The sequence below is a fragment of the Microbacterium sp. LB12 genome, from assembly GCF_037150835.1.
In the GTDB taxonomy this organism is placed as follows: Bacteria; Actinomycetota; Actinomycetes; order Actinomycetales; family Microbacteriaceae; genus Microbacterium.
The window spans coordinates 168,233-224,105 of sequence record NZ_JBBCPF010000003.1 but is presented as its reverse complement, the minus strand read 5'-3'; the positions used below and the strand labels follow the sequence as shown (position 1 = coordinate 224,105).

Here is a 55,873-nt window from a genome sequence, read left to right as displayed (position 1 = left end):
ACACGGAGCGCTACCGGGTCGCAGCGACGACAGGTCTCGCCCAGACACACATCGCCCGGCTGCACCGGCGCGCCACGATGACCCTCGCGCCCTCCGCGGAGTCCGCCCAGCAGCTCGCCGGTCTCGGCGTCGATCGGGTCCGACGCTGGGGAAGAGGCGTCGATGCCGAGCGCTTCCACCCCTCGCGCCGCGACCCCGCACTGCGAGGCTCCTGGGAGGCGGAGGTCGTCATCGGGTATGTCGGACGCCTCGCCCCGGAGAAGCAGGTCGAAGATCTCGCGGTGCTGCGCGGCATCCCCGGAACGCGCCTGGTCATCGTCGGTGACGGTCCGAGCAGGGCACGGCTCGAGGCAATGCTCCCGGACGCGCTGTTCCTCGGTCACCTGGACGGGATGGCGCTCGCCGCTGCTGTCGCCTCGTTCGACCTGTTCGTGCACCCGGGGGAGAGCGACACGTTCGGACAGACCCTGCAGGAGGCGCACGCGAGCGGGATCCCCGTCGTCGCGACGGGACGCGGCGGTCCCCTCGACCTCGTGCGCATGGGGATCGACGGGTGGCTGTACCGGCCGGGTGACCTCGATGACCTGCGCATGCGCGTCGCGGACCTCGCTGGCGACGCACGCAAGCGCGGCGCGTTCGGCGACGCCGGTCGCGAGGCCGTGCAGGGGCGCAGCTGGGAGAGTGTGTGCGACCAGCTCTTGCAGCACTTCGACGACGCGCGATCCCTGCACCGTGCGGATGCCGGAGCGCGTGTGCGTCGTCTGGTGCGCCCGGTGCCCCCGATCGCGCTCACCTCTCGACGGTGGCAGCGTTATGTCGCGTTGGGAGACTCGCTCACCGAGGGACTGTGCGACCCCGCCCCAGATGGCGCGCTGCGTGGATGGGCGGATCGTCTCGCCCTGCTCCTGGCCGCGCGCGGAGGGCTGCAGTACGCGAATCTCGCCGTCCGCTCCAAGCGCGTCCGCGACGTGTCCGGTCTGCAGGTGGATCGCGCACTCGCGCTCCGACCCGACCTCGTCTCGATCCTCATCGGGGCCAACGACCTCGTGAAGCGGCGGGTCGACGTGCCTGCGCTCGCCGTCGAGCTGGAGGAAGCGGTGCGTCGGCTGCGCGGGATCGGGGCCGATGTGCTGCTGGTGACGCCGTTCCTCCCCGGACGGAGAGCAGCCTCCATCTACGCGCGGCGTTTCGCCGCATTCGCCACCGCGCTCGCCGGCATCGCCGCGCGGACCGGGGCGATCCTCATCGACACCGATCTGCACCTCGAGTTGGGCGACCGGCCGAACTGGGGCGAGGACCTCGTGCACCTCAGCAGCAGGGGGCATCGGTTCCTCGCCTACCGTGCAGGCGAGATCCTCGGAGTCCCCGATGCCGACGCGCTCGGAGCGCTGGATGCCGCACTGCACGAGCACGAGCCGATCGGTGCGGGAGTGTGGTGGCGGCGTCATGCGCTGCCGTGGATCTGGCGGCGGCTGCACGGGCGTGCCGCGGGTGATGGGCGCACCGCGAAGCACGACGACTACGTGTACCTCGGCCGCTCCTCCGCCGCACGGGGAGCCTTCGTCCACTGACCGGTGGCGGAAGCCGCCGCGATCAGCGGCGCCCCATGCCGTGGTACTGCCAGCCGGCGGCGCGCCAGGCGGCGGCGTCGAGGCAGTTGCGGCCGTCGACGACGATCCGTCCCCGGACCAGTCCGCCGGCGTGCACGGGGGAGAGGTCGCGACGGTATTCGTCCCACTCGGTCACGATCACGACCGCGTCGGCGTCACGCAGAGCGTCGTCCCGGTCGCGCGCATACCCGAGCTGCGGGTGCGCGGCGGCGGCGTTGTCGATCGCGGCGGGGTCGGTCACGACGACATCTGCCCCGAGTCCGCGCAGGCGCACGGCGACGTCCAGGGCCGGAGAGTCGCGGATGTCATCACTGAACGGCTTGAACGCCGCACCGAGCACCGCGATCCGCCGCCCGAAGACGAGGCCGCCGAGCGCGTCGACCACGAGCTGCACGGCGCGGTCGCGACGGCGCAGGTTGATCGTGTCGACCTCTCGGAGGAAACCGACCGCTTCGCCGCGTCCGAGCTCCTCCGCCCGGGCGGTGAACGCGCGGATGTCCTTCGGCAGGCACCCGCCGCCGAAGCCGATGCCGGCACCGAGGTAGCGTCGGCCGATCCGGGTGTCGTGTCCCAGGGCGTCCGCGAGCAGGTTGACGTCTGCTCCCGCGGCCTCCGCGATCTCGGCCATCGCGTTGATGAACGAGATCTTGGTGGCCAGGAAGGCGTTGGCGGCGCCCTTCACGAGCTCGGCCGTGGCGAGGTCGGTCACCAGGAACGGGGTGCCCGCGACCACGGCGGCGTCGTACACCTCGCGGAGCACGCCGACGGCCCGCTCTCCGGCCTCATCCAAGTCCGCCCCGACCACGAGGCGATCCGGGGTGAGGGTGTCGTGCACGGCCCAGCCCTCCCGCAGGAACTCGGGGTTCCACACCAGGGTCGCCCCGCTGCCGACGAGTCGCGCCGACAACAGGGCTGCGGTGCCGACGGGCACGGTGGACTTGCCGGCGACGACGTCGCCCGGTCGCAGATGGGGTAGTAGGGCATCCAGCGCCGCATCCACGTACCGCAGGTCGGCGGCGTGGCCTCCGGGAGCCTGCGGCGTGCCCACGGCGAGGAAGTGCACGTCCGAGCCGGACGCGTCCTCCATCCGTGTGCTGAAGCGGAGGCGTCCGGATGCCATCCCCTCGGCGAGCAGCTCGGAGAGGCGGGGCTCGAAGAACGGCGCGGTCCCGGCCGCGAGCGAGGCGACCTTCTGCTCATCGACGTCGATGCCCATCACGTCGTGTCCGATCGAGGCCATGGCTGCGGCGTGCACGGCACCGAGGTACCCGCAGCCGATCACTGACATGCGCATCGGCCCAGCACAGCGCACGTCGTTCGCCGCCCGGCATCCGGTCGGTGAACGGGTCGTGGCCGACGCGTGTCCGGTCGGTGCGCATGCGCAGACGCGGATTTCGGAGTGCACGCTGGTAGGGTGGATGAGGTTGATCTGTGTCAACCGCACAACTTCACATCGACTCATGGAGCGATCGGCGGAGAAGCTGGTCCCCTGTGGTGGGTTCCTCGGCATAGGTCGGGTGGCTTTCTACTGGTGGCCAGCGCAGGCGACATTCGCGGGAATGCCCGCGCGCCCGAACCCTTCCGTTCCGCTCCTTTGAACACGCTCGCGCGTCACACGGATTCGCGAGTCTAAACAAAGAAGGAGAGACCTCTTGGAAGGTCCTGAAATCACCGCCACCGAGGCCGTTCTCGACAACGGCCGCTTCGGCACCCGTACCATCCGCTTCGAGACCGGCCGCCTCGCGCAGCAGGCTCAGGGCGCCGTCGCCGCGTACCTCGACGGCGAGACCATGCTCCTCTCGGCCACCAGCGCAGGCAAGCACCCGCGCGAGGGCTTCGACTTCTTCCCGCTGACGGTCGACGTCGAGGAGCGCTCCTACGCCGCCGGCAAGATCCCCGGCTCGTTCTTCCGTCGCGAGGGTCGCCCCTCCACCGAGGCGATCCTGGTCTGCCGTCTGATCGACCGTCCGCTGCGTCCGTCGTTCGTCGACGGTCTCCGCAACGAGGTCCAGATCGTCATCACCGTCCTCTCGATCGCTCCGGGCGAGTTCTACGACGCCCTCGCGATCAACGCGGCATCCGCGTCGACCCAGATCTCGGGTCTGCCGTTCTCGGGCCCCGTCGCCGGTGTGCGCCTCGCGTTCATCCCCGGTCACGGCGAGCACGCCGACCAGTGGGTCGCGTTCCCGACCGCCGAGCAGGTCTCGGAGGCCGTGTTCGACCTGATCGTCGCCGGTCGCGTCGTCACGAAGGCCGATGGCTCGGAAGACGTCGCGATCATGATGGTCGAGGCCGAGGCCACCGAGGGCAGCTGGAACCTGATCAAGGCCGGCGCCACCAAGCCGAACGAAGAGATCGTGGCCCAGGGTCTCGAGGCCTCGAAGCCGTTCATCGCACAGCTGGTGAAGGCCCAGGCCGAGCTCGCCGCGACCGCGTCGAAGGAGCCGGGCGTCTACCCCGTCTTCCCCGCGTACAGCGACGAGGTCTACAGCTTCGTCTCCGAGCGTGCGTTCGCCGAGCTCAGCGATGTCTACCAGATCGCCGACAAGGTCGAGCGTCAGACCGCCGACGACGCGATCAAGGACCGCGTCAAGGCAGAGCTGATCGAAGCCACCGAGGCGGGCTCGCTCCCGGCTGCGGCTCCGCTCGAGTTCTCCGCGGCGTACAAGTCGGTCACGAAGAAGATCGTCCGCGGCCGCATCCTCACCGAGGGCGCTCGCATCGACGGTCGCGGTCTGGCGGACATCCGTCCGCTCGACGCCGAGGTGCAGGTCATCCCGCGCGTGCACGGTTCCGCGATCTTCCAGCGCGGCGAGACCCAGATCCTGGGCATCACCACGCTGAACATGCTCAAGATGGAGCAGCAGATCGACTCGCTGTCGCCCACGACGAGCAAGCGCTACATGCACCACTACAACTTCCCGCCCTACTCGACCGGTGAGACCGGCCGTGTCGGTTCGCCGAAGCGTCGCGAGATCGGGCACGGCTTCCTGGCCGAGCGCGCCCTCGTGCCGGTGCTGCCGAGCCGCGAGGAGTTCCCGTACGCGATCCGTCAGGTGTCCGAGGCGCTCAGCTCCAACGGCTCCACCTCGATGGGTTCCGTCTGCGCGTCGACCCTGTCGCTGCTGAACGCGGGTGTGCCGCTGCGCGCTCCTGTCGCCGGTATCGCGATGGGCCTCGTCTCCGACGAGGTCGACGGCGAGACCCGCTACGCGGCGCTGACCGACATCCTGGGTGCGGAGGACGCACTCGGCGACATGGACTTCAAGGTCGCCGGCACCAGCGAGTTCGTCACCGCGATCCAGCTCGACACGAAGCTCGACGGCATCCCGTCGTCGGTGCTCGCCGGCGCCTTGACCCAGGCTCGTGAGGCTCGTCTGACGATCCTCAACGTCCTGAACGCGGCGATCGACGCTCCCGACGAGATGGCGCCCACCGCGCCGCGCGTCATCAGCGTGCAGATCCCGGTCGACAAGATCGGCGAGCTGATCGGCCCGAAGGGCAAGACGATCAACGCGATCCAGGACGAGACCGGCGCGCAGATCTCCATCGAGGAGGACGGCACCGTCTACATCGGCGCGACGGACGGCCCCTCGGCCGAGGCCGCCCGTGCCCAGGTCAACGCGATCGCCAACCCCACCAACCCGGAGGTCGGGGAGCAGTTCCTCGGCACCGTCGTGAAGATCGCCACCTTCGGTGCGTTCGTCTCGCTGCTCCCGGGCAAGGACGGGCTCCTGCACGTCACCGAGGTTCGCAAGCTCGCCGGTGGCAAGCGCGTCGAGAACGTCGATGACGTGCTCTCGGTCGGCCAGAAGATCCTCGTGAAGATCACGAAGATCGACGACCGCGGCAAGCTGTCGCTCGAGCCCGTGCTCGACGACGCTCCGGCTGCGGACGCGGCTCCTGCAGAGGACGCCGCCGCGGAGTAGCACCTCGCTCGAACCGGAGCCCGGGTCCTTCCGCACAGGAGGGGCCCGGGCTTCGTCGCCTTCGGTGTGATCGAATCGTTATCGGACGTTTCCGCGCCGTTCCCCGGAATGGTCAGGACGTTCGGAGATGTCGCTTACCCTCGAAGTACGCACCGGGGGGTGCACAGTCAGCAGGTACGCAGGTCGGAACGCACCGATCGACGCGGGGGTGAGAGAGTATGCGGTTGTTCAGCGTAGGCGCAGGAGCGTCCGCAGAACGCGCCCAGGAGGAGGGGACGGAGCACCCGTCCGCTCCCATTCCGATCGTCGGACCCGGAATAGGGGAGACCATCCGCGTCTCCCTCGGTGAGACCGGCTACGAGACGTTCCCACTCATGTTGGGGGCTGCGGAGTTCGGCTGGAACGTCGATCTCGAGACGAGCCACGGCATCCTCGATCGCTATGTGGAGTTCGGCGGCAACGCCATCCACACGGCCGACGGCTTCTCCGGAGGGCGCAGCGAGCACATCATCGGGCAGTGGCTGCGTTCACGTGGTCGCCGCGAGCGGGCGCTGCTGAGCGTGCGCATCGGTGCGCACGCCGACAACCCCGGTCTGGGCTCGGTGAACCTCGTCCGGGCTGTCGAGGGGTCCCTGACGAGACTCGGCGTCGAACGCATCGACGTGCTCTACCTCGATGCCACGCTCGACGCGACGACCAACCTCGAAGACACCCTCGCGACCGTCGAATGGCTGACCGAAGCGGGCAAGATCGGTGCGCTCGGAGCCTTCGGCTTCGCTCCGGAGCGTCTCGTCGAGGCGCGCATCCTCGCGTCGGCGGGGTACCCGCGCATCCAGGTGATCGACGCGCCGTACAACCTCATCCGCCGTCAGCCGTTCGAGGGGGATCTGCGACTCGTCGCCGGGGCGCAGAACCTCGCCGTGACGCCGTCGCATGCGCTCGAGCACGGTTTCCTGTCCGGTCGTCACCGCAACAAGGCGCTGACCTCTCGCGGTGTGCGCGGCGAGCAGCTGCGCGGGCACCTCAATCGGCGGGGGACCAAGATCTTGCGTGCGCTGGATCAGGTGGCGGAAGAGCTGGCGGTACCCGTCGCCGCCGTCTCGGTGGCGTGGCTGCTCGCGCAGCGCACGATCGCGGCGCCGATCGTGAACACGTTCGCGACCGATCACGTCGACGAGCTCATGCAGGGCGCCGGCGTATCGCTGTCGCGCAGTCAAGTCGCCGAGCTCACCCGGGCAGGCAACTGAGCATCGTCGCACCCGTGACATAGGGTGGAAGAGACGCCCGGCGGATGCTGGCAATGAAGCGAGCGAGTTGTGACGCACTACATATATCTGGTCAGACACGGTGAACATCAGGATGCCGAGCACGGTCTGGCCGACGGACCCCTTTCGCCTCGAGGACAGCGGCAGGCGGAACTGATCGCCGACCGGCTGTCCGGACTCCCGCTCGACGCGGTCTGGCATTCTCCGCTGCTGCGGGCGAACGAGACGGCACGCGCGATCGCCGCGCGCCTGCCCTCGGTCGACCCCGAGCCGACGGCGCTCCTCTTCGACTGTGTGCCGACCGGGATGACGGAAGAGACTCCCGCGGCCTTCGAGCCGTTCTTCGGTTCGGTGACCGAGGCGGAGATCGAGGCGGGTCGCGCGCAGATGTCGGACGCGGTCAACGAGTTCCTCGTCCGCAAGACCGGTGACGTGCATGAGGTGCTCATCACCCACAACTTCGTCATCTCGTGGTTCGTCCGCGAGGTGCTCGGGGCTCCCGAATGGCGGTGGATGACGCTCAACCAGTCGCACTGCGGGCTGACGGTGATCGCCCAGAAGCAGGGGCGGCCGTGGACGCTCCTCACGCACAACGACACGGGTCACCTTCCGGTGGAGCTGCGCACCGGCATCCCTGACGCGCTGCTCGTCTGAGTCAGTCCCAGAACGCGAGGAGCGTCGCTGCGGACGAGCGCCCCTGTGCGAAGCCGGAGCGTGCGGCGGGTGCTCGGGTCGACGGATCCATGACGTTGTCGCCGAACGCGGCCCGCGACTCCTCGTCGGGGAACAGCGTCTCGACCACGCTTCCGCGCGAGCGCAGGTCGGCGACCTGTGCGGACAAGTGGGTGCCCCATGCCGCAGGCACCCGCGACGCCCCACCGAACGGGGACAGGACCAGGACTCTCCTGCAGCCGACTGCCAGGTCGGCGTTGTCCGCGTTGCTCCGATAGCCGCCGTCGATGTAGCTCGCGGAGCCGATGCCGTAGGCGAACCCGCTCGCACAGCTGGCAGCTACCGCGTCCACGAGGTCGACTCCGCTGTCGCGGTCGAACATCACGGGCTCGCCCGTGGCGGCGTCGACTGCGGTGAGCAGCATGTGCCGTTCCGGCCACTCCTGGCGGGGCAGGCGCCTGGCGACGATCTCACGCCAGCGCGGGCCCGCTTCCGGTGAGGCCGCGGCGAGTTCGATGGCGGCGGCGCCCATCCGTCGGCGCATGTCCGCGGGACCGTCGGACGCGTCGATGATCCGCTGTGTCCGCGTCAGCTGCGCGGACACAGCACTCGCACCGCTGCTCGTCGGGCGCGACGCAGTCGGGCGTGATCGGGGAGCTCCGGACGGTGCAGACAGGATCTGATCGAGCAGCGCTACGGGACGAGCGCCGGTGATCTGAGCTGCGGTCGTCGCTCCGGCGGATGTCCCGATGATGAGGTCGGCCGTCGTCGCATCGAGCCCGGCGTCGGCGAGCCCGGCGATGATGCCGATCAACCAGGCATTGCCGGCTGATCCGGCGCCGCCGAGAACGAGCGCGCGTTCTCGGAGTGCGGGGGTCTCTTCGTGCGGGGAGGGGGAGGTGGTGATGTTCATGGAAGTGCCTCTCGCGGAATGCGTCAAGGGACTCCCGCCGCGGTCACCGCAGTCGCGGGGGCGTGTGCCGGGAGGGAGCACCCATCGGGGATACAGCGTTCATGGGTCTCACCTCCTGACGATCGTCGCGACCACGGAACGCTACCACGCCGGCGGACGAAGGGGGACGACGGAGCCGCTCGCCTGCCCCACGGCCCCGCGCGCCCCGGCCGGACCGTCGTACCCGCTCCCTAGACTGGACGCATGACCACGCAGGTAGCCCTCGTCGGCGGAACCGGAAAGCTCGGCACCATCATCCGAGGGGTGATCGATGAGCTCGACGGGTTCGAGGTGGGGCGAGTGCTGAACTCGTCCAGCGAACTCTCCGAGCTCGATGGCGCCGACCTCGTGGTCGATGCCTCCACGCCTCAGGTCAGCATCGATGTCGTCCGGGGTGCCGTCGAGCGGGGCATCAACGTGCTCGTGGCGACGTCCGGATGGTCGGCGGAGCGGATCGCTCTCGTGCGTCCGCTGGTCGAAGCGGCGGGCACCGGTGCCGTTTTCATCCCGAACTTCTCGCTGGGGTCCGTTCTCGGGTCGGCCCTCGCCGCGGCGGCCGCACCGTTCTTCGGGTCGGCGGAGATCATCGAAGCCCACCGTGAGACCAAGATCGATTCACCCAGCGGTACCGCGGTGCGCACGGCGGAACTGATCGCCGCCGCCCGTGCCGAGCAGGGGCCCGTGAGCGCGCCGCATGCGGACCAGCGCGCCCGTGGTCAGCAGGTCGGAAGCGTGCCGATCCACTCGCTCCGGCGTCCGGGAGTCGTCGCCAAGCAGGAGGTCATCCTCTCCGGCCCGGGCGAGTCGCTCACGTTCACGCACGACACGACCGACTCTGCGCTCGCGTATGCGCCGGGGATCCGGCTCGCCGTGCCCTTCGCCACGACGGCCAGCGGTGTGTTCGTCGGCCTCGAGCACATGATCGATATCGGCATCCGCTCGTGATGTCGCGGATCGGCGTCGCCTTGATGGCCGCGGCGCTGTTGGTCTATCTGGCCGTCGCGATCTGGCTCGCCGTGATGTTCATCTCCGTAGGCACGCCGATCTCGATCGGCATGGGTATCACCCTGCTCGTGCTCGCACCGATCGGCGCCTGGGCGCTGGTGCGGGAGATGATGTTCGGGTTCGGGGCGGATCGCCTCGGGCGCCTGCTCGACGCGGAGGGCGGGATGCCGCCGGTCGAGACGGAGCTCACTCCGAGCGGAAGAATCGCTCGTGATGATGCCGACCCGCTCATCGCCCGGTACTCTGCCGAGGCGGATGCGGCCGTTGACGACTGGCGTGCGCGTTATCGTCTGGGCGTCGTGCAGGATGCGGCCGGACGACGGAAGGATGCCAGGGCCAGCATCCGCGAGGCGATCCGTCTCGCGCGCCGCTGACCCCGGCGCGGCCGATCAGGCCAGCGTCGCCTCGAGGGTGATCTCGATGCCGGCGAGCGCCTGCGACACCGGGCAGCCGGTCTTGGCTCCGTTGGCGATCTCCTGGAACGCCTCGGGGGTCAGGTTCGGGACGGTGGCGTTCACGTTGAGGTGACTGCCCGTGATGCCGACGCCGGGCTTGAAGGTCACGGAAGCGGTGGTGTTGATGCGCTCGGGCGGGGTGCCGTTCTCGGCGAGGGCGTGCGAGAGCGCCATGCTGAAGCAGGACGCGTGTGCCGCGGCGATCAGCTCCTCCGGAGTGGTGGTGGTGTCGCTGCCCTCGCTCCGGGCCTTCCAGTTGATCGGGAACGTGCCGCTGTTCGAGGAGGAGAACGCGACGGTACCGGATCCCTCCATGAGCGATCCGGTCCAGGTGCTGGCGGCTTCGCTGGTGACGGGCATGATTCCTCCGGTTCTCGAGCTGCGGGGCTGCGGCATCGACTCGTGGCCAGCCTAGCGAGCGCCCGCGCGCGGGGGAACTGCGCTCAGGCCGCGGGCACCGTCCGCCCGATCAGCCCGGCTCGCTGCAGCAGCAGGTACAGCTGGCAGCCGAGGCAGAACGCGAATGCCGCGTTGAGGAAGGCGGCGATGAAGGCGGCGGCGGTGGCGATCGGGAGCGCCCACGGGACGCCGATGAGATGCAGGATGAGGCCGATGCCCACCACGAAGAGGCCGACCCCCTGGGAGAACCGCGGAGGCCGCGGATCCTCGAGTTCGCTCGGGGGTGAGAGGCGCGGCCGGACCACTGCGCGGAAGAGCACGCCCCAGGGGGCGGTTCGTGGCGAGAGCACGCTCCACAGGAAGATCAGCGCGATGACCACGGTGGGCAGGAACCCGGGGTCGAGCACACGGTCGACGAGTGACGCGGACGGGGTCGCGAGGAGCGCCAGGAACGTCGCGGCCAGCAGGAGGACAGCGGTGATCGTGGCGGCGAAGCGCGGGCCGCGCGGGTCGATACCTGCGGGAGTGCTCATGGGTGCTCCATTCTGCGCCTCAGATGGCGGCGAGGGTCTCGGAGAGGGCGTGACGATGCGGAACCCCGTGGAATCGCGCGCGGACGGCACCGGATGCATCGACGACGAAGGTCGTCGGGGTCTGCAGGACCTTGTAGCGCGCCGAGAGGTCCGGACGGTGGGTCAGATCGACCTCCACATGACGGAGTCCGTCGTGACCGGCCGCGAAGTCGCCGAGGAGGCGGCGCACCTGGGGGCAGCGCGCGCACATCTCAGTGCTGAACTGCACCAGCGTCGCGTGGGGCGCGAGCTCGGTCGCGGCGTCGGCCGGATCGAAACGGAGGGGGCCGCCGTCGATGCGTCGGCCTTCGCGCCGGCGCAGCACCACGCCGATGATCGTGGCGAGCACCAGGAGTGCTGCCGCGACCCCCAATGCGAGCGCGGGTGACATGCGTTGAGGCTATGCCGTCGAGGCGGTGGGAGAGGCCGATGTTTCCGACCATGACGAACGGTCGAGGTCGGCCCGCCTGCCGCCCAGGACGGGAAGGGGGACGGTATCCTGGCTGTCATGAGCGCAGCCGTCCCGACTCCCTACGAAGACCTGCTCCGAGACGTGCTGGAGACCGGCACGCACAAGTCCGATCGCACGGGGACCGGGACCACGAGCGTCTTCGGGCGACAGATCCGCTTCGACCTCTCGAAGGGCTTCCCGCTCATCACGACCAAGCGCGTGCACTTCAAGTCGATCGCGTACGAGTTGCTGTGGTTCCTGCAGGGCGATTCCAACGTGGGCTGGCTGCGCGAGAACGGCGTCACGATCTGGGACGAATGGGCCGACGAGTCCGGTGACCTCGGCCCCGTCTACGGCGTGCAATGGCGCTCCTGGCCGACGCCCGACGGGGGCAGCATCGATCAGCTGTCCGAGGTCATCGAGCAGATCCGCCGCTCGCCCGACTCGCGCAGACTGATCGTCTCGGCATGGAACCCCGCCGACATCCCCGACATGGCGCTCGCCCCGTGCCATGCGCTGTTCCAGTTCTACGTCGCCGACGGCAAGCTCTCGTGCCAGCTGTATCAGCGCAGCGCCGACATGTTCCTCGGAGTGCCGTTCAACATCGCGTCCTATGCACTTCTCACGATGATGATCGCGCAGCAGGTCGGCCTCGAGCCCGGCGACTTCGTGTGGACCGGCGGAGACTGCCACGTGTACGACAACCATGTCGAGCAGGTGCGCGAACAGCTCGGCCGCGAACCGTACGCCTACCCCACGCTGCGCTTCGCGCGGAAGCCGGAGTCGATCTTCGATTATCGGTACGAGGACTTCGTGGTCGAGGACTACCAGCACCACGCTCCGATCAGGGCGGCGGTCGCGGTATGACCTGGGTGGGCCTGATCTGGGCCGAGGCCGCGGGCGGCGTGATCGGCGCCGAGGGCGGCATGCCCTGGCACGTCCCCGAGGACCTGGCGCATTTCAAGGAAGTCACCCTCGGCGCCCCGGTGGTGATGGGCCGCAAGACCTGGGATTCCCTTCCCGAGCGATTCCGGCCGCTCCCCGGCCGAGAGAACATCGTCATCACGCGGCAGCAGGACTGGTCCGCCGATGGCGCACGCCGGGCGGCCACGGTCGCCGAGGCCGTTCGTGGCCACGAACGCGTGTGGATCATCGGCGGCGCGGAGATCTTCCGTCTCGTGATCGCCGACGCCGATCGCCTCGAGGTCACCGAACTCGACCTCGAGGTCGCGGGTGACGCCTACGCGCCCGCCAAGACCGGGTGGCGACTCGTCGATGAAGGCGAGTGGCAGACGTCCCGCACCGGCGTGCGGTACCGCTTCCTGGGATACGAGCGCTGATGCCCACCGCGTTGATCACCGGGGCCAGCGCGGGGCTGGGCGCCGAGTTCGCGCGCCAGCTCGCACGACGCAAGGCCGATCTGATCCTCGTGGCGCGGACCGAGGCGGCACTCGAGACTCTCGGCGCCGAGCTGCGCAGCGAGTACGGAGTCGCTGTCGAGATCCTTCCCGCGGACCTCGCGGATGAGGCGGGCGTGGAGAAGGTGGCGGCCCGGCTGCGCGACGTGTCCGACCCGGTCGACCTGCTGGTGAACAACGCCGGCTTCGGGCTTCCACTGCAATTCGCCGACAACGACATCGACGACGAGGTGCGCCATCTCCGCGTGCACGTCGAGGCTTCGATGCGGCTGATGCACGCCGCCCTGCAGACGATGCGAGGCCGCGGCGGGAGGATCATCAACGTGGCCTCGGTCGCGGGATTCATCTCGCGCTCCACCTACTCCGCCTGCAAGTCCTGGCTGATCGGGTTCAGCCGCTGGGCGAACGCCGAGTACGCGCGCGATGGTGTCTCGGTCACCGCGCTGTGCCCGGGGTTCACCCACACCACGTTCCACGAGCGGATGGGGCTGCCCATCGGGCAGGAGGGCGTGCCGGGGATCATGTGGCTGAATGCGCGCGACGTCGTGCGGGAAGGACTCCGCGATGCGGCGAGAGGCAAGGCCGTCTCGATACCGTCCGTGCGCTACAAGGCGATCGTCGCGTTGGCCCGGGTGCTTCCTGCGTCACTCACCTCGGGCGTCGCGCGCCGCGGCCGCGTCTGACGACGGGCCTCAGCGGAACCTGCCGAGTCGGATTCCCGCCATCGCGATCGCAGCGATCGTCTCGCCGTCGCTGATGCTGCCGTCGGCGATCCGGGCGAGCACGGTCGAGAACGGCACCCACTCGACGGACTGGATGCCCTCGTCGGCCTGGGATGCGATGGTGGACGCGCTGTCCGCGATCGGGCGGAGTGCGCGCGCGAGGAACACGTGCTCGGAGGCCTCGGCGATACCGTTCAGGGCATTCATGCTCCCGAGCTCCGTCCACTCGTCGGCCTCGAACCCGGTCTCCTCGCGAAGCTCCCGCCTCGCCGCGGTGAGCGGGTCCTCGCCATCGCTGCCTCCGGCCGGTACCTCGGTGGTCGCCCCCACCGTGTAACGGTCCATGGTGACCAGGCACACCCGTTCATCGTGGTCCACGGCGACGATGAACACGGCCGGATGCCGCATCGACACGACGCCGTAGATGCCGTCCTCGCCCGAAGGCGACGTCACCCTGTCCTCCCGCACCTGGATCCAGGCGTTCTCGTACATCGTCTGCGTGGCGCGCGTGACCCAACCCATGTGTCGAGCGTACGGCCCGTCCGCATGAGGGGTACCCGAACCGATACGCTGGGTCCATGACGCATTCGGGCAACCCTTTCGGACAGGTTCTCGTCGCGCTCGTCACTCCGATGACGGCCGACGGTGAAGTCGACTGGCCCGCCGTCGAGAAGCACATCGATGACGTGATCACCGCAGGCGCGGACGGCATCGTCGTGACGGGAACGACCGGCGAGACCTCGACCCTGACGGACCCGGAGAAGCTCAAGCTCGTCGAGGTCGGCAAGTCGGTGTCCGCTGGTCGCGCCAAGATCATCACGGGTGGTGGCTCCAACGAGACCGCGCACGCGATCGAGCTGTACAAGGCGAGCGAGAAGGCCGGCGCCGACGGCATCATGATCGTGACGCCCTACTACAACAAGCCGACCCAGGCGGGCATCCTCACGCACTTCCGTCTCGTCGCCGATGCGACCGACCTGCCGGTGATCCTGTACGACATCCCCGGCCGCACCGGCGTGCCGATCAAGTACGAGACGATCCTGCGCCTGGCGAAGCACCCGAACATCCTCGCGGTGAAGGACGCCAAGGGCGACTTCTCCGAGGTGAGCCGCGTGCTCAACCAGACGGATCTGATGTACTTCTCCGGCGATGACGCCAACGTGCTGCCGCACCTCGCGATCGGCGCCACCGGACTCATCGGTGTCACCGCGAACGTCGCCGCGGCGCCCTATCGCACGATCATCGATGCCGTGAATGCGGGCGATCTGGCCACGGCCACCGCCGAGCACAAGCGCCTCGAGCCGCTCGTCCGCGCGGTCATGACGCACGTGCCCGGCACCGTCGCGGCGAAGTACATCCTGCACGGGCTCGGACGCATCTCCAGCCCGCGCGTCCGTCTGCCCCTGGTCGGCCCCGAGGAATGGGAGGCGGCGCTCATCGAGGATGAGCTCGACCTCGTCAAGGACGTTCCCGGCGCCGACTTCTCGAACTTCCGACCCGACCGCAACGCGGCTGCGGGTGGCGCCCTGCCGAAGGTGCACGGCACGACGCGCTGAGTCGCGTCGCCATGAACGAACGGACGCGCGGAGTGTCCGACTGAGGAGACAGCATGTCCATTCCCCTGGTAGAACCGACCGCTCTCGACGAAGGCACGCTGCGGGTCATCCCGATCGGCGGTCTCGGTGAGATCGGTCGGAACATGACCATGTTCGAGTACGACGGCAAGATCCTGATCGTCGACTGCGGCGTGCTGTTCCCCGAGGAGCACCAGCCCGGCGTCGACCTGATCCTGCCGGACTTCGAGCCGATCCGTGACCGCCTCGACGACATCGTCGGCGTGGTGCTCACGCACGGACACGAAGACCACATCGGCGCTGTGCCCTACCTGTTGCGTCTGAAGAGCGACATCCCGCTGATCGGTTCGGGGCTCACGCTCGCACTGGTCGAGGCGAAGCTCAAGGAGCACCGGATCAAGGCCTTCACCTTGACCGTGAAGGAAGGTCAGCAGGAGAAGGTCGGCCCCTTCGACCTCGAGTTCGTCGCGGTCAACCACTCGATCCCGGATGCGCTGGCCGTCGCGATCCGCACGCCCGCGGGCATGGTGCTCGCCACGGGTGACTTCAAGATGGACCAGCTGCCGCTCGACGGCCGCATCACCGACCTGCGGGCGTTCGCGCGCCTCGGTGAAGAGGGCGTGGATCTGTTCCTCGTCGACTCGACCAACGCCGACGTCCCCGGTTTCACTCCGACCGAGCGGTCCATCGGTCCCGTGCTCGACCAGGTGATCGCGAAGGCACCTCGTCGCGTCATCGTCGCGAGCTTCTCGAGTCATGTCCACCGGGTGCAGCAGGTGATCCACGCCGCGCACGCCAACGGTCGGCGCGTGGCTTTCCTCGGACGCAGCATGGTGCGGAACATGACAATCGCGGAGCAGCTCGGCTATCTGAAGGTGCCGGACGGCGTCCTGATCGACTTCAAGAAGGCGCGCGACCTGCCGGACGAGCAGATCGTCTACATGTCCACCGGTTCGCAGGGCGAGCCGATGGCCGTGCTTAGCCGGATGGCGAACCTGGATCATGCGATCGAGATCAGCGAGGGCGACACGGTCATCCTCGCCTCCAGCCTCATCCCGGGAAACGAGAACGCGGTCTACCGCGTGATCGACGGACTGACCAAGCTCGGCGCGAACGTCGTGCACAAGGCCAACGCGAAGGTGCACGTCTCCGGTCACGCCGCCGCGGGTGAGCTGATCTACTGCTACAACATCCTGAAGCCGAAGAACGTGCTTCCTGTGCACGGCGAGTACCGGCACCTGATCGCGAACGCCAAGCTCGCGCAGGACACCGGCATCTCCGAGGACAACACGATCATCGCGTCCAACGGCACCGTGATCGACCTCAAGGGCGGAGTCGCGAAGGTCACAGGTCAGCTCGACCTCGGCTTCGTGTACGTCGATGGCTCGACCGTGGGCGAGATCACGGATGCCGACCTCAAGGACCGCCGTATCCTCGGCGAAGAGGGCTTCATCTCGGTGATCGTGGTCGTGGATGCCGGTACCGGCCGGATCATCTCCGGTCCCGAGATCCACGCACGTGGTGTCGCCGAGGACGATTCGGTGTTCGACGATGTCACGCCGAAGATCGTCGCGGCTCTCAAAGAGGCGTCGGGCAACGGCGTCCGCGACACCCATGCACTGTCGCAGGTCGTGCGTCGCACTATCGGTCGCTGGGTCAACCAGCGTCTGCGTCGTCGTCCGATGATCGTTCCGCTCGTCATCGAGGCCTGATCCGGGGAGCGCCCCACTCACGGCTGCTCGTCATCCGGACGTAACACCGTCGTCCTATGCTCGCGCCATGTACAGGGGCTTCTCCCTTCGCAGGGCGGCGCAGACGGATGCGGTGTTCCTTGGCGACATGCTCGTCGAGGCGGCGAACTGGCGCGCGGGGGGAGTGCGGCCGAGGCACGAGGTGCTGGGTTCTGCCGATCACCGCCGTTATCTCGCGGGCTGGATGCGGACGTCGGACGACGGTCTGGTGGCGACCGGCGATGACGAGGTCCCGATCGGTGCGGCCTGGTATCGCGTGCTGCCGCAGAACGAGCCCGGCTTCGGGTTCGTCGGCGTCGCGGTGCCGGAGCTGATCATCGGAGTGCACCCGCTCTGGCGTGCGCGCGGTGTCGGCCGCTCTCTGCTGCGTGGCGTCGTGCAGCTCGCGGGTGCGCAGGGACATGCGCGGATCAGCCTGAGCGTCGAGCGTGACAACTTTGCCCGAAACCTCTATCGCGCCGAGGGGTTCAGCGTGGTGGGGGAGGGCCCGACCAGACACACGATGGCGCGCGCCACCGCCTGAGAGTGCGATGGTTGAAATGGCTGGAAAGCCGCGTCATTACGGGGAATGTCAGCTGCTGGTCGTAGCGTGAGAGCATGGCCAGGAGTTCCACGAAGACTGAGCGCGCGTCGAGCAGCGCACCGTCGCGCCCCAAGCGGCAGACGGCTCCGAAGGCCCAGCCCGCGCCGAAGAAGTACATCGACGAAGTCGACAAGCCTCCGGTCGCCGTCCGGGCCTGGGTCGGACTGGCGCACGGCGTCGGCGGACTCTTCCGCGCATTCGGTCCCGAGACGCTCGACAAGGACGACCGCCGCGACGGGTTCCCGTTCCTGTTGGTGATCCTGGCCGTGCTCGGCGCGGTCAATGAGTGGTTCTTCATCGGCAACGAGGTCGCCGCCAACATCAGCGCCTACTCCGTCGGACTGTTCGTCGGTCGGGTGGCGTTCATCATGCCGGTGCTGCTTCTTCTGCTCGCCGGATGGCTGTTCCGTCACCCATCGTCGGTTCACGATAACGGGCGCATCGGTATCGGCTTCGGCATGTTCGTCCTCGCGCTTTCGGGAATCTTCCACGTCGCGGGGCCGCGTCCTCATCCGAACGAGGGGATGCCTGCCCTCAGCGAATCCGGCGGACTTCTCGGATGGCTCGTCGGCCAGCCGCTCACGTACCTGACCGACATCCCCGCGTACATCGTGCTCTCGCTTCTCGTCGTGCTGAGCATCCTCATCCTCACCAAGACGCCGCCGAACCGGATCGGTTCGCGCCTCGGCGACCTCTACGCCTGGATGTTCGACGCCGAGCGCGCCGAGAAGCCGGCCAAGGATGCGGCGGCGATCGATGAGGCCGACAAGGTCGACGACCCCGACGTGCTGCCCTGGTGGCGCCGCAACAAGACCGGCCGTGAGGAGGATCCCGATGAGGGGACTCTGGGCTCCGACGACATCACGGCACTGCTGACCACCTCCGAGCCGACCCCGGCCTACGACCAGGCGGTCGTGGTCGAGAACCCCTACGACGCCGCCACCGAGGTGCTCTCCGAGGTGCGGTCGGTCGCCGATTCGCTGGCGGAGCAGCAGACGACGGCACTGCTCGACGACTCGTCAGACACCGGTGAGGTGCCGGAGCTTCCGGGTCTCGACGGCTTCGGCACGGAAGGCCCGGGGGACCGCGGCCCGCAGGCTCCGGTCGCTCCCTACATCCTGCCCTCGCCCGGCCTGTTGGTCGAAGGGCCGCCGCCGGTGATGCGCTCCGAGGCCACCGACAAGGTGATCGAGCAGATCACGAGCGTGCTGTCGCAGTTCAAGGTCGACGCCAAGGTCACCGGTTTCTCGCGCGGCCCGACGGTCACGCAGTATGAGGTCGAGGTCGGCCACGGCGTCAAGGTCGAGAAGATCCTGCAGCTGAGCAACAACTTCGCCTACGCGGTCGCGTCGAACGATGTGCGCATCCTCTCGCCGATTCCCGGCAAGAGCGCGATCGGCATCGAGATCCCGAACGCCGACAAGGAGATGGTCGCGCTCGGCGACGTGCTTCGGTCCCCGGCCGCGCAGAAGAGCACGCACCCGATGACGATCGGTGTCGGCAAGGACGTCGGCGGCAACATCGTGATCGCGAACCTCGCGAAGATGCCGCACCTCCTCGTGGCGGGTTCCACGGGCTCGGGTAAGTCGAGCTTCGTGAACTCGATGATCACAAGCCTGCTGATGCGTGCGCGCCCGTCCGATGTCCGCATGGTCCTGATCGACCCGAAGCGCGTCGAGCTCACCAGCTATGCCGGTGTGCCGCACCTCATCACGCCCATCATCACGAACCCGAAGAAGGCGGCGGAAGCGCTGCAGTGGGTCGTCAAGGAGATGGACATGCGGTACGACGACCTCGCGTCGTTCGGGTTCCGTCACATCGACGACTTCAACCGGGCGGTGCGTGCTGGTGAGGTCGAGGTGCCCGTGGGCAGCGAGCGCGTGCTCAAGCCCTATCCGTATCTTCTCGTCGTGGTCGACGAGCTCGCCGACCTGATGATGGTCGCCCCCCGCGACGTCGAGGACTCGATCGTCCGTATCACCCAGCTCGCCCGAGCCTCCGGGATCCACCTGGTCCTCGCCACGCAGCGTCCGAGTGTCGATGTCGTCACCGGTCTCATCAAGGCCAACGTGCCGTCGCGGCTCGCGTTCGCCGTCACCAGCGTCACGGACAGCCGTGTGATCCTCGACAGCCCCGGTGCCGACAAGCTCATCGGTCAGGGTGACGCCCTGTTCTCTCCGATGGGGTCGTCGAAGCCGTTCCGTTTGCAGGGGGCCTGGGTCGACGAGAAGGAGATCGACGCGGTCGTCAAGCACGTCACCCGCCAGGCCCGTCCGGACTATCGTCCCGACGTGCAGGAGGCGATGGAGCCGACGAAGAAGAAGGAAGTCGACGAGGACATCGGCGATGACCTGGAGCTGCTGCTCGCCGCGGCCGAGCTCATCGTCTCGTCGCAGTTCGGGTCGACCTCGATGCTCCAGCGCAAGCTGCGCGTCGGCTTCGCGAAGGCAGGACGCCTCATGGACCTGCTCGAGTCGCGTGAGATCGTCGGACCGTCGGAGGGGTCGAAGGCTCGCGACGTGCTGGCGACGGCCGAACAGCTCCCGCAGGTGATGGCGAAGCTGCGCGGAGAAGACGCCCCGGCGCCCGCGGCCGCTGCGGCGCCCGCGGCCGCTGCGGCGCCCGCGGCCGCTGCGGCGCCCGTGGCGCCCCCGGTGCCGCCGCTTCCTACGCACGATCCGATCGCAGCTCAGTACGAGGGGCTCCCCGAGGTGGAAGCCGAGGGCGACGAAGACGCCTGGGGTCTGACGGGGCGTGACTGATGGCGATTCCTCGGCAGCTGCCCAACGCGATCACGGTCGCGCGCATCCCGCTCGCGGTCGTCTTCTTCGTCCTGTTGCTGGTCGGCGGCACGTACGGGCTCCCGGAGCCCGCACTCCGCTGGACGGCCGCCATCATCTTCATCGTCGGGATCTCCACCGACTGGGTCGACGGTTACCTGGCGCGCAAGTACGACATCGTCAGCGACTTCGGGAAACTGTGGGACCCGATCGCGGACAAGCTCCTCACCGGCGCAGGTTTTGTTGGACTCGCAATCCTCGGTGAGGTCAACTGGTGGATCGTGGCGATCATCCTGATCCGTGAGTGGGGGATCACGATCCACCGCCTCATGGTCGCCAGCGAACACGTCGTCGCGGCCGCGTGGATGGGCAAGATCAAGACGGCCTTCCAGGGCGTCGCTCTCGGCTGGGCGCTGCTCCCGCTGCACTACCTGATCGGCCTCGGTCCTTGGACACTGATCACGTTCATCCTGATGGTCATCGTGCTGGTGCTGACCGTGGCGAGCGGCATCGACTACATCATGGCGCAGGTGCGCGGCTCGCGCCGAGCCTCGTGACGAAGACGCGCGCGGCAGCAGTGCTGGCGGCGCTGAACAGAAGAGGATGGACACTCGGTGTCGCCGAGTCGCTCACGGGCGGTGCACTCTGTGCCGAGATCGTCTCCGTCCCCGGCGCCTCGACGGTGCTGCTCGGCGGTGTCGTCGCCTATGCCACGCCGGTGAAGTCCACGGTCCTCGGAGTGGATGCCGAGCTGCTCGCCGCACACGGCCCGGTGCATCCCGAGGTGGCCGCGCAGATGGCAGACGGCGTGCGACGGGTCGTGAGCGTCTCGGGGAGACCCGCCGATGTCGGAGTCTCCACCACGGGTATCGCGGGTCCGGACTCACCTGACGGGCAACCGGTCGGCACCGTCCACGTGGGGGTCGTGACACCAGAGGGCGTTCGCACGAAGATGTTCTGCTTCGACGGCGACCGCGGATCGATCCGGTCGCAGTCGGTGGAAGCCGCGCTGGAGGCACTCCTCGAACTGGTCGAGGAATAGCGTCGGCGCCGCGCTGGTTATCACTGATGTGCTCACATTCAAACCACAGCGTTCAGGGGTAGATTTTGAGCAAGCCAGCAGTATTAGACTGGCTGTCTCATCGGGGGAGACCTCGAACGATCACATGGGGAGGAGGTTCCGATGATTCTTGTACGACAGGAAATCGGCGATGTGCTGAGGGACTTCCGCCTGCAGAAGGGGCGCACGCTCCGGCAGGTCGCAAGCAAGGCGTCGGTTGCGCTCGGCTACCTCAGTGAGGTCGAACGCGGTCAGAAGGAAGCCTCGAGCGAGATCCTCGCCTCGGTGGCGGATGCGCTCGATGTGCCCATCTCGACGATCATGCGCGAGGTCGGAGATCGCATCTCCGTGCTCGAAGGCATCCAGGTGTTCCCGGACGTGGTGCCGGACGACCTCGTGGCCTCGATCGAGCCTCAGCTGTCGCTGCACTGATCGCGAGTCGTTGACCGATGCGTCGTAGCGAATTCCTTCGCGCCGTCGATACCGAGTTTCAGGCACGTGCGTCCGCGTTGGTGAACGACCTCGGGCTGTCCGCGTTGCGTGGCCGCACGTCGGTCGAGGCGCTCGCGGATGGCACGCCGCCGCGGGAGATCTGGCTCGCGTTGTGTGCCGAGATGGATGTCCCGGAGAGCCGACGGCACGGTGTCGGCCGACAGGAGCCTCGCGGGCGCTGACTGCAGTTTCGGTGTCCGATGCGTACGGGATGCATGGATCGATTCTCGGCGTGTCGTCGAAGATGTGTTCGAAACGAGCGTAGTCTTCTGCACAAGTGGTTCAGACACTCTGTTCTGCACGGTATGTGAGCTCATCGCGTCGATGTCGGTGGCCTCTCCTACGGTGGAGAACAAGCCGAAGAGCCATTACGCCTTGTCGGAGAGTTCCTCCCAACCGGGAGAGCCGCGACAGCCTACAGGCGGCATCACGCGCGCAGAAGGAGCACATCATGCCATCACCCGCCGACCGCGAGAAGTCCCTCGAGACCGCACTCGCTCAGATCGACCGTCAGTTCGGAAAGGGCTCGGTCATGCGGCTGGGCAGCGATGAGCGTGCCCCCGTGGCCGTCATCCCCACCGGCTCCATCGCCCTCGACGTCGCCCTCGGCGTCGGAGGACTCCCGCGTGGCCGAATCGTCGAGATCTACGGCCCGGAATCGTCGGGTAAGACGACGCTGACCCTGCACGCGATCGCGAACGCGCAGCGCGCTGGCGGAATCGCCGCGTTCATCGACGCGGAGCACGCGCTCGACCCCGACTACGCCGCGAAGCTCGGCGTCGACATCGATGCCCTCCTGGTGTCGCAGCCCGACACCGGTGAGCAGGCCCTCGAGATCGCCGACATGCTCGTGCGCTCGGGCGCGATCGACCTCATCGTCATCGACTCCGTCGCAGCTCTCGTGCCTCGCGCCGAGATCGAGGGCGAGATGGGCGATTCGCACGTGGGTCTGCAGGCTCGCCTCATGTCGCAGGCTCTGCGAAAGCTCACCGGTGGCCTGAATCAGACCAACACCACGATGATCTTCATCAACCAGCTCCGCGAGAAGATCGGTGTCTTCTTCGGCTCGCCCGAGACCACTGCCGGCGGTAAGGCGCTGAAGTTCTATGCGTCTGTGCGCATGGACATCCGTCGTATCGAGACGCTCAAGGACGGCACCGACGCGGTCGGCAACCGCACCAGGGTCAAGGTCGTGAAGAACAAGATGGCTCCGCCGTTCAAGCAGGCCGAGTTCGACATCCTCTACGGCGTCGGAATCTCGCGCGAGGGTAGCCTCATCGACTTCGGCGTGGAGCACGCCATCGTGAAGAAGTCCGGCTCCTGGTACACCTACGACGGCGATCAGCTGGGTCAGGGCAAGGAGAACGCGCGGACGTTCCTGCTCAACAACCCCGACATCGCGCTGGCGATCGAGACGCAGATCAAGCAGAAACTCGGCATCGGCGGACCGGCCGCTGCTCCGGCAGCGGCAGACGAGCTCGCTGAGCGTCGTCCGGCCTGATGAACGACATGCGTGGGGGCGATCCCGATCGGATCGCCCCCATCATCCCTCTCTTCGGCGGCGCTTCGAAGGGTGCGAATCCGCAGGCCGCCACCCCGGATGACGATGCAGCTCATGCCGCGGAAGTCGTGCCACGGCGCACGGGTGACGCCGGGCTCTGGCGCTCGACCTGGGATGCTCCGGTGACGACGGCTCCGACCGAGGATTCTCTCGATGCCGGCTCGCCCAGTGACCGTCATCCGGCGCGGGGAGCCGCGGGTTCTTCGCGAGCGAGGGCTCCGCAGTCCATGACCACCGCGCCCCGCCTGCGCGCGATCGACGGCGGACAGCGAGAGCGGGCTGCCGAAGGGGAGACCCCGTCGCTAGACGACCTCCGTGCCGCGGCGGAGGAGTCTCTCGTGAAGAAGCTCCGCGCGCGATCGCTGTCGGTCTCCGAAGCGCGCAAAGTGCTTCGAGACGGTGGGCTCGACGGGAGTGCCATCGACGATGTGGTCGATGACTTCTGCCGTCGTGGGTATCTCGACGACGCTGCTCTCGCGGGGGTGCTGGTCACATCGGGCGTGGAGCGCAAGGGTCAGGGGCGCGTCGCACTGGCTCGTGCACTCGCCCAACGAGGAATCCCACGGGAGGTCATCGACGAAGCCCTCGATGAGCTTCCCGACGATGACGACGAACGCGCGCTGGAGTTCGCGCGGACCAAAGCACGGTCGTTGGGTCGGTTGGACCATGACACCGCGCTGCGTCGACTGGTGGGACAGCTCGCGCGCCGTGGCTACAACGGTGCCGTGGCGATGAAGGCGGCGAAGACGGCGCTCCGGGAGACGACCTTCGGCGGTCCGACATCGGGCGTCCGTTTCGTCGACTCCGACTGAGACCGGGCACGCCGCGTCGGCTCGGCAACGGCTCGTACAATGGGTTCATCATGACTATCCCGCGCAGCGAACCGACGATCATCGCAGCGTCGTCGGCAGCCGTCGACGACGACGGACGACAGCGATCGTACGAAGTGCGCACCTTCGGGTGCCAGATGAACGTCCACGACTCGGAGAGACTCTCCGGCTCGCTCGAGAGCGCCGGCTACGTGCCCGCGCTCGACGGTGCCGAAGCCGACGTCGTGATCATCAACACGTGCGCGGTCCGCGACAATGCCGCCGGCAAGCTGTACGGCACGCTCGGACACCTCGCCGCCGTCAAGCGCCGCAAGGAGGGAATGCAGATCGCCGTCGGCGGCTGCCTGGCGCAGATGGACAAGCAGGCCGTGCTCGACAAGGCGCCGTGGGTCGACGTGGTGTTCGGCACTCACAACATGGGTTCCCTTCCCCGGTTGCTCGAGCGCGCGCGACACAACGGTGATGCCGAGCTCGAGATCCTCGAGTCGCTCGAGGTGTTCCCCTCGACGCTGCCGACCAAGCGCGACTCGGCGCACAGCGGCTGGGTATCGATCTCGGTCGGCTGCAACAACACCTGTACGTTCTGCATCGTCCCGAGCCTGCGGGGCAAGGAGAAGGACCGCCGCCCCGGCGACATCCTCAACGAGATCCGCCTCCTGGTCGAAGACGGCGCGATCGAGGTCACGCTTCTCGGGCAGAACGTCAACTCCTATGGAGTCGAATTCGGCGATCGTCAGGCATTCGGAAAGCTCCTGCGTGCGGCGGGGGAGATCGACGGGCTGGAGCGCATCCGGTTCACGAGCCCGCACCCTGCGGCCTTCACCGACGATGTCATCGACGCCATGGCGGAGACCAGCAACGTCATGCCGCAGCTGCACATGCCTCTGCAGTCGGGAAGCGACCGCATCCTCAAGGCGATGCGGAGGTCGTACCGGAGCGAGCGGTTCCTCGGGATCCTGGACCGTGTGCGCGCGCGCATCCCGAACGCGGCCATCACGACCGACATCATCGTCGGGTTCCCCGGAGAGACCGACGAAGACTTCGAAGACACGATGCGCGTCGTCGAGCAGGCCCGCTTCTCCGGGGCCTTCACCTTCCAGTACTCGATCCGTGAGGGCACGCCAGCCGCCACGATGGAGCATCAGGTGCCGAAGGAGGTCGTCCAGGAGCGGTACAACCGCCTGATCGCCCTGCAGGAGCGCATCTCGCTGGAAGAGAACCAGAAGCAGGTCGGCCGTGAGGTCGAACTGCTCGTGTCGACCGGCGAAGGCAAGAAGGACGCCGAGACCCACCGTCTCACCGGGCGCGCGCAGGACAACCGCCTCGTGCACTTCGAGGTCACGCCAGGGTCTGACCTCCCGCGGCCCGGCGATGTCGTGACGGTCACCGTCACCCACGCGGCCCCGTTCCATCTGCTCGCCGACGACCCGTCAGGACAGCCACTCCGGATCCGACGCACCCGCGGCGGAGACGCCTGGCATCGCGGTCAGTCCGAGTCGTGCGCGGTGCCGACACCGAGCAGCGACGGCGGTCCCCGTGCGGTGTCGCTGGGGCTTCCCACGCTGCGCGTCGGCGTGTGACCGAACCGCGTCTCTGGGCGGTCGTCGGCGCGACGGGAACAGGCAAGAGCGACCTCGCCATCGACCTCGCCGAAGAGCTGCGCGCACAGGGAAACCCCGCCGAGATCGTCAACGCCGACGCGATGCAGCTGTATCGCGGCATGGACATCGGAACGGCGAAGGTCGCACTCGCTGAGCGTCGAGGTATCCCACATCACCTGTTCGACGTCCGCGAGGTCGATGAGGATGCCGCGGTGGCCTGGTATCAGCCGAAGGCTCGTGCCGCGATCGAAGCGATCCATCGGGGTGGCGGCGACGCGATACTGGTCGGCGGGTCCGGCCTCTACGTGTCCAGCGTCGTCTATGACTTCCAGTTCCCTCCGCGCGACCCGGCTCTCCGCGAGCGGCTGGAAGAAGACCTCGCGACCCACGGGGTAGCACCCCTGCTCGAGAGGCTCCGTGCACTCGATCCTCAGGCCGCGGCGCGGGTCGATCCGCGCAACCCGCGGCGCATCATCCGGGCACTCGAGGTGCGAGAGCAGGGGAGCGCCACGCACGGCGCCGCGCTTCCGGAGGAGCCCGTGCTCTGGTACCCGCACACACGGCTGATCGGGCTTCATGTCGACCGAGCCGAGCTGGTCGACAGGCTGGACTCCCGGGTCGAGCGGATGTGGGAGGCCGGGCTCCTCGCCGAAGTGGCCGAGCTTCGCGACAGGGGACTCGAACGCGGCACCACCGCGCCCCGAGCCATCGGCTACGCCCAGGCGCTTGCCCAGCTCGACGGCAGCCTCAGCGAGCACGAGGCGATCGCCCAGACCCAGGCGCTCACACGACGCTACGCGCGCCGACAGGTCTCGTGGTTCAAGCGCTATCCCGATCTCGAATGGTGGGATGCGCCGGTGCGGGCCGAGGCGCTCCTCGTACGCTGACCGAGCCGATGTCGGAGGTCTGTGCGAGCCTGGCTCCATGACGACCCACTTCTACACCGCCTCCAGCCTCGACGGTTTCATCGCCACCGAACAGCACTCGCTCGACTCGCTGCTGTCACAGGACATCGACCAGGACGGTCCCATGTCGTACGCGGATTTCGAGAGGAATATCGGCGCGGTGCTGATGGGCGCGTCGACCTACGAGTGGGTGATGCGGCACGAGGAGGGGCGCTGGGGCTACACCCAACCCGCGTGGGTCTTCACCCACCGCGAACTCGCCCTGCCGGACTCGGGGGACGTGCGTCTCACCCAGGCGGATGTCCGCACCGTGCACGCGGAGGCGGTCGCGGCGGCAGGGGAGAAGGACGTCTGGATCGTCGGTGGGGGCGACCTTGCGGGTCAGTTCGCCGATGCGGGCCTGCTCGACGAGGTGTGGGTGCAGTATGCGCCGGTGACCCTCGGCGCGGGCGCACCGTTGCTGCCGCGACGGCTCGATCTCGAGCTCATCGAGGTCGCGCGCAATCGGAGCTTCCTCTGCGGCAGGTACCGCGTCATGCGGGGCGAGGCTCACAGCGACGATCTCTAGACTGGACTCATGGTCGCATTCACCAAGGGGCACGGCACCGGCAACGACTTCATCATCATCGCCGACCCCGACGGGCAGCTCGACCTCACTGCGGAGCAGATTGCCGTGCTGTGCGACCGTCACTTCGGTATCGGTGCCGACGGGATCCTCCGCGTTGTCCGGTCGGCGGCGATCCCCGACGGAGCTGCGGCTCTCGAAGAAGAGGCCGGTGCCGAGTGGTTCATGGACTATCGCAACGCCGACGGGTCGATCGCGGAGATGTGCGGCAACGGCATCCGCGTCTTCGCCCACTACCTCGTCCGCTCCGGGCTCGCCGATATCGAACCGGGGTCGACCTTGCCGATTGGCACGCGGGCAGGTGTGCGGGATGTCACGCGAAGCGCGACCGGCTATCAGGTGGACCTCGGCCTCTGGAAGCTCTCGGGAGACGATCCGCTCGTCCGTGTGGACGGTCTGTCGGTGACACGGCCGGGACTCGGAATCGACGTGGGCAACCCGCATGTGGTAGTCGCCCTGGCATCCGAGGCGGAGCTCGCCGCGCTCGAACTGCACCGCGCACCCGATCTCGATCCGCAGCTGCCGGCCGGGGCGAACATCGAGTTCGTGGTTCCGGAAGAGCCGCTGGTGCGCGACGGTGTCGGGCACGTGCGGATGCGCGTGCACGAGCGCGGTGTCGGTGAGACGCTCAGCTGCGGCACCGGCGTCGCGGCGACGGCGCTGGCTGTGCGCCACTGGGCAGGCGACAAAGCCCCCAGCAACTGGCAGGTGGAGGTCCCCGGAGGGACGCTCGGTGTGCGCATGTTCCCGGCGGAGGACGGCGAACACGTCGCTCTCTCCGGGCCTGCCCAGCTCGTGTTCCAGGGCGAGGTAGACCTCGTCTGAGTGGGAGGCGCGCGTCGCTGGTCAGCCGAGCAGGATCGGCTCGGTCGGCGGATTCCCGTGCTTGCGCACCTTCAGGATGCGGTAGCCCTTGCCCGTGGCCGTGCGGAAGACGCTGTAGCCCGGGTGGAAGGTCGAGCCGATCCATCGCTGCAGCGAATCGGCGCCGAGGTTGCGCTGTACGACGAGCCACGCATCGCTGCGCTCGTCGAGACGCGGGATCCACCGTTCCAACAGACCGTGCAGTTCGTTCTTCCCGACGCGGATGGGCGGATTGGATCGGATCGTCCGGAATGAGATGTGTTCGGGAACATCATCGGGCAGGGACGCGTTGATGTTGCTGAGCCCGAGAGCCGCCGCATTGCGACGCACGAGGTCGAGGGCCCGCTCATTCACATCGACGGCCCACACCGTGGCATGCGGAGAGGCGAGTGCCATCGCGAGGCTGACAGGACCCCAGCCGCTTCCGAGGTCGAGAAGATCGCCACCCGGGGGAACCGGGGGCATGTTGGCGAGAAGCACTGCAGTGCCGGCATCCAGACGATCCGGGCTGAAGACCCCACCTGCGGTGGTGACTTCGAGCTCTCGACCTGCGAGCGATACGCGGATCTTACGCAGATTCTCGGGGCTTGCCGGGGCCGCAGTGAAGTAGTGATCGGACCCCATACGGTGAGCGTACCGGACAGCGCGGGCTAAGGTTAAGGCTCGCTACAAATCCCAGAGACAAGGAACGGATGACGGAGACCACGACACCCTCCACCGACGACCACACGGTCGATCGCGTGCTTGCGAGCGCAGAGAAGCGATCCGATGTGCACGTGTTCGGCGCAGCCCAGGCGCTGCAGGACGAGGCGACCGCCTCGCACGGCAGCACGGACGGCGAGCAGTGGGATCTCGAGGACCGCCACGCGCTCCGGCGGGTCGGCGGGCTCTCGACGGAGCTCGAGGACGTCACCGAAGTCGAGTACCGGCAGCTGCGTCTCGAGAACGTCGTCCTCGTCGGTGTGTATCCGCAGGGCGCCCAGGAGGACGCAGAGAACTCCCTCCGCGAGCTCGCCGCGCTGGCGGAGACCGCCGGTGCCGTGGTGCTCGATGGCGTGTTGCAGCGTCGTCCGCACCCGGACGCCGCCACGTATCTCGGCCGGGGCAAGGCGCAGGAGCTCAAGGACATCGTCGCCGCCGTCGGTGCCGACACGGTGATCGCCGACACCGAGCTCGCTCCGAGCCAGCGACGTGCGCTCGAGGACGTCGTCAAGGTGAAGGTCATCGACCGCACCACCGTGATCCTCGACATCTTCAGCCAGCACGCGAAGAGCCGTGAGGGCAAGGCGCAGGTCGAGCTCGCACAGCTCGAGTACCTGCTTCCCCGGCTGCGCGGTTGGGGCGACTCGATGAGCCGCCAGGCCGGTGGCCAAGTCGGTGCCGGCGGTGCCGGTATGGGATCGCGTGGGCCTGGTGAGACCAAGATCGAGCTCGATCGGCGACGCATCCGCACCAAGATGGCGCTGCTCCGTCGCCAGATCCGCGATTTCGGCCCGGCGCGCGAGGCGAAGCGTGCCGAGCGCAAGCGCAACACGATTCCCTCGGTCGCGATCGCCGGCTACACCAACGCCGGCAAATCGAGTCTGCTCAACGCGCTCACCAGCGCGGGCGTGCTGGTGGAGAACGCCCTGTTCGCCACCCTCGACGCGACCGTCCGTCGTACCGAGACGGAAGACGGCCGCGTCTACACGCTCACCGACACGGTCGGGTTCGTCCGCAACCTCCCGCATCAGCTCGTCGAGGCGTTCCGCTCGACACTGGAGGAGGTCGGCGAGGCAGATGTGGTGCTCCACGTCGTCGATGGCGCACATCCGGACCCCGCAGGACAGCTGCAGACCGTGCGCGACGTGCTCGGCGACGTCGGTGTGCGCGACCTGCCGGAGATCGTGGTCTTCAACAAAGCCGACCTGATCAGCGAAGACGAGCGTCTGGTGCTGCGGGGGTTGCAGCCCCACGCGCACTTCGTGTCGTCGCGCACCGGTGAGGGGATCGCGGAGCTCCGTACCGCGGTCGAGGAGGCGCTCCCGAAGCCCGCCGTCGAGGTGCACGCGGTGATCCCGTACGATCGCGGCGACCTCGTGGCGGCGATTCACGAGACGGGGATGCTGTTCGAAGTGGAGCATCGGGAAGACGGCACCGCCGTGCACGCTCGCGTGTCCGAACGGCTCGCGGCAGACCTCGCGCCGTTCCTGCGCGACGTCTGAGCGGTTTCAACGGGCGAGGAAACGCGCCTCCACCGTCGCCGAGATGACGATCTCCTCCGGCGCGTACTCCATGGCCGGGGCCGAGTCGGCGGCGAAGGCGATGCCGCCGCGCGCCTTGAGCATCGGGGCGCCTGGCGAGGGCTGTCGGTTCGAGATCAGCCCGACGTCGGCGATCTCTAGGGGCGTCACGGTCGTCAGTCCGAGAGCTCCGGCATACGCCTCCGCACGTGTGACGGCGACGCCCACGGCCTGAGCCGCGACCTCACGCTCGGTCCTGGAACGGGTCTCCGGGGTGAGGTGCCAGTCGACCGCACCGACTTCGACGCCGTCCCACGGGGAGATGTCCGAGACCCAGATCGAGAGCTCTGACGCGTCCACGAATGTCGCCGTGAAGTCGATGCTCGCGTAGTAGACCGGTGCGAGGCGCTTTCCCTCGTTGTTCCAGGGGTGTTCCGCGCGTACCGACAGTCGCGTGCTCGTCCACTCGATGATCGACCCGGCGTCCGCCCGCTGCGTGACGCTGTCGCGCAGCGTCTCGGCGAGGCGCATCGCATGCTCGACGACCACGGTCCGCTCGGCGCCCTCGGCGCGCACGGTGACACGGATGGTGGCGCGCTCCGGCGCGATACGCGCTTCGTGCTCGCCGCGGACGGTGACGGTGACTTCGCTCATGGGGCGACTCTACGCCAGCGGTCAGAAGCGCCACGGAATGGCGAAGTGACCGCCGACGTTGTAGTCTGTGATGCTCGGACGTTTTGACGTGCGGGATGGTAATTCCACAGTGTGACAGCGGCTCCTTCGAGAGAAGGACCACGGGGCTGATCGGTTTCGACAGCGCCTGTGAATCCACGAGAAGCGGGCCGAGGATGCAGAGTTATCTCGTAAACGCTCTCTGCAAAACAATAGTTGCCGAATCCAAGCGCAACGACTTCGCCCTCGCTGCATAAGCGAGCCCGATAGTCCGTCAGACCGTATGTGATTCCGATACGGATCCTGGCGTCATCTAGGAATCTTGCTGCGTGATGGCGTCTGGACGTCACGTGGGACTCTTCCCAGGCTGGGCTCGTCGACTTAGGTGTCTGTGACAAAGGTCGGAGCCGAGCAGAACGTCTTCACAGACTGCGCCCGGAGAAGGCGTGGAGACTCAGCGTTGGACGGGGGTTCGATTCCCCCCAGCTCCACCAGGTCGCTGTCACAGGAAATGAGCCCGCCTCCCGCGGAAACGAAAGGGAGGCGGGCTTTTTCATCGCTACGATGCTCCCTCCGATTCCGTGTCGGGGTCCTATATTGAGGTCTGTGGACCCGACCCCCGATGTTGTCTCGACCGGTCTGACGAGAGCGGAAGTGGCTGAGCGCGTCACCGGGGGCAAGACGAATGCGTTCGTCGCTGATACCAGCCGGAGCGCCTGGAGCATCGTCAGGGCGAACGTCTTCACCCTGTTCAACGGCATCGTCTTCGCCTGCTTCTTCGTGCTCTTCCTCGTCGGTCGATGGCAGGATGCGCTGTTCGGATTGGCGGCATTCGCGAACGCGATCATCGGGTGTGTACAGGAATTCCGTGCAAAGTCGGCGCTCGACCGTCTCGCCCTGATGAACGCGCCGCGTGCACTGGTGCTGCGAGAGGGCGCGGAAACCGAACTCGCGCCGACGGACGTGGTGCTGGACGACGTGCTCGTGCTGCGCGCGGGAGAGCAGGTGCCGGCCGATGCGCGCGTGCTGACGGCGCGGGGTCTGCAGATAGACGAATCGATGCTGACCGGTGAGTCCGATCCGGTCGAGAAGCAGCCGGGGGATGAGGCGCTCTCCGGTGCGGTGGTCGTCGCGGGCGAGGGCACGGCGACGGCGACCCGCGTGGGCGCCGACTCGTATGCGAATCGCTTCGCCGGCGAAGCGAAGCGCTTCTCGTTGGTGTCCAGCGAGCTGCGCTCATCGATCAACCGCGTTCTGAAGTGGGTGAGCTGGATCATCGGTCCTATTGGTCTGCTCGTCCTCAACGCTCAGATTATCGTGACGGGCGGATACGCCACCGTGTTCTCCAGCGGGGCCTGGGTGCAGGCGGTGGTGAACACGATCGCCTCCCTGACCGCCATGATCCCGCTCGGTCTGGTGCTGATGACGAGCATCGCGTTCGCGGTCGGGGCGTCGCGCCTGGCGCGCAGGCAGGTGCTCGTGAACGAGCTGCCGGCGGTCGAGGGTCTCGCTCGTGTCGACGTGGTGTGTCTCGACAAGACGGGCACGCTCACGGTCGGCGAGATCGGATTCGATGCGGCGCACCCGCTTGCCGCGCGGGGCGTTGAGCAGGGTGACACCGCCGCCGCCGCGTTGGCCTGGTACGCCGCGTCTCCCGACGCCAACGCGACCGCGAGATCGATGCAGCAGGCCTACCCGGTGGGGTCGCCGCTCACCGTCGACGGATACATCCCGTTCTCGTCCGTGCGGAAGTGGAGCGCGGTGTCCTTCGCCGATGCGGCGGGAACCTGGGTGATGGGGGCGCCCGAGATGGTGTTCGGAGACGCGGCGACCTCGACCGAGACCGAGCTGGGGCGCACCGTGACGACATTGGCCGAGACGGGCCGCCGCACGCTCGTCCTCGGATACGCGGAACAGAGTCTCTCTGAGGACGACATCGACACCGAGCGACTGCCGGACGGGGTGACCGCGATCATGGTCCTCACCTTCCGGGAACAGGTGCGCCCCGATGCCGCGCAGACTCTCGAGTACTTCGCGCGGCAGCAGGTGGGCATCCGGATCATCTCGGGCGACAACCCGCGCACAGTCGCCGCCATCGCGCGGGAAGTCGGGCTCGACGTGACCGAGGGGTTCGACGCGCGGCGACTTCCCGACGACGATGCCGAGCTCGCCGACGTCCTCGACCGGCACGCGGTGTTCGGGCGCGTGACCCCCGAGCAGAAGAAACGCATGGTCACCGCTCTGCAGAGCCACGGCCACACCGTGGCGATGACGGGAGATGGCGTCAACGATGCACTCGCGATCAAGGCCGCCGACATCGGCATCGCGATGAACTCCGGATCTCCGGCCACCAAAGCGGTCGCGCGTCTGGTGCTGCTCGACGGGCAGTTCTCGCACCTGCCCGACGTCGTGGCGGAGGGACGGCAGGTCATCGCGAACATCGAGCGCGTGTCGATGCTCTTCCTGAACAAGACGGTGTACGCGACGTTGCTCGCCCTGATCTTCGGTGTGTTCGTGCTCGAGTTCCCGTTCCTGCCGAGGCAGTTGTCCATCACCGACGGCCTCACGATCGGCATCCCCGCGTTCTTCCTCGCGTTGATGCCGAACGCTGCGAGATACGTGCCGGGCTTCCTTCGTCGGTCCCTGAGCTTCGCGATCCCCTCCGGGATCGTCGTCGCCCTCGGTCTGACCTGGTACACCTTCGTCGCGCGCGGGCTCGGCGCCCATGAGGAGCAGCTGCGCACGGGCGCGACCGTGATTCTCGCCGTGGTCGGCATCTGGGTGCTCGCCGTCCTGGCGCGCCCCCTCAACCGCTTCAAGGTGCTGGTCGTCGGTGCGATGTTCGTGCTGCTGATCGCCGTGTTCACCATCCCGCTCGCCCGGCAGTTCTTCGTGCTCGTCGATCCCGGTGAAGAACTCGCGGTCGCGCTCACCGGCATCACGATCGTGATGGTCGCGGCGATCGAGGTCGTCCGGCTGCTCCACCGCCGTCTCGTCCTCGCGAGGGAGGAAGGCCCGGCATCGGCGGCCACGCTGGACGCACCCGAGCCTCGAATCCATGCCCCGCGTGTGCTGGCCGCCGTCATCACGACGGCGGTGGCCGTGCTCGCCTACGTGTTCGGTGTGCTGGCCACCGGATTCGGCATCCTCGTCTTCCTCGGGCGCTACGACACCGAGAGCTCCAGGTCAGTGTTCTCGCTCACCGGTGCCGGCATCGCCCTGTTCGGACTCCTGGTGCTCGCGGTCGCGGCCGGGGTGCGTCGGGGGAGCGGGCTCTCGCGGTTGATGCTCACGATCTTCCTCGGGCTCGCGATCGCCCTCAGCGCGGTCGTGCTCGTGTTCGGGGACCGCTGGGACTGGGGCGCTGCCGTGACGGCCGCCGTGGCTGCTCTCATCATCGTGCTGCTGTGGACACCGCCCGTGGCGCACGGCTTCGGGCGCATTCTGGAGAGCTCGATGGGCCGGATCGCGCCCTGAGGCCTGTGGCTCGAGCGTTCAGCGCGCGGTGCGACGTCGCCCCGGCGTCGGGCGGTGTCCTCGCTTCGCGCGCGCATATGCGGCGGGGGTCGATCCGAACAGCTGCCGGAAGGCTTTGATGAACCCCGTGGCCGTCGCGTAGCCGCTGAGGTCGGACGCCTCCTGCACGGTGCACCCTTCGACGATGAGCCGCTCGGCCGCGTAGAGGCGGGCGCGTGTGCGCCACTGACCGAACGTCAACCCTGTCTCGTTCTGGAACGCGCGCTGCAGCGTCTTGGTGCTCACGCCGAGCTCCACGGCCCAGTCGTCGAGCTCGCGATGCCCGCCGGGGTCGGCGAGCAGTGCTTCCGCGATCACGCGGGCGCGGGGGTCCGTGGGTACGGCGAGAGTGTCGTAGCTCTCCTCGGTGTGCTCGAGGATGTGCAGCAGCAGGGCGAGGGAGGCATCCAGGCGCTCGGACCCGGCGGGAACCGTGCACAGGTTGCGGACGATCGCGCCGGCGACGGCGTCCACGGGCAGCGCGAGTGGGCGACTCCAGCGGGCCTGGGGGAGTCGCAGCTCCGGCGACAGGTAGAGGCTGAACATCTCGTCCGCGCCCGCCATCTGCATCTCGTGCTCCGCGAGCGCGGGCACCCAGGCGAACTGGTCTCCGTGCATGCGCCAGCTGGCGTCACCGACCCGGATCTGGGCGCCGCCGGGCACCCAGGCGAGCTGATCCGCGGTGTGGGTGTGCACCTCGAACTGTTGATCGGGAAGCACCTGCTCCCGGTGCGCGGCACATTTCTCCGATGTCGTTCCAGGCACAGGATTCCTTCTTCATGGGCGTATCCGCATCGCGGATCATCCTGAAGGGACGCAACCTCGACGATGTCGGACGATTCACGTCCTCTGAGGATGATAGCGAATTAGGTAAGGCTTCACTATGTTTGGCAGGCGTTCCCCTGACATTCCACCCGAGGAGTCCCATGTCCCGTCTGCACCGGCGTGCCCCACGAACCCTGATCGCTCTCGCGGCGCTCGTCGTGGCCGCCTCGTCGCTCGCCGCCTGCTCATCGTCGACCAGCACCGCCGAGGGGTCCACCTCGGGCGAGGCGTCCGGGGCGTACCCGGTCACCGTGGAGCACGTCTACGGTGAGACGACCATCGACGAGAAGCCCGAGCGGATCGTCACACTCGGCTGGTACTCGCAGGATGTCGTCGCGGCCCTCGGTGAGGTGCCGGTCGGGGTCGAGGACTTCACCTGGGGCAACGTCGACACGTACCTGCCCTGGTTCAAGGACGAGGTCGAAGAGCTCGGGGGCGAGCTGCCCGAGATCATCGAGTTCACGGACGCCGGCGAGTACGACTTCGAGCAGATCCTCGCCCTCGCGCCCGACGTGATCCTCGCGAACCACTCGGGCATCTCCGAGAACGACTACAAGCGCCTCACCGAGATCGCGCCGACCGTCGCCTTCGCGAAGTCGACGTGGGCGTCGGACCGGGACCAGCTCACCCTGACGATCGGTACGGTGCTCGACAAGGAGAAGGAGGCGCAGGAGCTCCTCGATCAGGCGGATGCCGCGATCGACGCGGCCGCCGCGGCGCACCCGGAGTTCGCGGGCATCGTCTTCTCGTACGGATGGTTCCTCGCCGAGGGAGAGACCTCGATGGGGCTCTACCTGCCGCGCGACCCGCGGGTGCCGTTGCTTGAGCAGCTGGGGTTCACGTACTCGCCCGATGTGGCGGCACTTGAATCCACCACCAAGGAGTTCTACGCCGACGTGAGTCTGGAGAAGCTCGGCGCGATCGAGTCGCAGTTCCACATCGGCTGGGCCAACACGCCGGAGGACGTGGCCCATACGGTGGAGGACCCGCTGGTGTCGCGGTGGGCTCCGATCGCCGACGGTTCGTACTACTTCTTCGAGGACCAGCGCCTCGGCTGGGCGACCACTGCACCCAGCGTGCTGAGCATCCCGTCGACCATCGACGACCTCGCCGACGCGCTGGCCGGCGCGGTTCCCGCGAACTGATCGGTGTCGTCCCCGTCGAGCCGCACCGCGGAGAGTCGCCCTGCGATGATCCGCGGTGCGGTGCCACGTCTGGGCGGATTGGTGCTCGCGCTGATCGCCCTGCTTCTCGTCGTGCTGCTGAGTCTGATGGTCGGCGCGCGCGCATTGCCGCCGTCGACCGTGATCGCCGCCCTCGTCGACTTCGACGGGTCGGATGCACAGGCGATCGTCCGGGACTCCCGGCTTCCGCGGACGATCGTGGGGCTCGTAGTCGGACCGGCTCTCGGCGTCTGCGGAGCGCTCATCCAGGCGTTCACCCGCAACCCCCTCGCCGACCCCGGCATCCTCGGGGTGAACGCGGGAGCGACGTTCGCGGTGACGATGGGTGTGGGGCTCCTCGGCGTGCGTGCTCCGAACGCCTACGTATGGTTCGCGCTGGGCGGGGCCCTCACGGTGACGCTCATCGTCTACCTGATCGGCGCGGCCGGACGTGGCGGCCCTTCGCCCGGGCGAATGACCCTCGCCGGCGTTGCGATCGGCGCTGTGTTGAGCGGCGTGACCTCGATCGTGATGCTCAAGAACATGGAGGTGTTCAGCACCCTGCGACTGTGGGGGCTGGGCAGCCTCGGCGGGCGGGACGAAACCGCCGTCGCCCTCATCGCTCCGTTCATCGCCGTCGGCCTCGTCGTCGCCTTCCTCGTGGCGCGCCCGCTCAACGCGATCGCGCTCGGCGACGACCTCGGCAGAACGCTCGGGGCGGGGCTGGTGCGGACGCGGGTCGTGTCGATCGTCGCGGTGACCGTCCTCGCCGGCGGTGCGACGGCACTCGCCGGACCGATCGCGTTCATCGGCCTGATGGTGCCGCACGCGGTGAGATGGTTCACCGGGCCGGATCAGCGATGGATCATCGCGTACTCGGCGATCGTGGCACCGAGCATGCTCCTGCTCTCCGACGTGATCGGCCGCGTGGTGTTGCCCTCGGGTGAACTCCAGGTGAGCATCGTCACGGCCGTCATCGGGGCGCCTGTGCTGATCGCGCTCGCACGCCGCAAGAAGGTGAGCGGACTGTGATGGCTTCCGCAATCGACGCGCCGCGGATGCTCTCGCTGCGCGTGGGAGACGTGCTCTGGCGCCTCGAACTGCGTGCGCTCGTCATCCGGCTGCTGCTCATCGCGTTGCTGATCGCGCTCAGCGTCGCGACCCTCATGGTCGGCACGTTCCAACTGGATTTCTCCCAGGCGCTGTCGGCCCTGATCGGGGACGCTGAAGGCAACATCCGCAAGCTCGTCATCGAATGGCGTCTGCCCCGCCTGCTGTTCGCCGTGCTCGGTGGCGTCGCGCTCGGAGTCAGCGGAGCCATCTTCCAGTCCCTCACCCGGAACCCGCTGGGAAGTCCCGACGTCATCGGCTTCGACGCCGGCTCATACACGGGGGCACTGGTCATGATGCTGCTGCTCGGCAGCACCTCGTATGTGCTCATCGCCACGGGTGCCGTCGTCGGGGGCGTGCTCACCGCGCTGCTCGTCTACCTGCTGGCGTACCGTGGCGGCATCCAGGGCTTCCGGTTCATCATCGTGGGGATCGGCGTGTCCGCGTTCCTCGTCGGCATCAACAGCTACCTGCTCATAAGCACCGGAACCCAGCAGGCGCGGGCGGCGGTCGCCTGGGGATTCGGGTCCTTCTCCGCGCTCGGCTACGAACAGCTGCTGCCGTTCACGGTGGTCCTCGTGGTGATCCTCCCGCTCGTCGCCCTCGCCCGCCGGGGTTTCGCGCAGCTGGAACTCGGCGACGATGCCGCGAAAGCGCTGGGGGTGCGCGTCGAGCGGCAGCGGCTCGCGATGACGGTGCTGGGCGTTGCGCTCACCGCGGTCGTCACCGCCGCGGCAGGGCCGATCGCGTTCGTCGCCTTGGTCGCGCCCCAGGTCGCCCGTCGTCTGGTGCGCTCCCAGGGGCTCGACCTGACGAGTGCGGCCATCGTCGGCGCGGTGCTGCTTCTGGCGGCAGACTTCATCGGCCAGCGCATCAACATCACCGTCGGTCTCGTGACCGTCGTCCTCGGCGGAGGATACTTCGCCTGGTTGCTCATCAGGGAAGGATTCCGTCGATGACAGAGGTACAGTCTCCTCGCCTGCGGGCAGACGGGGTCAAGATCGGCTACGACCGGCGGATCATCTCCACCGACCTCTCGGTGTCGATCCCCGACGGGTCCTTCACAGTGATCGTCGGTCCGAACGCCTGCGGAAAGTCCACCCTGTTGCGCACGCTGTCGCGGCTGCTGACGCCGGAATCCGGTCGCGTGCTCCTCGACGGCAAGGCCATCCAGAGCTATCGAGCGAAGGAGGTCGCGCGTCGGGTGGGGTTGCTCCCGCAGAGCTCGCTCGCGCCCGATGGAATCCGCGTCGCCGACCTCGTGGGGCGAGGACGCTATCCGCACCAGACCCTCATGCGCCCTTGGACGGATGCGGATACCGAGGCGGTCGACGCGGCGATGGCGGCGACGGGAGTCACGGAGCTCGCCGGCCGTCTCGTCGACGAACTGTCGGGCGGCCAGCGCCAGCGTGTGTGGGTGGCGATGGTGCTGGCGCAGCAGACGCCGCTGCTGCTGCTGGACGAACCGACGACATTCCTCGACATCGCCCACCAGATCGAGCTGCTCGAGCTGTTCACAGACCTGCACGATGCCGGCGGCACCCTCGTCGCGGTGCTGCATGACCTGAACCACGCGGCACGCTATGCGACGCACCTGATCGCGATGAAGGACGGCTCGGTCATCGCCGAGGGGCGCCCCGCCGACATCGTCACGGCAGAACTCGTCGAGGAGGTGTTCGGACTCGCGTGCGTCGTCGTGCCGGATCCGATCACCGGCAAGCCCAGCGTCGTGCCTATCGGCCGGGACCGCTCAGCGCGGCGGGGCTGAAGCGCTCAGCCGGTCCACTCGATGAGGATCAGCCCCTGCCGGGTATCGGCGAACCGCACCCAGCCGTCGCCGAACAGGTAGGTCATCCCGTACCCGTCCTCGTCCGTGCCCATCGCATAGCGCGGGTCTTCGGTGTAATAGACGCCGTCGGGGCCGTCCTCGCGCTTCCAGCCCTCGGCGAGGAGCCCGGACTGAGCCTGCGCGGCGGCGTCTTCGGCGACCGGCGCCCAGCCGTACAGCTGACCGTGATCGGATGCGACGTTGTAGTCGGCCCAGAAGCACAGCATGCCCTCGGTCAAGTCGACGCCGCCGACGATGAAGTCCTTCGGTTGCGCGGTCCACCCGGCATCGGTGAGCGCCTTCACGGTCCCGGCGGAGATCATCGACTCGCACGTGAGGGACGCCGCGGTCGGCTCCGGCGCGGGAGAGGCGGCGGGGGCAGCGGTCGCCGTCGGCGTCGGATCGGCCGCTTCCGGACTCGGGGAGGAGCGCGGTTCCGACGGCGCACCGCAGGCCGTGAGGGCCGCGACGAGCAGCACGACACCCGCTGTGGTCGACATGATGCGGGAGTTCATCGCTGGCCTCGTGCTTCGGTTCAGTCCTGCAGGAGCGTCAGGAAATCAGGGTGGAGGACGCCGTTGGTTGCGAGTGTCGAGAGATCGGAGATCGTCTCGGCCCCGTCGATCGCGGTCATCCTGCCGCCGGCCTCGCGCACGATCGGCACCGCCGCCGCGATGTCGTACTCCTTGACGTCGAACTCCGCGACCATGTCGATGCGTCCCTCGGCGAGGAGCATGTACGCGTAGACGTCCCCATACGCGCGATCGCGCCACACCCGCGAGGCGACCTTGTGCAGCGCGTCGATGCGGCCCGCACCCGCCCACTGGGCGATGCTCTGGAAGCTCACGCTGGCGTCGTCCAACGACGACACGGAGGAGACCTTGAGGGAACGGGGGCCGTCGTCGGTCGCGGTCCACGCGCCGAGACCTGTCGCGGCCCACCAACGCCGTCCAAGTGCCGGCATGCTGACCACGCCGATCTGGGGAACGCCCTCGATCGCCAACGCGATCATGGTTCCCCACAGCGGGACTCCGCGGAGGAAGTTCGCCGTCCCGTCGATCGGGTCGATGATCCACTGACGGTGGCTGCTGCCCTGGGCACCGAACTCCTCGCCGAAGATGCCGTCGTCGGGACGCTCGGCCTCGAGGACGCTCCGGATCGCACGTTCGGTGGCGAGGTCGGCGTCGGTCACGTGGGAGTTGTCGGCCTTGGTCGAGATCTCGAGGTCGGCCGCATCGAAGCGCGGCAGCGACTGGGCGTCGGCGGCGTCGGCGAGGCGCAGTGCGAGGTCGAGGTCGGCGCGCAGGTCATCGGCGGGGGAGGAGGCGGTCACGCTCTTCAGGATAGTCGGCGCGACGGCGGCTCCAGAGGGACGGACGGCCACGTTTCCTCGCCCTCCGTCGACCGGCCACGCCCGGGGTGGCGTCGATTTCGCATGGGGCCGGTCGGCTGGTAATGTAATTCCTCGGTCGGGGTTATCCCGGGCCACGCACCTCTAGCTCAATCGGCAGAGCAACTGACTCTTAATCAGTGGGTTCAGGGTTCAAGTCCCTGGGGGTGCACGGAATAGCCTCGGAAACTCTCGCCAGTTTCCGGGGCTTTTTCATTGTGCGTCGAGTGCTCCGCCGTCGTGCGACAGTGCGCACCGGCAGATCGGGTGCGCCGAAGTCCGCCGTCCGGAACGCCGTATATCGGTCGTCGCGTAATCAGAAGGTCTCATCGTCGTCTCTCACGTGGGGACATATCGCCTCGCCTCCGTCAGATGCTGTGCTGTTCGACTGCGCAGTCGCGGGGTGAGGCTTCGACAAGAGACTGGGGAACACCTTGTTCAGAAGAGACGGGCGCGCGCTCGCGCGCCGGAAGAGCACGACGATCATGGCGGCGGCGGTAGCGGTGCTCACCGCCGGCGTGACGCTGGCGGGAGCCGGAGCCGCGAGTGCCGCGGAGTACGACTATCCCGCAGCGGTCGATCCGTCGTCGATCGTCGTCACGGCGACCGGCAGCAGCGGCGCGGTATCGCAGTGGGACCAGGTGCGTGTCGACGCGCAGTGGTCGGTACCCGACGGTGCGGTGGGTGGACAGACCTTCGGGTTCACGCTCCCGCAGGAGTTCGCCCGTGCGGGTATGTCGTTCTCGGTGCCGTCCGCAGAAGACCCGAGCCAGACGATCGCCGAATGCACGGTGAGCACGGACGCGGCACCCGTCGTGACCTGTACGCTCACGGACTACGTGAACGGACGCACCGGCGTGACCGGATCGCTGTGGTTCATGGCCAGCGCAGACGAGCAGACCACCGTGAGCACCGTCGAGTTCGTCGTCGACGGGAAGATCACGCGCGTCGAGGTTCCGGGCGGTGGGATCGGACCCGCCGCGCCGCTACCGACCGAGCCGCAGAAGTGGTCCTGGCAGACGGACGACGGGCGGATCGCCTGGCAGCTCACACTTCCCGGCGCGCGGTTCTCCGGGGCGACGTCAATCGTGGTCGACGACGCCCTGACCGGTCCGGGTGCCGGGCTCGCCGAACACCACAACACGGACGGACAGCTCGTCGCGTGGAGCACGGACCTGGACGGAAACGACTACCGGACCGCCGCCGGCGCGATCGGAGCCTGGAATGCCGGCGGGACGGCGTTCCATCTCGAGATCCCCGGGCCGGTCGACGCCGATCGTGTGTACTTCGTCAAGTACTTCACGATTCCGAGCTCGCAGGCCGAAGGGGCGACCTTCGCCAACGTCGCCGACGTCAACGGCGTCACGCTCAACGACCGCGAGGTGTGGCACGTGACTGGCGGAGGCGACGGCGACGGCACGGCATCGGGCGCTTTCACCGTGACCAAAGCCGTCACCGGCACCGGTGCTTCCACCGTGCCGACCGACGCGACGTACACGGTTCACTACAGCTACGGCGACCCGGAGGTCGTGCGCACGATCGAGGTCGCTGCGGGCGTCGCCACGCCCGCCATCACCCTGCCTGTGGGAACCGTCGTCACGCTGGAGGAGGTGACGCCGCCCGCGATCGACGGCATCGAATGGGGCGCCCCGGTCTTCTCGGGTGCCGGCATCGCGGCTCTCGACGACGGTAGCGCGCGGTTCACGGTCAGCGCAGGGGCGACTGCCGCCGTCACGCTCACCAACACCGCGACGACGAAGCCTCCGGTGGTGCCGCCGACGACGCCTGCGACGCCATCGAACCCGACCGTGCCCCCGACGGAGCTGCCACTGACCGGCGATTCGTCGCTGGCGATCACGGGCGGAGATGTGCCGATCGGTGCGCTCTGGGCAGGCGGCGCCGCCATCTTGCTCGGCGTCTCGCTCACTGTTCTGGGAGCGGTGCGTGCTCGCGCGCGCCTGAGGCAGGACTGATCCACGTGGCGGGGCCGGCAGGGGCGCTTCGCCCCTGCCGGCCCGCTGCGGTCAGGCTACGGCGACGACCGTGCCGTCGGTGATCTGAAGTAACTGCGCGAAGGTCAGGGGCATGACGGTGTGCGGATGGCCGGCCGCGGCCCAGAGTTCATCGTGGTCCTGCAGCGCCCCATCGATGAACGTACGCAGCCGCGACGGGTGACCCACCGGGGCAACACCGCCGATCGCCTGGCCCGTGGCGGAGCGGACGACCGCTGCCGGGGCCATCACGACCTCGGTAACGCCGATGCTCGCGGTCAGCACGGTCAGGTCGACCCGGTGCCCACCGCTGGTCATCACCAGGACGGGCTCCTCGTCAGCGAGGAACACCAGGCTGTTCGCGATCGCAGCCACATCGCAGCCGATCGCGGCGGCTGCTTCTGCTGCCGTGCGCGCGGAGTCGGGAAGAACGCGGATCGTGGTGTCGACGCCGGCCTCGACGAGGTGCTCCTGCACGAGTCGGCTGCGCTCGGGGAGAGAGGTGGTTTCGCTCATCGCACCACGATATCCAGTCGAGGAAGCGGCGGCAGGCCGGTCGTCGGTGACCGGTCCACCGCCGCGTCTGGGGGGTCAGGCCGCGTCGCCCACGAGGATCGCCGCCGCATCCTCTGCGGCAGCATCAGCCGGCTCGTCGTCGATGTGTGCGAGCACACGGCGGCCGAGGAACACGGTCAGGGCGGCGATCAACACGGCGGTGGCGGCGAACAGGTACGGCACGGTGGCGTTGAACGCGTGCCACAGCAGTGCGGCGATCGGGGGAGCCATCGCACCGCCGAGGAAGCGCACAGCGGAGTACGCCGAGGAAGCCACCGAACGCGGCAGATCCGTCGCCTCCATCACGGCTTCGGTGAGCACGGTGTTCATCACGCCCAGCAGCAGGCCGCCGATCACGATGCAGACGACCAGGGCCGTCGCACTGCCGACGAGCAGCCCCGCGGCGATGAGGTCGAGCGCCAGCAGCGGAAGCACGATGAGGATGATGCGCGTGCGCGGCATGCGGCGCATCAGGACGGGCGCGACCCAGACGCTGGTGACGGCGAGGGCCACACCCCAGCCGAAGAACGTGAAGCCGATGCCCATCGCCCCGAAGCCGAGCGGGAACGGCGAGAAAGCCAAGAGCACGAAGAAGCCGATGTTGTAGAACAGTGCCGCGATCGCGAGGATCGCCAGGGCGGGGCGTCGCAGCGCCGTGAACGGTGCGGAGAAACGGACCGGAGTGCGCTTCTCGCCCGGGCCGCGCAGGAGCACGAGCACGGCGAGGAACGCGATGGCCATCAGCACGACCACGCCGAAGAACGGTCCGCGCCAGCTCTGTTCGCCAAGGATCCCGCCGAGCAGCGGTCCGACGGCGATGCCGAGTCCGAGTGCGGCCTCATAGAGCACGATCGCGGCGCTGCTGCCGCCGGACGCCGCACCGACGATCGTGGCGAGCGCGGTCGAGATGAAGAGCGCGTTGCCGAGTCCCCATCCGGCGCGGAAGCCGATGACCGCGTCGACACTGCCGCTGACCGCGCACAGGAGGGCGAAGACGACGATCAGCGCGAGCCCGATGAGAAGCGTGGCCTTTGCGCCGATGCGGCTGGAGATCCAGCTGGTCACGAGCATCGCGAGACCGGTGACGAGGAGATAGCTGGTGAACAGAAGTTCGGTCTCGACCGGCGATGCCTGCAGCGACTCCGCGATCGCGGGGAGGATCGGGTCGACGAGACCGATGCCCATGAAGGCGACGACGCAGGCGAAGGCGACGGCCCAGACCTGAGCGGGCTGCTTCCACACCGAGGGGGTGGGGGCGGGGGTGTTCACCGAGATTCTCCTGTTCGTTCGGCGGCGGTGCGCGCGGCGAGGATCTCCGCCGCGCGGGTGAGCGCGGACCAGTCGTCGGCGTTCAGATCGGTGAATCGTGGCGCGATGGTGTCGCGGAACTCGGCTCGCCACGCAGCGAGCGCGGCTGATCCCTCCGGCGTGATGCCGACGACGATCGCGCGGGAGTCGTCCGGATCGGGGGAGCGGAGCACGAGCTTCTCGCGTTCGAGCCCTCCGATCAGACGCGTCATCCCGGGCTGCGTCGTGCGTGCCGACGATGCGAGCTCGCCCACGCGCTGCGGGCCCGCCTGGTCGAGGAGACTCAGAACGCGCCACTGTGCGGCGGGCGCGTCGTTTCCGGCATCCTGGGCGGCGATCCGCCCGAGCGCATAGCCCGACAGCACGAGTGACGGGATGACGTCCGAACGATTCATACCACTGAGTATATATCAGTTGGTATGCATTGTGCTGCGGCGTGGGTGTCTACCGGCGTGCGCTCGCGATCCGGGCGGACAGCTGATGGGCGTGCGCGAGGAGGATGCGGCCGAGTTCGGCACGACGATCCGGGCCGAAGCGGAACTCCACCCCGGTGAGGCTCAGCGCCCACTCCGGACGCCCCGATCGGTCGAAGACCGCCGCGCCGAGCCCCCAGCTGCCCTCGACGATCAGCCCGGGGTTGACCGCATACCCGCGCTCCTTCGTCTCCGCGAGGCGGGTGCGGAGGAGACGCTCGCCGTGCACCCGTCCCCAGGAGTTCTCCAGCTCCGGATGGCGCTCCAGATACGCATCCACATCGTGGTCAGGAAGGAAGGCGAGGATGGCGAGACCCGCGCTGGCGACGCCCAGCGGAAAGCGCACGCCCTCGCTCAGCACGAAGGATCGGATCGGGAACGACCCCTCCTCGCGGAGCAGGCAGACCGTCTCGTCCGCGCGGCGCACCGAGAAGAACGCGCTCTCCTCGGTCTTCACGGCCAGTGAGCGCACGATGTCGCGGGCCAGAGCGGTCACGTCGTAGCGCGCCGCAGCCACGGATCCCATGAGGAACAGCTCAGGGCCGGGCAGCCATCGCGTGCTCTCGCCCTCGCGATCGACGAGCCCCTCGACCTTGAGGGCGCTGAGGAGCCGGTGCGCCGTCGACCGCGAGAGATCCGCCGCGCGGGCGAGGTCCTGAAGTGTCGCGCCCTCTGCCCCCGAGGCTGTCACCAACCGCAGCAGGCGGGCCGCGCGGGCGATCGCCTGTGCGCCGGGCACCTGGGATGACGATTCCATATGATGGACGCTAGTCGCGCTTTCGACCACATCGCAAGATCCGGGTTCCGCCTGCGGCCCCCGCAGGCGGATGCTGGGAAGAGCACAGAACCGAAGGAGCCGATGTGATCGACAAGCAGTGGGAGTCGCCGGAAGCGGCGATCTCCGACATCGAGGACGGAGCCTCCCTCGCCGTCGGCGGCTTCGGATTGTCCGGCAACCCGATCGCCTTGATCGAAGCGCTGCTGGCGCAGGGCACGAAAGACCTCAGCGTCGTCAGCAACAACTGCGGAGTGGACGACTGGGGACTCGGCATCCTGCTCGCCGCGCAGCGCATCCGCAAGATGACCTCGTCGTACGTGGGGGAGAACAAGGAGTTCGAGCGTCAGTTCCTGAGCGGAGAGCTCGAGCTCGAACTGACCCCGCAGGGAACCCTCGCCGAGAAGCTCCGTGCCGGCGGCTCCGGCATCGCCGCCTTCTTCACGCAGACGGGCGTCGGCACACAGGTCGCCGAGGGCGGGCTGCCGCGCCGCTACCGGCCGGACGGATCGATCGCTGTCGCGTCTCCTGCGAAGGACGTGCGCACCTTCGACGTGCGTGGAGAGCCGAGGGAGTTCGTGCTCGAAGAGGCCATCACCACCGACTTCGCGCTCGTGCACGCGGCACGGGGAGACCGTCACGGCAACCTCGTGTTCAACAAGGCCGCGCGCAACTTCAACCCGCTCGCGGCCATGGCGGGACGCATCTGCATCGCCCAGGTCGAGCAGCTCGTGGAACCGGGTGAGCTCGACCCCGACAGCATCCACCTCCCCGGTGTCTTCGTGCACCGGATCGTCGAGGTCGGCACCGACATCCCGAAGCGCATCGAGCGGCGCACGGTCGCCGCGGAAGGAGCCTGAGATGGCACTCACCCGTGAGCAGATGGCCGCGCGAGCCGCCGCCGAGCTGCAGGATGGCGCCTACGTGAACCTGGGCATCGGTCTGCCCACACTCGTGCCCAACCACGTGTCGCGCGACGTCACCGTCGTGCTGCAGTCCGAGAACGGCATCCTGGGCGTGGGGCCCTATCCGACCGAGGCCGCGGTCGATCCCGACCTGATCAATGCGGGCAAGGAGACCGTCACGACGCTGCCCGGAGCGTCGTTCTTCGACTCCGCGACGAGCTTCGGGATGATCCGCGGTGGCAAGATCGACGCGGCGATCCTCGGCGCGATGCAGGTCTCGGCGACGGGCGACCTGGCGAACTGGATGATCCCGGGCAAGATGGTCAAGGGGCCGGGCGGGGCCATGGATCTCGTCCACGGCGCCGCACGGGTCATCGTGCTCATGGAGCATGTGGCGAAGGACGGATCGGCGAAGATCGTCGATACCTGCTCGCTCCCGCTGACCGGTCGCGGAGTGGTCGACCGGATCATCACCGACCTCGCCGTGATCGACGTCACGGCGGACGGGCTCGTCCTCGTCGAGACCGCGCCGGGGGTCACCGTCGACGAGGTCATCGCATCGACTGAACCACCCCTCACCATCTCCACCGCTCTCCTCGCCGAAAGGAACCAGGCCCATGACTGAGAACGACATCGTCATCGTCGCCGCAGCCCGCACCCCGCAGGGACGGTTGAAGGGACAGCTCGCCGCCTTCACAGCACCCCAGCTCGGCTCGTTCGCGATCCGCGGTGCGCTGGAACAGGCATCCATCGATCCGACGGATGTCGACGCCGTCATCGTCGGTCAGGTGCTCGCCGCCGGATCGGGGCAGAACGCTGCACGCCAGGCAGCCATCGGGGCCGGCATCGGCTGGGACGTGCCCGCCCACTCGGTCAACAAGGTGTGCCTCTCGGGGCTGACCGCGATCATCGACGCCGCGCGCATGATCCGCACCGGCGACGCCGAGGTCGTCGTCGCCGCGGGGATGGAGTCCATGACCCGAGCTCCGCACATGCTGATGGGCTCGCGCGACGGCTGGACGTACGGGAGCGTCGAGGTGCTCGATCACATGGCGTACGACGGGCTCACTGACGCATACGACCGGGAGAGCATGGGCGCCTCGACCGAGCGGCACAACGCGCGGTACGAACTCACCAGGGAGGCTCAGGATCGGGTCGCCGCACTGTCGCACCGGCGCGCCGCAGCCGCGCAGGAGGCCGGCGTGTTCGATGCCGAGATCGTCACCGTCGAGGTGCCGCAGCGCCGGGGCGAGCCGCTGCGGGTGACGAAGGACGAGGGCGTACGGCCGGAGACGACGGTCGAGACCCTGGCCGGACTTCGCGCCGCCTTCGCCGAGGGCGGCTCCATCACGGCGGGGAACTCGTCGCAGATCTCGGATGGCGCGTCGGCCGTGGTCGTGACCGCGCGGCGCACGGCGGAAGCCAAGGGCTGGCCCGTGCTCGTCACGGTCGGTGCGAGCGGTCAGACCGCGGGACCCGACAACTCGCTGCAGGCGCAGCCGGCGCGGGCGATCGAGCGGGCGTGCGAGAAGCAGGGCATCACCCCGGGCGACCTCGACCTCGTGGAGATCAACGAGGCCTTCGGGGCGGTCGTGGCCCGCTCGCAGGTCGAACTCGGACTGGAGGACGGCATCGTGAACATCCACGGCGGCGGCATCGCGATCGGTCACCCGATCGGGGCATCGGGGAACCGGCTCGTCGTGCACGTGGCGCACGAGCTCGTCCGCCGCGGAGGCGGCACGGCAGCAGTCGGCCTGTGCGGAGGCGGTGGTCAGGGCGAGGCGCTCATCCTCACTCGATGACCCTGCGGACGGGAGCCGCGGCTGTCAGGAGCGCTTGTCCTTGGCGTTGACCTGCGTGTCGGCGAGGGCCTTCTGCGAGCGGAACTGCAGTCGCTGCGCCTTCTTGGCCTTCTTGACGGACTGCGGCGAGTCGGCATCGACGAGCACCCCGCGGCGTTCGCGGTTCATGTCGATCACGGCGCCCACGGCGAGAGCCATCGTGATGCCCCAGCTCACCCAGGACAGCACGGCGCGCCAGGTGATCGGCTGCTCACGGGTGCCACGCAGCAGGGAGACACCTGCGGAGATCGCTGCGACAAGTCCGGTGCTGAAGAGGTAGCGCATTCCCTTACGCTACCGCCCCGTGCCCCATGCGGCACCGAGCCTTGACAAGCCCTCCGCGATCAGGGCAGGGGAGTACGTCGTGAAGGACAGGCGGAGGGTGCGGTCGTCGGGCACGCCGGAGAAGAACGACACCCCGGGCACGTACGCGACGTCGAGCTCGAGCGCACGTGTGAGCATCCCCGTGGCATCCATCCCCTCGGGGAGCCGCGCCCACACGAACATGCCGCCGTCCGGTCGGTTCCAGGTGCTCCCGGCAGGAAGTGCGGAGGGGAGCGCCTCGAGCATCGCATCCCGGCGGGCGGCATAGGCGGCGCGGATGCGGTCGAGGGCCGGCTCGCTTCGACCCGAGACGAGGTAGTGCGCGGCGGCGGCCTGATCGATCGTCGAGGTGTGCAGGTCGGCGGCCTGCTTCGCGATCGTCACGGAGGGGCGGATGTCGGCGGTCGTGCGGATCCAGCCGATCCGGAGTCCCGGGGCGATCACCTTCGAGAAGCTGCCGAGGCTGAGGACGTGTCCGGGAGCGAACGCGGCCAGCGACGGCAGGGCCTCGCCGGAATAGCGGAGCTGTCGATAGGGCTCGTCCTCGATGATGCGGAATCCTCGACGTTGGGCGATCGCGGCGATGTCGCGGCGCGCGTCGAGTCCGTGAGTGCGCCCGGTCGGGTTCTGGAACGTCGGCACGGTGTAGAAGAAGCGGGGGGAGTGCTCGGCGGCGAGCTGCTCCAGGGCCTCGAGGTCGAGAACGTCACCGGCATACGGGACGCCGATGACGCGCGCTCCGGCCAGGGCGAACGTCTGCAGCGCCGCGAGGTAGCAGGGCTCCTCGACGAGGACCGTGTCCCCGGGATCGATCAGCGCGGTCGCGAGGAGTCCGAGCCCCTGCTGCGAACCCGTGGTGATGATGACCTCGGATGCCGTGGTCGGCAGTCCGTCGGCGGTGTAGCGTCGGGCGACCTCGTCGCGGAGAGCACGGTCGCCCTCGGACATCGAGTACTGCAGCGCGGCGGCGGAGTCGAGCGCGGCATCGAACGCGGCGCGGATGCCCGCCACGTCGAAGAGCTCTGGTGCAGGCAGGCCGCCGGCGAAGGAGATCACCTCGGGGCGCGCGGTGAGGGCGAGCAGGTCGCGCACCGGCGACGTCCTGGCGCTTCCGACGCGACGGGAGCGGTCGGGAAGAGCGGCGAGCGGTGCGGAGGTCTGCGGGGCGGTCGACAACGGTTCTCTCCTTGAAGACGGGCAGCGAGACGGGTGCCGCCAGACTAGTGCCGCGCAGGGAGACGCATTCTCCCTGCCATCGCACCGTTCGGGCCGCTATCATGGGGGCGTCGCGGTTCGTCCGCGGCCGCACACCGTGTATCTACCGGCCATCGGCTCCCCGATGGACAGCGGCGGCACCCGACATCGCGTCATCGACGCGCGAGAGCCATGACACACGCACCATCACACCCGGCGGAGACTGCACTCCGCGATTCCAGCCTCTTCCGCATCGCCGGATTCCCGTACTTCCTCATCGCCTTCATCGCGCGGCTGCCGTTCGCCATGATGGTCGTCGGCGTCCTGACCGTGGTGGTCTCGGCCCGGGGGTCGCTGTCGCTCGGAGGCCTGACCTCCGCTGCCGTCGGGCTCGGCACGGCCTGCTTCGGCCCGCTGCTGGGCGCCGCCGCCGACCGCTTCGGTCAGCGCGTCGTCCTCCTCGTGCTCGCTCTCGCGAACGGCGCGATGCTGCTGCTGTTCACTGTCGTCGTGTACGGCACGGCCGCCGACGGGTTCGTCCTGCTCGCAGCTGTCGGGATCGGTGCGACCGCCCCGCAGGTCGCCCCGCTGTCGCGCTCCCGGCTCGTCACGATCATCACCGACCGGATGCCGGTGGAGCGACGCACCAAGACCGTGTCCGGCACCATGGCGTACGAATCGGCCGCGGATGAGACGGTGTTCGTCTTCGGGCCGTTCATCGTCGGCATCCTCGCCTCCGCGATCGCCCCCTGGGCGCCGCTCGTGGGGGCCGCCGCGCTGACCGTCGTGTTCGTCGGCGCGTTCGCCCTGCACCCGAGCGGTCGTCACGTGTCGCAGGACCGCGGAGCCGATGGCAAGGCGCCCTCCTCCGTCTCCGAGCTGTTCCGTCCGCAGCTGCTCATCGTGGTGCTCGGCATCCTCGGCGTCGGCATCTTCTTCGGCACCATGCTCACCTCGCTCACGTCGTTCATGGCCGATCTCGGTGCGCCCGAGCAGGCCGGACTCCTGTACGGGGTCATGGGCGTCGGCTCGGCCGTGCTCGCCCTGGGCGTCGCCTGGTTGCCGCCCGCTTTCTCGATGCGTGCGCGCTGGCTCGTGTTCTCGGGGATCCTGCTCGCCGGAACGCTGCTGCTGGGCTTCGTCGACACGCCCGCCACGATGATGGTGGCGCTCGCGATCATGGGGATCGGGATCGGCCCGACCCTGGTCACGCAGTACAGCTTCGGTGCGGCGCGCAGTCCGCGCGGACGGTCGGCGACCGTCATGACGATGCTGGGTTCCTGCGTCATCGTCGGGCAGTCGCTCGGGGCAGCAGTGACCGGAGAGATCGCGGAGAGCGTCGGCACGTCGGCCGCCCTCCTGCTGCCGATGATCGCCGCCGCCATCGCCTTCGCGGCCGGTGTCGCGAACTGGTTCCTGAGCGCCGAGCATCGCCGCGGGGTTCCCGTCAAGGCCTGACGACGGATCCACGCGATCGCGGGTTCCTCGATAGCCTGGAGAAAACCCCCGGGAGGAGCCCTCGTGGCCGCAGCAGAGTTCGTCGTCGTCGCCAACCGTCTGCCTGTCGACAGGGTGGAAGGCCCCGACGGCGAGGAGATCTGGCGCACGTCACCCGGCGGGCTGGTCGCCGCCCTCGAGCCGATGATGCGGAACGTGCACGGCGCCTGGGTGGGGTGGCCCGGCCAGGCCGATGTCGAGCTGGAGCCGTTCGACGCCGACGGCATCCACCTGATCCCGGTTCCGCTCAGCGCCGAAGAGGTCGCCGAGTACTACGAGGGCTTCGCGAACGACACGATCTGGCCGCTGTACCACGACGTGATCGCCCCGCCCCAGTACCACCGGGAGTGGTGGGACGCCTACGTGACCGTGAACCGTCGCTTCGCAGAGGCCGCTGCTGCCGCGGCTGCTCCCGACGGCACCGTGTGGGTGCACGACTACCAGCTGCAGCTCGTTCCGCAGATGGTGCGCGAATTACGCCCCGACGTCACCATCGGCTACTTCCACCACATCCCCTTCCCGGCGCACGGCCTGTACGCACAGCTGCCCTGGCGGGACCAGGTGCTGCGCGGGCTGCTGGGTGCCGACGTGATCGGCTTCCAGCGCGCCCAGGACGCCACCTACTTCCTCACCGCTGTGCGTCGTCGGCTGCGCTACGACGTCAAGGGACCGAACGTCGCGGTGCCCGAAGGAGACGGCGTGCGCACCGCGATGGCCCGCGCGTTCCCGATCTCGATCGACACCGAGCCGTACCTGGAGCTCGCCGCTCGGGAGGACGTGCGCGCTCGCGCTGCCGAGATCCGCGCCAGCCTGGGAAACCCGAAACGGATCCTCCTCGGGGTCGACCGGCTCGACTACACCAAGGGCATCCGCCACCGGATCAAGGCCTACGGCGAGCTGCTCGCCGAGGGGCGGCTCAACGTCGAGGACGTCACCCTGGTCCAGGTGGCGAGCCCCAGTCGGGAGCGCGTCGACGCGTATGTGCACCTGCGCGACGAGATCGAGCTCGCGGTCAGCCGCATCAACGGCGACACCGACACGATGGGCCACTCCGCGATCCGCTACCTGCATCAGGGATTCCCGCGCGAGGAGATGGTCGCGCTCTACCTCGCGGCCGACGTGATGCTCGTGACCGCGCTCCGCGACGGGATGAACCTGGTCGCCAAGGAGTATGTCGCCACCCGCGTCGACGATCGCGGCGTGCTGGTGCTGAGCGAGTTCACCGGCGCGGCGGATGAGCTCCGGCAGGCGGTGCGCGTGAACCCGCACGACATCGAGGGGCTCAAGGACGCGATCATGACCGCGGTCGAGATGCCGCCGGCCGAACAGGGGCGCCGGATGAGGTCGCTCCGTCGCCGGGTGCTGGACAACGACGTGAACGCCTGGTCGTCGTCGTTCCTCGCCGCGCTCTCCGAGGTGCGTGGCCGCTGACATCCGCCGCGGCCGCGATACTGGGAGCGACCCCCTCTGATTGGAGTACCTGTGACGCGCCCCTGGACCCCCGGAACCGCTGACGCCGACCTGAGCGCCCTCGCCGCCACACCGCGGCTCGTGGTGGCCCTCGACTTCGACGGGACGGCTTCGCCGCTGGTCGCCGATCCGATGGCCGCGCGGGCGCTGCCCGAGGTCGCCGTGCAGGTGGAGCGGCTCGCCGGCCTGCCCGACACGGTCGTCGCGTACGTCTCGGGGCGCAGCATGCACGACCTGCGGGTGATCACGGAGCACACCGACGAGTCCCCGATCGCGCTGGCCGGCTCTCACGGCGCGCAGTACTGGTTCCCCGGCGAGGGCGATGCCGACGCGACCGGCGAGGCTACCGAGGAAGGGGCGCGGGAAGCGCTCTGGGCCGCCGCCCGGCCGATCATCGAGCGCTACGAGGGTGCCGAGTTCGAGCCGAAGACGTTCGGGATGGGCGTGCACACGCGGCGCGCCGACCGCGAGACCGAGGAGCGCGTGTTCGCCGAGATCGATGCGCTCGTCGCCGAGCGCTTCCCGCACTGGCGGCGACGCTCCGGGCATCGCGTGCTCGAGTTCTCCTCGCGCACGGAGGGCAAGGATGCGGCGATGGCGGCGCTGCGGGAGCGCTTCGATGCGACCGGCATCCTGTTCGCGGGCGACGACGTCACCGACGAGGACGCGATGCGCGTGCTGCAGCCGGGCGACCTCGGTGTGCGCGTCGGCCCGGGGGAGAGCGCCGCGACCCTGCGTGTGGACTCTCCACAACAGATCGCCGCGCTTCTGGAGGCGCTCGCGGACGAACGGGCCTCCGCGCAGGAATAGACTCTCGTCATGTCCTCGCATGATGCTCCCTCCTCCAGCGCGCCCATCGACATCAAGCCCCGCAGCCGCGTCGTCACCGACGGCATCGAGGCCACGACCTCCCGCGGCATGCTCCGCGCGGTCGGCATGGGTGATGCGGACTGGGACAAGCCGCAGATCGGCATCGCCTCCAGCTGGAACGAGATCACGCCCTGCAACCTGAGCCTCGACCGGCTCGCCCAGGGCGCGAAGGAGGGCGTGCACTCCGGGGGTGGATACCCGCTCCAGTTCGGCACGATCTCGGTGTCGGACGGCATCTCGATGGGCCACGAGGGCATGCACTTCTCGCTCGTGTCGCGCGAGGTCATCGCCGACTCCGTCGAGACGGTGATGATGGCCGAGCGCCTCGACGGCTCCGTGCTGCTCGCCGGCTGCGACAAGTCGATCCCCGGCATGCTGATGGCCAGCGCCCGCCTCGATCTGTCGAGCGTGTTCCTGTACGCGGGCTCGATCGCTCCCGGCTGGGTGAAGCTGTCGGACGGCACCGAGAAGGACGTCACGATCATCGACTCGTTCGAGGCCGTCGGCGCGTGCCGAGCAGGCCTCATGAGCGAAGAGGACCTCAAGCGCATCGAGTGCGCGATCGCTCCCGGTGAGGGCGCCTGCGGCGGCATGTACACCGCCAACACCATGGCGTCGGTCGCCGAGGCGCTCGGACTCAGCCTGCCCGGTTCGGCCGCTCCGCCCGCGGCCGACCGCCGCCGCGACTACTTCGCCCACCGCTCAGGCGAGGCCGTCGTGAACCTGCTCCGTCAGGGCATCACGACCCGCGACATCCTCACCCCGGAGGCGTTCGAGAACGCGATCGCGCTGGCCATGGCTCTCGGCGGCTCGACCAACGTCGTGCTGCACCTGCTGGCGATCGCGCGCGAGGCCGAGGTCGAGCTGAACCTGCACGACTTCAACCGCATCGGCGACAAAGTGCCCCACGTGGCCGACATGAAGCCGTTCGGAAAGTACGTCATGAACGACGTCGACCGTCACGGCGGCATCCCCGTGATCATGAAGGCGATGCTCGACGAGGGACTGCTGCACGGCGACGCGCTCACCGTCACGGGCAAGACGCTCGCCGAGAACCTCGCCGACCTCGACCCGCAGCCGATCGACGGCGAGGTCATCCACACCTTCGACAACCCGATCCACGCGACCGGCGGCCTGACGATCCTGCACGGCTCGCTTGCTCCCGAGGGTGCCGTCGTCAAGACCGCCGGCTTCGACGCCGCCGTCTTCGAGGGTCCTGCCCGCGTGTTCGAGCGTGAGCGCGCCGCCATGGATGCCGTCGCCGAGGGCACCATCGAGCCGGGCACGGTCATCGTGATCCGCTACGAAGGGCCCAAGGGCGGACCGGGTATGCGCGAGATGCTCGCGATCACCGCGGCCATCAAGGGCGCGGGGCTCGGAAAAGATGTACTACTCTTGACTGACGGACGATTCTCAGGCGGCACAACCGGCCTGTGCATCGGCCACATAGCACCCGAAGCGGTGGACGCAGGTCCCATCGCCTTCGTGCGCGATGGTGATCTGATACGGGTCGATATCGCAGCTCGCTCTCTCGATCTACTCGTCGATGAGGCAGAGCTCGCCTCCCGCCGCTCTGGCTGGGAGCCGCTTCCCCCGCGCTATACCCGAGGCGTTCTTGCCAAGTACTCGCGCCTCGTGCGGTCCGCCGCCGAGGGAGCGACCACCGGCTGATCCGGATGCACAGGCATCCGGCGTCCTCCAGAGATCATCAGAAGGAGTGTCATGACTGCTGACACCGCCCCGGCCGTGCCGAGGCCGCCCGCCCGTCAAACCAGTGCACCGGAGATCACCGGCGCCGAGGCCGTCGTCCGCTCGCTCGAGCTGCTCGGCGTGACCGACGTGTTCGGTCTCCCCGGCGGTGCCATCCT

General features: G+C 68.4%; 55 protein-coding genes, 1 tRNA gene and 1 other RNA gene (2 of these 57 cut by a window edge). 40 read left to right on the top strand and 17 right to left on the bottom strand.

The annotated features are described in order from the left end of the window. Positions 1-1,571, top strand: the 3' portion of a protein-coding gene (locus tag WFM69_RS08085) for a GDSL-type esterase/lipase family protein (protein WP_337003448.1). The gene continues 331 nt to the left of window position 1, outside the view; the window shows 1,571 of its 1,902 coding nt (coding positions 332-1,902); its start codon lies beyond the left edge, outside the window; it ends in the stop codon at positions 1,569-1,571. Positions 1,572-1,593: 22 nt separating this feature from the next. Here WFM69_RS08085 and WFM69_RS08080 read toward each other — a convergent pair whose 3' ends face one another. Continuing rightward, a complete protein-coding gene (locus WFM69_RS08080) occupies positions 1,594-2,904 on the bottom strand; it encodes a UDP-glucose dehydrogenase family protein (protein ID WP_337003446.1) in 1,311 nt (436 codons plus the stop codon). Between the two features lie 358 nt (positions 2,905-3,262). Between WFM69_RS08080 and WFM69_RS08075 the strand changes: the two genes are divergently transcribed. From WFM69_RS08075 to WFM69_RS08065, 3 genes are all read left to right on the top strand, one after another. After that, entirely contained in the window at positions 3,263-5,539 is a 2,277-nt protein-coding gene (locus tag WFM69_RS08075; protein WP_337003444.1) for a polyribonucleotide nucleotidyltransferase, read from the top strand. A gap of 218 nt (positions 5,540-5,757) precedes the next feature. After that, entirely contained in the window at positions 5,758-6,786 is a 1,029-nt protein-coding gene (locus WFM69_RS08070; protein ID WP_337003442.1) for an aldo/keto reductase, read from the top strand. Between the two features lie 69 nt (positions 6,787-6,855). After that, the gene (locus WFM69_RS08065; protein WP_337003440.1) at positions 6,856-7,458 is read left to right on the top strand and encodes a histidine phosphatase family protein; all 603 of its coding nucleotides are present in this window, start codon (positions 6,856-6,858) and stop codon (positions 7,456-7,458) included. Between the two features lies 1 nt (position 7,459). Here WFM69_RS08065 and WFM69_RS08060 read toward each other — a convergent pair whose 3' ends face one another. After that, positions 7,460-8,389 carry a patatin-like phospholipase family protein gene (locus tag WFM69_RS08060; protein WP_337003438.1) on the bottom strand — a complete coding sequence of 310 codons (930 nt, stop codon included), beginning with the start codon at positions 8,387-8,389 and terminating at the stop codon, positions 7,460-7,462. A gap of 243 nt (positions 8,390-8,632) precedes the next feature. Between WFM69_RS08060 and dapB the strand changes: the two genes are divergently transcribed. Further along, a complete protein-coding gene (gene dapB / locus WFM69_RS08055) occupies positions 8,633-9,373 on the top strand; it encodes a 4-hydroxy-tetrahydrodipicolinate reductase (protein ID WP_337003436.1) in 741 nt (246 codons plus the stop codon). After that, positions 9,373-9,807: a hypothetical protein gene (locus tag WFM69_RS08050; protein WP_337003434.1), complete on the top strand. Its 435-nt coding sequence runs from the start codon at positions 9,373-9,375 to the stop codon at positions 9,805-9,807. The genes dapB and WFM69_RS08050 overlap by 1 nt, the downstream gene beginning before the upstream one ends. 15 nt (positions 9,808-9,822) lie before the next feature. Here WFM69_RS08050 and WFM69_RS08045 read toward each other — a convergent pair whose 3' ends face one another. The 3 genes from WFM69_RS08045 to WFM69_RS08035 all read right to left on the bottom strand — a co-directional run bounded on the left by WFM69_RS08045 (position 9,823) and on the right by WFM69_RS08035 (position 11,250). Next, on the bottom strand, positions 9,823-10,248 hold the full coding sequence (locus WFM69_RS08045; protein WP_337003432.1) for an OsmC family peroxiredoxin: 426 nt from the start codon (positions 10,246-10,248) through the stop codon (positions 9,823-9,825). Positions 10,249-10,331: 83 nt separating this feature from the next. After that, entirely contained in the window at positions 10,332-10,820 is a 489-nt protein-coding gene (locus WFM69_RS08040; protein WP_337003430.1) for a DUF4395 domain-containing protein, read from the bottom strand. Positions 10,821-10,839: 19 nt separating this feature from the next. Beyond that, positions 10,840-11,250, bottom strand: coding sequence for a TlpA family protein disulfide reductase (locus WFM69_RS08035; protein ID WP_337003428.1), 411 nt, complete (start codon positions 11,248-11,250; stop codon positions 10,840-10,842). Between the two features lie 117 nt (positions 11,251-11,367). On the opposite strand from WFM69_RS08035, the gene WFM69_RS08030 reads away from it, so the two are divergent. From WFM69_RS08030 to WFM69_RS08020, 3 genes are read left to right on the top strand one after another with little or no spacing between them, the layout of a single operon-like run. Next, a complete protein-coding gene (locus WFM69_RS08030; RefSeq protein WP_337003426.1) occupies positions 11,368-12,177 on the top strand; it encodes a thymidylate synthase in 810 nt (269 codons plus the stop codon). Then, positions 12,174-12,650: a dihydrofolate reductase gene (locus tag WFM69_RS08025; RefSeq protein ID WP_337003424.1), complete on the top strand. Its 477-nt coding sequence runs from the start codon at positions 12,174-12,176 to the stop codon at positions 12,648-12,650. Before WFM69_RS08030 ends, WFM69_RS08025 begins: the two co-directional genes overlap by 4 nt. Further along, complete coding sequence (locus WFM69_RS08020) at positions 12,650-13,411, top strand: SDR family NAD(P)-dependent oxidoreductase (RefSeq protein WP_337003422.1); 762 nt, start codon at positions 12,650-12,652, stop codon at positions 13,409-13,411. The genes WFM69_RS08025 and WFM69_RS08020 overlap by 1 nt, the downstream gene beginning before the upstream one ends. Positions 13,412-13,420: 9 nt before the next feature. On the opposite strand, the gene WFM69_RS08015 is transcribed toward WFM69_RS08020, so the two are convergent. Further along, the gene (locus tag WFM69_RS08015) at positions 13,421-13,972 is read right to left on the bottom strand and encodes an NUDIX hydrolase (protein WP_337003420.1); all 552 of its coding nucleotides are present in this window, start codon (positions 13,970-13,972) and stop codon (positions 13,421-13,423) included. A 56-nt stretch (positions 13,973-14,028) separates the two neighbouring features. Here WFM69_RS08015 and dapA point away from each other — a divergent pair, with 56 nt between their 5' ends. The 14 genes from dapA (at position 14,029) to dapF (ending at position 28,037) form a co-directional block, all read left to right on the top strand. Then, a complete protein-coding gene (dapA, locus tag WFM69_RS08010; protein WP_267418235.1) occupies positions 14,029-15,006 on the top strand; it encodes a 4-hydroxy-tetrahydrodipicolinate synthase in 978 nt (325 codons plus the stop codon). 53 nt (positions 15,007-15,059) lie between these two features. After that, a complete protein-coding gene (locus WFM69_RS08005; protein ID WP_337003415.1) occupies positions 15,060-16,736 on the top strand; it encodes a ribonuclease J in 1,677 nt (558 codons plus the stop codon). Positions 16,737-16,803: 67 nt separating this feature from the next. Further along, entirely contained in the window at positions 16,804-17,298 is a 495-nt protein-coding gene (locus tag WFM69_RS08000) for a GNAT family N-acetyltransferase (protein WP_337003413.1), read from the top strand. A 74-nt stretch (positions 17,299-17,372) separates the two neighbouring features. Continuing rightward, positions 17,373-20,120, top strand: coding sequence for a DNA translocase FtsK (locus WFM69_RS07995; RefSeq protein WP_337003411.1), 2,748 nt, complete (start codon positions 17,373-17,375; stop codon positions 20,118-20,120). After that, a complete protein-coding gene (pgsA, locus tag WFM69_RS07990) occupies positions 20,120-20,695 on the top strand; it encodes a CDP-diacylglycerol--glycerol-3-phosphate 3-phosphatidyltransferase (protein WP_337003409.1) in 576 nt (191 codons plus the stop codon). The genes WFM69_RS07995 and pgsA overlap by 1 nt, the downstream gene beginning before the upstream one ends. After that, positions 20,692-21,180, top strand: a complete 489-nt coding sequence (locus tag WFM69_RS07985; RefSeq protein ID WP_337003407.1) for a CinA family protein — start codon at positions 20,692-20,694, stop codon at positions 21,178-21,180. The genes pgsA and WFM69_RS07985 overlap by 4 nt, the downstream gene beginning before the upstream one ends. A 141-nt stretch (positions 21,181-21,321) precedes the next feature. Beyond that, positions 21,322-21,630: a helix-turn-helix domain-containing protein gene (locus tag WFM69_RS07980; RefSeq protein WP_017830901.1), complete on the top strand. Its 309-nt coding sequence runs from the start codon at positions 21,322-21,324 to the stop codon at positions 21,628-21,630. 17 nt (positions 21,631-21,647) lie between these two features. Further along, complete coding sequence (locus tag WFM69_RS07975; protein WP_337003404.1) at positions 21,648-21,872, top strand: DUF3046 domain-containing protein; 225 nt, start codon at positions 21,648-21,650, stop codon at positions 21,870-21,872. A 269-nt stretch (positions 21,873-22,141) separates the two neighbouring features. Next, positions 22,142-23,191 carry a recombinase RecA gene (recA, locus tag WFM69_RS07970; RefSeq protein ID WP_337003402.1) on the top strand — a complete coding sequence of 350 codons (1,050 nt, stop codon included), beginning with the start codon at positions 22,142-22,144 and terminating at the stop codon, positions 23,189-23,191. Between the two features lie 287 nt (positions 23,192-23,478). After that, positions 23,479-24,063 (top strand): regulatory protein RecX, encoded by a 585-nt coding sequence (locus WFM69_RS07965; protein ID WP_337003400.1) that lies wholly within the window; start codon positions 23,479-23,481, stop codon positions 24,061-24,063. A gap of 50 nt (positions 24,064-24,113) precedes the next feature. Then, positions 24,114-25,661: a tRNA (N6-isopentenyl adenosine(37)-C2)-methylthiotransferase MiaB gene (gene miaB, locus WFM69_RS07960; protein ID WP_337003398.1), complete on the top strand. Its 1,548-nt coding sequence runs from the start codon at positions 24,114-24,116 to the stop codon at positions 25,659-25,661. Further along, a complete protein-coding gene (gene miaA, locus WFM69_RS07955) occupies positions 25,658-26,569 on the top strand; it encodes a tRNA (adenosine(37)-N6)-dimethylallyltransferase MiaA (protein ID WP_337003396.1) in 912 nt (303 codons plus the stop codon). Before miaB ends, miaA begins: the two co-directional genes overlap by 4 nt. Positions 26,570-26,606: 37 nt before the next feature. After that, positions 26,607-27,155, top strand: a complete 549-nt coding sequence (locus WFM69_RS07950) for a dihydrofolate reductase family protein (RefSeq protein WP_337003394.1) — start codon at positions 26,607-26,609, stop codon at positions 27,153-27,155. A gap of 9 nt (positions 27,156-27,164) precedes the next feature. Continuing rightward, positions 27,165-28,037: a diaminopimelate epimerase gene (gene dapF, locus WFM69_RS07945; protein ID WP_337003392.1), complete on the top strand. Its 873-nt coding sequence runs from the start codon at positions 27,165-27,167 to the stop codon at positions 28,035-28,037. A 21-nt stretch (positions 28,038-28,058) separates the two neighbouring features. Here dapF and WFM69_RS07940 read toward each other — a convergent pair whose 3' ends face one another. Further along, a complete protein-coding gene (locus tag WFM69_RS07940) occupies positions 28,059-28,700 on the bottom strand; it encodes a class I SAM-dependent methyltransferase (protein ID WP_337003390.1) in 642 nt (213 codons plus the stop codon). Between the two features lie 68 nt (positions 28,701-28,768). On the opposite strand from WFM69_RS07940, the gene hflX reads away from it, so the two are divergent. Beyond that, complete coding sequence (gene hflX / locus WFM69_RS07935; protein WP_337003388.1) at positions 28,769-30,280, top strand: GTPase HflX; 1,512 nt, start codon at positions 28,769-28,771, stop codon at positions 30,278-30,280. 6 nt (positions 30,281-30,286) lie between these two features. Here the strand turns inward: hflX and WFM69_RS07930 are convergent, their stop codons facing one another. Beyond that, positions 30,287-30,952, bottom strand: a complete 666-nt coding sequence (locus WFM69_RS07930; RefSeq protein WP_337003386.1) for an SIMPL domain-containing protein — start codon at positions 30,950-30,952, stop codon at positions 30,287-30,289. 142 nt (positions 30,953-31,094) lie between these two features. Here WFM69_RS07930 and ssrA point away from each other — a divergent pair. Both ssrA and WFM69_RS07920 read left to right on the top strand, forming a co-directional pair. Beyond that, positions 31,095-31,464: a transfer-messenger RNA gene (gene ssrA, locus WFM69_RS07925) on the top strand. Between the two features lie 70 nt (positions 31,465-31,534). After that, complete coding sequence (locus WFM69_RS07920; protein ID WP_337003384.1) at positions 31,535-34,447, top strand: HAD-IC family P-type ATPase; 2,913 nt, start codon at positions 31,535-31,537, stop codon at positions 34,445-34,447. A gap of 18 nt (positions 34,448-34,465) precedes the next feature. Here WFM69_RS07920 and WFM69_RS07915 read toward each other — a convergent pair whose 3' ends face one another. After that, the gene (locus WFM69_RS07915; RefSeq protein WP_337003382.1) at positions 34,466-35,251 is read right to left on the bottom strand and encodes an AraC family transcriptional regulator; all 786 of its coding nucleotides are present in this window, start codon (positions 35,249-35,251) and stop codon (positions 34,466-34,468) included. Positions 35,252-35,412: 161 nt separating this feature from the next. On the opposite strand from WFM69_RS07915, the gene WFM69_RS07910 reads away from it, so the two are divergent. From WFM69_RS07910 to WFM69_RS07895, 4 genes are read left to right on the top strand one after another with little or no spacing between them, the layout of a single operon-like run. Next, positions 35,413-36,456 carry an ABC transporter substrate-binding protein gene (locus tag WFM69_RS07910; RefSeq protein ID WP_337003380.1) on the top strand — a complete coding sequence of 348 codons (1,044 nt, stop codon included), beginning with the start codon at positions 35,413-35,415 and terminating at the stop codon, positions 36,454-36,456. A 45-nt stretch (positions 36,457-36,501) separates the two neighbouring features. Beyond that, on the top strand, positions 36,502-37,506 hold the full coding sequence (locus tag WFM69_RS07905) for an iron chelate uptake ABC transporter family permease subunit (RefSeq protein ID WP_337003378.1): 1,005 nt from the start codon (positions 36,502-36,504) through the stop codon (positions 37,504-37,506). Further along, complete coding sequence (locus WFM69_RS07900) at positions 37,506-38,543, top strand: FecCD family ABC transporter permease (RefSeq protein ID WP_337003375.1); 1,038 nt, start codon at positions 37,506-37,508, stop codon at positions 38,541-38,543. The genes WFM69_RS07905 and WFM69_RS07900 overlap by 1 nt, the downstream gene beginning before the upstream one ends. Next, entirely contained in the window at positions 38,540-39,352 is an 813-nt protein-coding gene (locus WFM69_RS07895) for an ABC transporter ATP-binding protein (protein WP_337003373.1), read from the top strand. Before WFM69_RS07900 ends, WFM69_RS07895 begins: the two co-directional genes overlap by 4 nt. Before the next feature lie 5 nt (positions 39,353-39,357). Here the strand turns inward: WFM69_RS07895 and WFM69_RS07890 are convergent, their stop codons facing one another. Then, positions 39,358-39,927: a hypothetical protein gene (locus WFM69_RS07890; protein ID WP_337003371.1), complete on the bottom strand. Its 570-nt coding sequence runs from the start codon at positions 39,925-39,927 to the stop codon at positions 39,358-39,360. Between the two features lie 20 nt (positions 39,928-39,947). Next, entirely contained in the window at positions 39,948-40,745 is a 798-nt protein-coding gene (locus WFM69_RS07885) for an inositol monophosphatase family protein (protein WP_337003369.1), read from the bottom strand. A gap of 156 nt (positions 40,746-40,901) precedes the next feature. Here WFM69_RS07885 and WFM69_RS07880 point away from each other — a divergent pair. Then, a tRNA-Lys gene (locus tag WFM69_RS07880) sits at positions 40,902-40,974 on the top strand. Between the two features lie 262 nt (positions 40,975-41,236). Next, complete coding sequence (locus WFM69_RS07875) at positions 41,237-42,775, top strand: Ig-like domain-containing protein (RefSeq protein WP_337003367.1); 1,539 nt, start codon at positions 41,237-41,239, stop codon at positions 42,773-42,775. A gap of 51 nt (positions 42,776-42,826) precedes the next feature. Here the strand turns inward: WFM69_RS07875 and WFM69_RS07870 are convergent, their stop codons facing one another. The 4 genes from WFM69_RS07870 to WFM69_RS07855 form a co-directional block, all read right to left on the bottom strand. Further along, on the bottom strand, positions 42,827-43,309 hold the full coding sequence (locus tag WFM69_RS07870) for a YbaK/EbsC family protein (RefSeq protein ID WP_337003365.1): 483 nt from the start codon (positions 43,307-43,309) through the stop codon (positions 42,827-42,829). A 75-nt stretch (positions 43,310-43,384) separates the two neighbouring features. Then, positions 43,385-44,623 carry an MFS transporter gene (locus WFM69_RS07865; RefSeq protein ID WP_442928471.1) on the bottom strand — a complete coding sequence of 413 codons (1,239 nt, stop codon included), beginning with the start codon at positions 44,621-44,623 and terminating at the stop codon, positions 43,385-43,387. After that, complete coding sequence (locus tag WFM69_RS07860) at positions 44,614-45,051, bottom strand: MarR family winged helix-turn-helix transcriptional regulator (protein ID WP_337003361.1); 438 nt, start codon at positions 45,049-45,051, stop codon at positions 44,614-44,616. Before WFM69_RS07860 ends, WFM69_RS07865 begins: the two co-directional genes overlap by 10 nt. A gap of 49 nt (positions 45,052-45,100) precedes the next feature. Next, a complete protein-coding gene (locus WFM69_RS07855) occupies positions 45,101-45,886 on the bottom strand; it encodes an IclR family transcriptional regulator (protein WP_337003359.1) in 786 nt (261 codons plus the stop codon). Between the two features lie 104 nt (positions 45,887-45,990). Between WFM69_RS07855 and WFM69_RS07850 the strand changes: the two genes are divergently transcribed. From WFM69_RS07850 to WFM69_RS07840, 3 genes are read left to right on the top strand one after another with little or no spacing between them, the layout of a single operon-like run. Then, the gene (locus tag WFM69_RS07850; RefSeq protein ID WP_337003357.1) at positions 45,991-46,764 is read left to right on the top strand and encodes a CoA transferase subunit A; all 774 of its coding nucleotides are present in this window, start codon (positions 45,991-45,993) and stop codon (positions 46,762-46,764) included. Position 46,765: 1 nt separating this feature from the next. Continuing rightward, a complete protein-coding gene (locus WFM69_RS07845) occupies positions 46,766-47,434 on the top strand; it encodes a CoA transferase subunit B (RefSeq protein WP_337003355.1) in 669 nt (222 codons plus the stop codon). Next, positions 47,427-48,611, top strand: coding sequence for an acetyl-CoA C-acetyltransferase (locus tag WFM69_RS07840; protein WP_337003353.1), 1,185 nt, complete (start codon positions 47,427-47,429; stop codon positions 48,609-48,611). The genes WFM69_RS07845 and WFM69_RS07840 overlap by 8 nt, the downstream gene beginning before the upstream one ends. 24 nt (positions 48,612-48,635) lie before the next feature. Here WFM69_RS07840 and WFM69_RS07835 read toward each other — a convergent pair whose 3' ends face one another. Both WFM69_RS07835 and WFM69_RS07830 read right to left on the bottom strand, forming a co-directional pair. Next, positions 48,636-48,935 (bottom strand): hypothetical protein, encoded by a 300-nt coding sequence (locus WFM69_RS07835; RefSeq protein WP_337003351.1) that lies wholly within the window; start codon positions 48,933-48,935, stop codon positions 48,636-48,638. Between the two features lie 9 nt (positions 48,936-48,944). Further along, entirely contained in the window at positions 48,945-50,150 is a 1,206-nt protein-coding gene (locus WFM69_RS07830) for an aminotransferase-like domain-containing protein (protein ID WP_337003349.1), read from the bottom strand. 210 nt (positions 50,151-50,360) lie between these two features. On the opposite strand from WFM69_RS07830, the gene WFM69_RS07825 reads away from it, so the two are divergent. From WFM69_RS07825 to WFM69_RS07805, 5 genes are all read left to right on the top strand, one after another. Next, complete coding sequence (locus tag WFM69_RS07825) at positions 50,361-51,626, top strand: MFS transporter (protein ID WP_337003346.1); 1,266 nt, start codon at positions 50,361-50,363, stop codon at positions 51,624-51,626. A gap of 63 nt (positions 51,627-51,689) precedes the next feature. Then, positions 51,690-53,096, top strand: a complete 1,407-nt coding sequence (locus WFM69_RS07820) for an alpha,alpha-trehalose-phosphate synthase (UDP-forming) (RefSeq protein WP_337003344.1) — start codon at positions 51,690-51,692, stop codon at positions 53,094-53,096. Positions 53,097-53,147: 51 nt separating this feature from the next. Further along, positions 53,148-53,945 carry a trehalose-phosphatase gene (gene otsB / locus WFM69_RS07815; protein ID WP_337003342.1) on the top strand — a complete coding sequence of 266 codons (798 nt, stop codon included), beginning with the start codon at positions 53,148-53,150 and terminating at the stop codon, positions 53,943-53,945. A 9-nt stretch (positions 53,946-53,954) separates the two neighbouring features. Continuing rightward, positions 53,955-55,676, top strand: a complete 1,722-nt coding sequence (gene ilvD / locus WFM69_RS07810; RefSeq protein WP_337003340.1) for a dihydroxy-acid dehydratase — start codon at positions 53,955-53,957, stop codon at positions 55,674-55,676. A 51-nt stretch (positions 55,677-55,727) separates the two neighbouring features. Continuing rightward, a protein-coding gene (locus WFM69_RS07805) for an acetolactate synthase large subunit (protein WP_337003338.1) crosses the window boundary here: on the top strand, positions 55,728-55,873 show its beginning. The gene runs 1,657 nt beyond the window's last position; 146 of the gene's 1,803 nt are visible here — the first part of the coding sequence; the start codon lies at positions 55,728-55,730; its stop codon lies beyond the right edge, outside the window.

Bases quoted from the DNA above. Each gene is read 5' to 3' on its own strand.
- WFM69_RS08040 (WP_337003430.1), bottom strand. From the start codon at position 10,820: ATGAGCACTCCCGCAGGTATCGACCCGCGCGGCCCGCGCTTCGCCGCC.
- WFM69_RS07910 (WP_337003380.1), top strand. From the start codon at position 35,413: ATGTCCCGTCTGCACCGGCGTGCCCCACGAACCCTGATCGCTCTCGCG.
- WFM69_RS08005 (WP_337003415.1), top strand. From the start codon at position 15,060: ATGTCCATTCCCCTGGTAGAACCGACCGCTCTCGACGAAGGCACGCTG.
- WFM69_RS07860 (WP_337003361.1), bottom strand. From the start codon at position 45,051: ATGAATCGTTCGGACGTCATCCCGTCACTCGTGCTGTCGGGCTATGCG.
- WFM69_RS07975 (WP_337003404.1), top strand. From the start codon at position 21,648: ATGCGTCGTAGCGAATTCCTTCGCGCCGTCGATACCGAGTTTCAGGCA.
- WFM69_RS07855 (WP_337003359.1), bottom strand. From the start codon at position 45,886: ATGGAATCGTCATCCCAGGTGCCCGGCGCACAGGCGATCGCCCGCGCG.
- WFM69_RS07895 (WP_337003373.1), top strand. From the start codon at position 38,540: ATGACAGAGGTACAGTCTCCTCGCCTGCGGGCAGACGGGGTCAAGATC.
- WFM69_RS07840 (WP_337003353.1), top strand. From the start codon at position 47,427: ATGACTGAGAACGACATCGTCATCGTCGCCGCAGCCCGCACCCCGCAG.
- WFM69_RS08030 (WP_337003426.1), top strand. From the start codon at position 11,368: ATGAGCGCAGCCGTCCCGACTCCCTACGAAGACCTGCTCCGAGACGTG.
- WFM69_RS07930 (WP_337003386.1), bottom strand. From the start codon at position 30,952: ATGAGCGAAGTCACCGTCACCGTCCGCGGCGAGCACGAAGCGCGTATC.
- WFM69_RS07870 (WP_337003365.1), bottom strand. From the start codon at position 43,309: ATGAGCGAAACCACCTCTCTCCCCGAGCGCAGCCGACTCGTGCAGGAG.
- WFM69_RS08050 (WP_337003434.1), top strand. From the start codon at position 9,373: ATGTCGCGGATCGGCGTCGCCTTGATGGCCGCGGCGCTGTTGGTCTAT.
- WFM69_RS07940 (WP_337003390.1), bottom strand. From the start codon at position 28,700: ATGGGGTCCGATCACTACTTCACTGCGGCCCCGGCAAGCCCCGAGAAT.
- hflX (WP_337003388.1), top strand. From the start codon at position 28,769: ATGACGGAGACCACGACACCCTCCACCGACGACCACACGGTCGATCGC.
- WFM69_RS08045 (WP_337003432.1), bottom strand. From the start codon at position 10,248: ATGCCCGTCACCAGCGAAGCCGCCAGCACCTGGACCGGATCGCTCATG.
- WFM69_RS07920 (WP_337003384.1), top strand. From the start codon at position 31,535: ATGCTCCCTCCGATTCCGTGTCGGGGTCCTATATTGAGGTCTGTGGAC.
- WFM69_RS08070 (WP_337003442.1), top strand. From the start codon at position 5,758: ATGCGGTTGTTCAGCGTAGGCGCAGGAGCGTCCGCAGAACGCGCCCAG.
- miaB (WP_337003398.1), top strand. From the start codon at position 24,114: ATGACTATCCCGCGCAGCGAACCGACGATCATCGCAGCGTCGTCGGCA.
- recA (WP_337003402.1), top strand. From the start codon at position 22,142: ATGCCATCACCCGCCGACCGCGAGAAGTCCCTCGAGACCGCACTCGCT.
- dapA (WP_267418235.1), top strand. From the start codon at position 14,029: ATGACGCATTCGGGCAACCCTTTCGGACAGGTTCTCGTCGCGCTCGTC.
- WFM69_RS07825 (WP_337003346.1), top strand. From the start codon at position 50,361: ATGACACACGCACCATCACACCCGGCGGAGACTGCACTCCGCGATTCC.
- WFM69_RS08060 (WP_337003438.1), bottom strand. From the start codon at position 8,389: ATGAACATCACCACCTCCCCCTCCCCGCACGAAGAGACCCCCGCACTC.
- WFM69_RS08035 (WP_337003428.1), bottom strand. From the start codon at position 11,250: ATGTCACCCGCGCTCGCATTGGGGGTCGCGGCAGCACTCCTGGTGCTC.
- WFM69_RS08080 (WP_337003446.1), bottom strand. From the start codon at position 2,904: ATGCGCATGTCAGTGATCGGCTGCGGGTACCTCGGTGCCGTGCACGCC.
- WFM69_RS08025 (WP_337003424.1), top strand. From the start codon at position 12,174: ATGACCTGGGTGGGCCTGATCTGGGCCGAGGCCGCGGGCGGCGTGATC.
- WFM69_RS08015 (WP_337003420.1), bottom strand. From the start codon at position 13,972: ATGGGTTGGGTCACGCGCGCCACGCAGACGATGTACGAGAACGCCTGG.
- WFM69_RS07900 (WP_337003375.1), top strand. From the start codon at position 37,506: ATGGCTTCCGCAATCGACGCGCCGCGGATGCTCTCGCTGCGCGTGGGA.
- WFM69_RS07980 (WP_017830901.1), top strand. From the start codon at position 21,322: ATGATTCTTGTACGACAGGAAATCGGCGATGTGCTGAGGGACTTCCGC.
- dapB (WP_337003436.1), top strand. From the start codon at position 8,633: ATGACCACGCAGGTAGCCCTCGTCGGCGGAACCGGAAAGCTCGGCACC.
- WFM69_RS07845 (WP_337003355.1), top strand. From the start codon at position 46,766: ATGGCACTCACCCGTGAGCAGATGGCCGCGCGAGCCGCCGCCGAGCTG.
- WFM69_RS07890 (WP_337003371.1), bottom strand. From the start codon at position 39,927: ATGAACTCCCGCATCATGTCGACCACAGCGGGTGTCGTGCTGCTCGTC.
- WFM69_RS08020 (WP_337003422.1), top strand. From the start codon at position 12,650: ATGCCCACCGCGTTGATCACCGGGGCCAGCGCGGGGCTGGGCGCCGAG.
- dapF (WP_337003392.1), top strand. From the start codon at position 27,165: ATGGTCGCATTCACCAAGGGGCACGGCACCGGCAACGACTTCATCATC.
- pgsA (WP_337003409.1), top strand. From the start codon at position 20,120: ATGGCGATTCCTCGGCAGCTGCCCAACGCGATCACGGTCGCGCGCATC.
- ilvD (WP_337003340.1), top strand. From the start codon at position 53,955: ATGTCCTCGCATGATGCTCCCTCCTCCAGCGCGCCCATCGACATCAAG.
- WFM69_RS07995 (WP_337003411.1), top strand. From the start codon at position 17,373: ATGGCCAGGAGTTCCACGAAGACTGAGCGCGCGTCGAGCAGCGCACCG.
- WFM69_RS08000 (WP_337003413.1), top strand. From the start codon at position 16,804: ATGTACAGGGGCTTCTCCCTTCGCAGGGCGGCGCAGACGGATGCGGTG.
- WFM69_RS07950 (WP_337003394.1), top strand. From the start codon at position 26,607: ATGACGACCCACTTCTACACCGCCTCCAGCCTCGACGGTTTCATCGCC.
- WFM69_RS07905 (WP_337003378.1), top strand. From the start codon at position 36,502: ATGATCCGCGGTGCGGTGCCACGTCTGGGCGGATTGGTGCTCGCGCTG.
- WFM69_RS07835 (WP_337003351.1), bottom strand. From the start codon at position 48,935: ATGCGCTACCTCTTCAGCACCGGACTTGTCGCAGCGATCTCCGCAGGT.
- WFM69_RS07965 (WP_337003400.1), top strand. From the start codon at position 23,479: ATGACCACCGCGCCCCGCCTGCGCGCGATCGACGGCGGACAGCGAGAG.